The following is a 56,744-nucleotide window of genomic DNA, read 5'->3' as shown; positions in this document are numbered from 1 at the left end:
ACGCAGCGACATCGGATCGGAGGTGATGTGGGACCAAGTGTTTTCCAGGTTGCTGAGGAAGGTCAAGTCCAAATCAGCCATAGAAGAGCCAAGTTCTGCGGTGGATCGAGCCACCTCCGGGGTGAGTAGCGCCGTCGACTCGAGGCCAGCCTGCTGGAGCAAAAGCTCATCCACCGCTGCCAAGGCCAGCTTTGGCGCGGCTTCACCTGGGAGGATAGAAAGAACCTGGTTGAAGTGGGTTTGGGCGACAGCAAAGTCGTCGAGAAGCAGGGCAGTCACGCCGGAATGCCACTGGAAGCGCCAGTCGCGACGCATGCTCGGGGCTAGCGTCTGCAGCCAGTTACGTGCTTCAGAGACGAAGCCGAGGTCTAGCAGCGCGCGGACGATGCCGAGGGGAATCTCGGCAGATTCTGCGTACTCGGGTGAAGTCATTGCTTGCCGCAAGGTCTCCAAAGCTTCCAAAGGCTCGGCGTATGAGGAACCCGAGAGCATGGGGGCACCAATATCGGTGCGATCGATGAGCGGGGTGGGGAGCGCCGCGACCACTTCTGGGGAGGTGATGCGGACAGTGCGTTCAATGCCATCGATCAGTTGGTCGGTACGGAACACCAAATGCTTGGTGCCGAAGGTGGTGCGCTGTGGCGAGAACAGCGAGTGCTGGGCGGGAAACTGTTTGCCATCGCGGACGGCGAGGATTTCGCGGAGCACACCATAGAGCTGGGTGCGCAGCTCGTGGATGTCACGAAACCGCATAGTGGGGTCTTCATGCGTGGCGCGGAGCAGCAGGCGATACAGCGAGAGGTGACGGCGGAACAGTGGTTCCTCGAACGGAGTTGGCAGATCCTCGGCAAAGTAGCCGTCCACCACCGGGAGGCGGCACACCAAGGCAGCTAGCGTGCGGCCCACAGTATAAATGTCGGAGGCCACAGACGGCCCCGAAGTGGATACCTCGGGAGCCTGGTAGCCCTTTGTACCGTAGATGTAGCCGAAGGCACCGATTCCAGACACCGCGCCCAGATCGATAAGCTTCACCTGATCCTCAGTGACGATGATGTTGTCAGGTTTGAGGTCGTTGTACACCACGCCGCGGGAGTGAAGGTATTCCAGCGCGGGCAGGACCTCAAGGATGTAGGCGATAGCGATATCGACGGGGAGGACATTACCGGGCAGCTCGCGCCGACGATCGAGCAGCGATGGGCCACCAACGTACTCCATGACGATGAAACCGCCAGGCACGCGGGGGTCATCGATGAAGTTGTAAATCTTGACGATCTCGGGGTGCGTGATGTCCGCCAGGAACTCTCGTTCCGCCTCCGCTGTGCCGTGGTCACGTGGGTTGCCGCCGGGGATCATGCCCTTGAGGACCACCCAACGACCAGAGACATTGCGGTCATTGGCAATGTAGATCCAGCCCATGCCACCGTGCGCGATTACGCCGAGAACCTCGTACTGGCTAGCCACGATATCGCCGGGCTTGAGCGTCGGAGGTTTGACGCGCGGATCCGGTTCAATGATCGCCTCAGTTGGATTCTTGATCTTCACGAACGGCAACTGCACCATGCCATCGGCTACGACACGACCAGCACGGGTGGTGCCACGGCGCTCGCGGAACGTGGATAGCGCTTGGCGTCGGCTACGGGAATTCACATCTTCTGCCGGTGGCGGCACAGACATCCCCGCGACGGACAATACTGCAGCGGTATTGAGCTCTACGTCCTCGTCTTCATCATCTGCAAAGGGATCGAAAGGGACTGCGGAAGTTTGCGGTGCTGACTGTGCAGAGGTGTGTTGCGTGGCGTCGCGAAGCTGGCCGAGGTCGTCGATAAGCACCTGCATGTCAAGCTCGGCGTCGTCCTCAGCGAAGGGATCGTACGCCACCGCTTCAGTACGAGTCTCGGGGGGCATCTCATGGTCACTCATGGCTGTCTTTCTCATCGCGGTAGATCAGGGGCGGCGGGCCCTTAATGAATTGATAGACGGCGAGCCAACGGTTGTACATCTCCCACCATGTGCCATCACCCACGATTCGCTCGATAGTCGAGTTGACTTGGCGGATCAGGCCCTCAGTATTCTGCCGGGTGTTCGGTTTGGCCATAGCAACGCCGTAGTTTTCCAGGCTCAAGGACGTACCGACAATTCGCAGATAGGGATCCTGCGCCGCCATGCCGGCCAAGGTGGTGTCGTGGCCCACGATGGCATCGACATTACCTTGTTGCAGGAGTACCAGGCAGTCCGCCCAGGCGCTGGTCGACATGATGTTCGCGGCTGGATTATTCTGCCGAATCAGCTGGATAGCGGTGGAATCCTTCAGCGCACATGCGGTGCGTCCACCCAGGTCCTGTATCGAGCCAATGCCGGAAGACTCCAGCACCAGCATGCGGGTGCCGGTCGAGAGATAAGGAACAGAGAAAAACACCTGCTCCTGTGCTGCTCGGGTGATCGAGATCGAGCGCAAAATGAGATCCACTTGGCCGGATTCCAGCGCTTTGACGCTCTCACTTTGATCCACATAACGGAAGTCAATGTTGTCAGGGTTGCCAAAGATGTCTTTGGCTATTTCTCGCGCCAGTTCTACTTCGAAGCCACGTAGTTCGCCCGTGACAGGATCCCGGAAGCTCAGCAGGTTTTGCGACTGATCCACGCCTACGATCAGTCGTCCGCGACCCACGATCCCAGGGACGCGCTCTTCCGGCTTCTTATCGTCCGGTTTCAAACTGCCCAGTAGGTTGTCAAACATTGGTTGCTCGGCGGGCACCGCGCCTGCTCCCTCAAACTGTGAACCTGCGGGCAGTACGGGATTGAATGTTGGTTGCGGGGCCGGTCCGGTGGCTTCCGGTGCCGCAGAGCAGGAGGCCAAGGTGAGACTTGCCAACAACGGCAGCAGCATGCGTTTCGACGTCATTAGAGGTACTCCTGCAGTCGCGGGCGAATACCCAACCAGATTGCTGCAACGGATGCAATGGACAACACCAATACCAATGTAGACACCCATCGGGTGGCCATGAGTCCGCTGTCCAGGTAACTGCGCAAACTCAGGCGCGCATCATTCATCAATCGCGCCAAACCCGAGTCGACAGCGTCGAATGATGCGGCAGTGGTGCCATCGGAGTTCGGCCCGTTAGATTCGTGGCTATGAAATGCGATGCCAATGGCATCGTTGTAGGCGCCATTATCTAACGCTCTTCGCAGCTTTTGGTGTGTTGCCTCCCAGTCATTCAGAGCATTGATGATGTCCTCTGCGTCCTTCGAGTTGGCCTCTCGGCTGGCCAAATCGGATTGCTGGTATTCCTGCATCGCGTTGCGGACGCTGCCCATGACCATGCCGAAGTCTTCGATGGATTCGGCAGAGGTCTCGCGTCGGACGAGCGCCATGGTTTCGGCGGTGCGTGCCTGTTGCGCTAGGACACGCGCGTTGGTGAGCGCGCCGAGCGGTGCGGCAGCCTCGTTGTAACCCTTGGCGCCGGAATACCAGGTCATGCCGTTGGCGGCGGCTACCCACAACAGTGCCGTCAGCATGAATGCGGTCGCGGTGAGGAACCCTTTGTTCAAGCGGCGGCGGGTGTGGTTAGCCAGCCAACGCTGGGAAATAGTGAGCAGCACAAGAGCGGCTACCAGGCCCGAGATCGGGATCCACTGTGGTTGGGCCAGCTCGCGTTGTTGGTGATTTACCTTGCTATTGGAGATGTCCAGCAGCTCACTGGCTGCCGGAAGTATGGAGGAACGCATCAAAGACGAGGCTTCGGACATGTACGCAACGCCAACCGGATTGCCGAGACGGTTGTTTGTCCGTGCTGTTTCCACCAAAGCCGTGTAGGAGGGCAACTGCGTCTGAATCTGAGTGATCAACTCGAGTTCTCGCGTGGGGCCCTGTTCAAGTCCGGCTGCGGTTTGGGTGGCTGCGGCAGCGGAGCGCTGAATCGCGCGTTGGTAGCGATCGCGGGTGGAAGGCAGCTCCACGCCAGCCTGCACGAATCCAGTAGTTGCGATGGTGTCCGCCAGCGACAATGAAGTGAAGAGGTCTTGAGCCGTCGCGGATCGTGGTTCAGAGTTGTTGACCAGCGTTCCTAGTTCTGATTGGCGGCTTTCCGTCGAACGCGACATTGAAATGCCAGCGGCAAGCAACGCGACAGTTAAAACTAACGTAATCAGAGTCATCATGCCGATGGTGGTGTTGGCAAACGTCCGAATCCGCCGGGACCACAGCGCTGGCAGACTGATGGAGTCTTTGAGACGAGTGGAAATCGTACGGGAGTACTCGGCAGCGCCGTGGACATCCAGCCAACGGTCCTCGGAGCCCGTGGCGGAAAGCCGAGACTGAGGAGCGTGCGACGCTGGTTGAGGCTGCTCTCGCGATGTAGACGTGCTTGCTGACGTCGATCGCTCGGAGGCCTCGCGAAGCACGACGGTCACCGGCTCGCGGCGCTGCTGCACATCAGTCATAGTTGCAGGATAGTTCTTTCTGTTCGTCGCAGGGTTCGAAACAGGTGTCCAAAGTAATATCGCTTGCTGATGCCGTTTCGTTTCAATGCCTTTCTGCGCCTTTCTGCACGGATTAGTGGCTATGCTGGGTGAGTATGAAAGGCGATGGTGATGGCTGGTCTGCGGGGCCCGGAGGTTCGCGCCGCTGGGGGAAATTCGGTGCGGCAGGTCTATTTCTAGTTTCCACGACTACGCGTACGGTGCTGATGCAGCATCGAGCACATTGGACGGCAGATGGCGGTACCTGGGGGATACCGGGTGGTGCCCGTGACTCTCATGAAACTGCTGCCGAGGCCGCGATGCGCGAGGCCGTCGAGGAAACCGGTATCTCCACTGCGTCTATCGCGGTGATCAAGGAGCTCACTACTGACGGCCCTTTTGCAGAAGATCCGCAACGCCCTGAGCTTTCTCATGGCTGGACCTATGCCACAGTGGTGGCCATGACCCCGACCGAGCTGCCGGTGGTGTCCAATGAGGAATCCTTGGAGCTGCGCTGGGTGCCACTGGGCGCACTGCAAGAGTTAAACTTGCTACCTGCATTTCAACTGGCGTTACCGGAGATCTTGGCAGCAGTACCAGCACCCTAAGATCACAATTGATGCACAGCGTGCTGCTCGGGATGCAAATTGTGTAACACTGGTGGACATGATTGAAGTAACCAACTTGAGCAAGCACTACGGAAAGGTGCGAGCTGTTGATGACCTCACATTCACGGTGAAGCCCGGTGTTGTTACCGGTTTTCTCGGTCCGAATGGTGCGGGAAAATCAACTACCATGCGCATGATCGTGGGCCTGGATCGGCCCACTGAGGGCATCGCACTGATCGACGGTAAGCATTATAAGGATTTGAAGAATCCCCTGCGTGAGGTTGGTACGCTGCTTGACGCCAAGGCGGTGCATCCTAACCGCAGCGCCGCGAAGCATCTCAAGTGGATTGCGCAGTCAAATGGCATTCCATCCTCCCGTGTCGACGAAGTGCTGGGACTGGTTGGTCTTTCTGAAGTGGCGGGTAAGTCAGCTGGTGGCTTTTCGCTCGGTATGGGGCAGCGCTTGGGTCTTGCTACCGCGCTGATCGGCGATCCGGGGGTGCTGATCTTAGACGAGCCGGTCAATGGTCTTGATCCAGAGGGTATTCGCTGGGTGCGCAGCTTCCTTAAGTCCCTTGCGGCGGAGGGACGCAGCGTATTGGTGAGTTCTCATATGCTGTCGGAGATGGCTCTCACCGCGGATGACCTGGTGGTGATCGGTCAGGGCAGGTTGATCGCAGAAACCACTACCTATGACTTTGTGAAGAATTCCTCCAAAACACACGTGTTGGTGCGTAGTGAAAATATGCAGGAGTTCGAGGCGGTGTTGGGCGAAGAACAGATCGTCTATGCCAAGGAGACCGATGAGGAAGGTCGCCCAGTGTTGGTTATCGACGATCAAACGACCGACTATATTGGCGCCCTGGCGTATTCCACCGGCATCCTGTTGCAGCAACTCTCGGAGCGTAAGGCTTCGTTGGAGGATGCTTTCATCACCATGACGGGCGATTCCGTCCAGTACCGTACCGATAAGGCGGGGGAGTAGCCCATGTTTTTCAATACCCTACGTGCAGAGTTCACCAAGCTGCTGAGCGTTCGATCCTTCTGGGGCAACACGGTATTTTATGTGCTGATGACGGTGGGCTTCGGCGCATTGTCTGCCTTCCTATTTAGCGCCTTCTCTAACGAGCAGGGTGGTCCGATGCTGATGGATGCCAAAACTGTGGCCCAAAGTATGAACATGGGCGGCGGGCTCGTCTTGGCGATCATGTCCGTCATCATGGTGACGAATGAATATGCCCAAAAGTATATTTCTGTGACGTTTCAGGCGGTCCCGAATCGGCTGATTGTGGCGCTGGCTAAGTACGTCGCGATGGCGATCGTCGCAATCGTGTTTTCTCTACTCGCTTTCGCTATTGGTGTGCCAATCGTCCGACTGATCGTGGGGGCGGAGCTGGGGCCTGAGCTCACTCTCACTCATGAGAAAATGCTGCCTTACCTGTGGAAAACGCCGATCTATGCGATGATGTTCATCCTGTTGGCGCAGGGGATGGCGTGGCTGCTGCGCTCGGCAACTGCAGTGATTGTCATCATCCTGGGCTGGTTCATGGCATTGGAGCCTATGGTCTTACCACTGCTGCCAAAGTGGGGCCAAAAAGTCGCCCCTTATGGACCGTTCAAGAACCTCAGTGCGTTCTACTACGGTGAGAGCATTCCCGAGGTGCCGTGGGATCGTCTTGGTTCTATGGCCTGCTACGGTTCCCTGGCCTACTTCGCAGCCTGGGCGCTGGTCATTTATATCGCTGGCATTGTGCTGTTGCTGCGGCGCGATGCTTAGCGACGCCTGCGGGCGCCGAACTCGGTTAGCGCAGGGCGTCTGCTGCAATGAATAAGGCCGGCACGAGCGTGTAGCTGGCAATGATAGCCAAGAGTGCGAGGGCGGGGGCCTTAGCACTCTGTGCGGCGCTGAATTCCGAGAGGGAAATGATCGCGCTACCCACGGGGCGAACCAAAAAGACGGTGGCTACCCCAGTGGCGTTGAAAAGTACGTGGATCAGGGCGGCCTGCATTGCCACGGCGCTGAAATCTCCGCTCAAGGCGAATACGGATAGCACTGCGGTGAGCGTGGTGCCCAGGTTTGCGCCCAAGATGATGGAAAAGGCGGAGCGTAACGAGATACTGCGGGTACCTGCGATGGGCACCACCGAACACACTGTCGCAGAAGAAGAGTGCGTCATTAAGGTGAGGCCGAGGCCAACCAAAAAGTTCTTGATACTGATCACGTTGTGTTCTCGGCGCGCGGAGTTTTCCAACATGATTCTTGAGCTGGCAGCCATGATGTCTGAAAACAAGATGGTGGTCAGTTGGACCGCCAGAGTAATAGCCAAGATGCCGAGCAGAATGCACGCAGTCGCCGCCAACGCCGGAGTTGCTAGGCGGCCGATGAGGCCTTCCACACCAATGGCGCGAACGATGGGGCGTACTACTTGAGCCACTAAGCCGGTGGTGGGTATCGGGGCGTCAGGGGATCCTAACAGGGCATCAGTCAACCAGGCCGACACGCGTGTTAGTGGATGGAAAAGCAACTCGATGAAGAAGAAGGCGAATATTGAGAAGAAGTTAAACCACCAGTGGGTCATTGCTGCCGCAATAGCCGGGGTGAAGTTTTGTTTCCTGCGGAACAATCCGAAGGAGACGAGTTGCGCGGTGAAGCAGGTGCCCAGGTTCGCGCCCATGATGAGCATGACCGCTAGATCCAAGGGCACTAAACCGGAGCCGACGGCCGCGACTGTCACCGTGGTGACGATGGTGGAGGATTGCACGATGAAGGTGGACAACACCCCGATGAGTACCGCTAGTAGCGGATTGGTAGCACGGGCAACTAGGTCGGACATCACCGATATGCCGAGTGCCTGTACGCCATCAGTCACCAAATTGATGGCAATGATCAGAGCGAAGATGCAACAGGCCACCCCGAACCAGCGCACCATGCGTCCGAATCCGGAAATGAGAAGCTCGTCTTCTTCATGGGGGATGAGCCGTGGATTGATGTAGTGCACCGTGCCCGGCAGGTGGAGTTTTTGAACGACTGCAGGAAGCTGTGTCGCCACCGCAACCTCCATTTACGTTCGTCACCTTTTGTTCATTCTCAGGTTACCTGATGCTCATTCGCAGACAAAAGGTAATTACTGCAGGGCGGAAGTCAGTCGCATCACATTGTCTACATAGCGTTTCAGGATCGGGCGTTTGCTCCATTCTTCGCGGGTGAGAATGGTGGAAGCTGCTCGGTAGGTTTCCGTGAGCTGTTCGAGGTCATCGAGGATGTTTCCGTGTGCGACCAGCAGTGATACCTCGTAGTTCAAGCCAAAGCTACGCATGTCCATGTTGGAAGAGCCAAGGACTCCCACGGCGTCTTCGGATCCGGGGTCGGCGATCAGGTACTTGGAGTGGAGGATCGCCGGGGCTGGGTAACGGTAGATGGTCACCCCGGCCTCGAGCAGGGCAGCATAATAGCTGGACTGTGCATGGCTAACGATGAATTGGTCACCACGTTCATTGACGTAGAGTTCTACCTTCACGCCGCGGTAGCATGCGGTTGTGACAGCCTCCAGCAGTGTCTCATCGGGAATGAAGTAGGGGCTACAGAGGATCAGTCGTTCTTTGGCGTGGTGTACCACCGAGTTGAATAGACGTAGGTTGGGCTCCGTGGTGTAGCCGGGGCCGGAGGGGACGAGTTGTAAGACGTTGATGTCTGTTTTGGAGCTTTCTGGCAGTTGCGGTCCGGAACCGGTTTCGGGCAGGGCCAGGGCCTCGTTGCTCTCGGAGTACCAATCGACGGCGAAAACCATTTCCATGGAGGAAACAACCGGGCCGGTGAGCTCAACCATAGTGTCCATCCAATGCAGTCCGCGGCGCCGGTTACCATGCAGCAGATAGCTGGGGTCGATCATATTCTGGCTGCCGATGAAGCCCCGGTAGCCGTCGATAAGCAGCATCTTGCGGTGATTGCGCAGATCAGGGCGGCGGAAACGCCACTTCCATGGCTGCAGCGGCAAGGTGAGATGCCACTCGATGCCGATGGAGTTGAGGCGACGGCCCAGCTTCCAATAGCCCGGGTACTTCCAGGATCCAACGTGGTCGAAGAGCAAGCGCACCTGGACGCCACGGGCAGCGGCGCGTTCCAACGCACGGAAGAACGGGTCGGTGGTGTCATCCCATGCGATGATGTAAATCTGCACGTGAACAGTCTTTTTAGCGTTGTCCACTGCGCGGATCATGGCAGCGAGGCATTCGTGGTAGTCCGAGTACAGCCCATGATTGATACCGGTGACTGCGGGGAGACGCGTGAGCCGGCGGTTGAGTCGAATGATGGACTCGAGCTCCGGGCTGAGCAGAGTCTGCGGCGGTACATCGGGGATATGTGCCTGAACATCTCGAATCATGGCGTCGGATTCGCGCTGGATCCGGTGGCGCCGCCGGTTAATATATGGGCTGCCCATGAGCAGGAACAGTGGTAGCCCGACGATCGGAATAAGCAAGATGGCCAGCAGCCAGGCACTGGAAGCCGCTGGTTTACGGCCTTCCGGGACAATACCGATGGCAAGGAGCTTGATGCCGTAGTCCAGGATCATCAACGTGGTTTGCCACCAGGTGGCAGTGCCGAAGTCAAACAGGGTGAAGCTGAACATTTAGCGAACGTCGTCGATTCGAGCGGTGCTGTAGTCAACCACGACGGGCGCGTGATCCGAGGCCCCCTTGGTGGCGCGCTCCTCGCTATCGATAAACCCGGCGGTGGGTTGCATGCTTTTCGACGCCAACTGGAAGTCAATCCGCATCCCCTGTCCCCGCTGGAAGCGCATCTGCACGTAGTCCCAGTAGGTGAATTTTCCTTCGGTGAAGCTGCGCGTAACTTCGCTCAGTCCGGACTCAAGGAGTTGTTCGAAGGCGGCGCGTTCCGGTTCGGTGACGTGGGTTTTGCCGTCGAAATAGCTGATGTCCCAGACATCCTCATCGCGCGGAGCGATGTTGAAGTCGCCGAGGAGCACCAGCTGACGTTCCGGGGTGGTGCGTAGCTCATCCGCTACCGCGTTAGCGAGGGCATCGAGCCAGCGAAGCTTGTAATCGTAGTGGGGGTCGGCAATCTCCCGACCGTTTGGCACGTACAGGCTCCAGATTCGCACGCCATCACAAGTCGCTCCGATAGCCCGGGCCTCGATGTCTTGTGGCTCGTTGGGATCCTTATGGAAGCCAGGCTGGCCGGGGAAATGGGTGGTTACGTCGCTGAGTCCGACACGGGATGCGATGGCCACGCCGTTCCACTGGTTGAGTCCAAAGTGGGCGACCTCGTAGCCGAGCTCGCGGAATGCTGCATAGGGAAAGTTCTTATCTGTTGTTTTAGTTTCCTGCAAGGCAAGAACGTCGATGTCGTGGCGGGTTAAAAAATCGGTGACGCGGTTGATTCGCGTCCGCACAGAGTTAACGTTCCATGTGGCGATGCGCATAGTTACACCCTAGCTGCCTCTTCTGGATAGGTGGAACTTTTCAGCGCACTTGGGCGTTGGATAAGTATGGCTAAACCTGTTCGAGATCGCATTGCGCAAGAGGTCCGCGCAGCAATGCAGCCACCGGTGTCGTATGGGCAGCTAGAGGTGTACAACGCCTTTTTGCCGGGAAGAAACGTGGGGCCGCGTTCGGTAGATAACGCGCGGGTAGTTTCCCGGGTGAGTGCAATTGCCATTGATCTTGCGCTGTTTAGCGCTATGTTCCTTACTGTCCTAGCTGGTTTTGCGATTGCTTTCTCTCAGCCATGGACGCTGGCGGGTGCCTTTCTGCTGCCGGTCTTTTTCTACTTGTGGCAGACCATGTTCGATGCGGCTGGCGGTTCCATCGGCAAGCGGGTCTTGGGGCTGCGGGTGGTTGGTCCCGCCGATACGCCTGTCGACGCCGGGCAAGCCGCGAAGCGAAACCTCTGGTTGCTCTTGCCGATGATTCCAATCGCCGGCCCCTTCGTAGCGTTGGGCGTTGGCATTTGGTACGCAGGCGCGGCCAAGGCTGATGCCTTCGGGGTTGCGCCGCACGACCGGGTGGCGCGCACGCGCGTGGTGAAGAAGCTTCCGCCTAGCTAGGCTAAGGCTGGCTAGCGTAGCGGTGGCGGTGATGCTCCATGAAGCCTAGCTTTTCATAGAGGCCGATTCCCGCCTCGTTTGATGCCAATACCTGGAGGTATGCATCAGTAGCACCGTGGGAGATACCCCAGTTGATCATGTACTTTCCGAGGGCGGTGCCTAGGCCTTGGCGTCGAAAAGCGGGCGCAACTTCGACCGCAGAATAGCCCAGGAATTGGCGACCATCAGGGGCTTCGGTGAGCGTGCCACGGGTAATAGCAATGGTCTGGCCGCTCGGGGAGAAGATGCGGCCAAAACTCATCTGTCCTTCGATGCTGGTGCGCAGCAGCTCCAGCGCACGGGCGGGCAAGGGCTTGCCGCGAAAGTGATAAAGCTCCAGCCACTCGGCATCGGGCTGATCAGTGATTTCCATGTGTAGGGAGTCTGGGAGTTCGAAGGGCTCCGATAAAGTTCGCGTCATTATCACGATGTCCGGCCCAAATCTCCAGCCTTCGGCGCGGGCAAGACGGAGCGCGGACTCGCCGATTCTGTCCGGCACTAGGATGCGCGCTGGCAGATCATGGCGCGCGTAGAAGGCGATGATTTTCTCCAGGGGTACTGGAGAAAGTCCAGCTGAACTGCCCAATGGGGCAGCGGAATTGCTGCGCTCTGTGATGCCATCGCCTGCGCGCAGGAGCCAGCCGTTTTCCCATACATGCTCAATCCCGGGGAAGGCCTTCGCAGTGGCGGCCTCGACAGCGCGAATCTCGGAGTTGCGGACGCGCCGGGGCGGGAGAACTTTGATGGCCTGAATCAGTTCGGCGGGGATGGTCACTGCTGCTGCGTCGGAAACAAATCCTCCGACGGATTGTGGGCGTACCGTGAGTGGCTCGAGGGACAGTACATGCCCGATGACATCGGTGAGGTGTCCTGGGGTATCGGGCAGGAGGCGTCGCACTATGATGCGATCGCCAATTTTTGGGTTAGTCTTCGTACCCAAAAGGGTCCTCATCTACGCCCGGGGTCCAAGTCTGCCCGGCGGTGTTCCAACCGTTGGCCTTGATCGTTTTCTTGGCTAGACGTTTCCATCTGCCGATCAGGGTGTCGGTGTAGACGAAGCCATTCAGGTGGCCGACCTCGTGTTGTAGGCAGCGTGCGAAGAATCCGTATCCCTCTAGGGTGATGGGGTTGCCGTGTTCGTCGGTGCCAGTGACGCGGGCCCAATCAGCGCGGCCAGTGGGGTAGGACTCGCCGGGAACAGAAAGGCAGCCTTCGTCTTCGGAGCCATCGTCATTGGGCATGGACTCGGGGAGTTCGGAGGTTTCCAGTTCTGGGTTGATAACGCAACCGCGTCGGAATTCGCCGCCTTGGGCTTCGATTTCTGACTCCGACTTGAGCTCGCCGTTCGGCCCTTCCACGTCGGGGCAGTTGTAGACGAAGAGGCGTTTGCTGACCCCGATTTGGTTTGCTGCCAGGCCCACGCCGTGTGCGCGATCCATAGTCTCAAACATGTCCGCAATCAGCTCGGCAAGCTCTGCGGGGCTTTCGGTTACGGGTTCGGTGGGCTGGTGCAGGACTGGGTCGCCGTGAATGACGATAGGACGAACTGTCATACCTTTAGAGCATATACCCTAGTGGTTATGACTAAAGAGCTTGCAGATGGTGACCGAAAAATACTGGAGTTTGAATCCCGCGCGCCTCAGAATATTGGCAAGAAGGAGGAGGCGATTCGTTCGGAATTGGGGATGACGCCACTGCGCTATTACCACCGTTTGAATGCGCTTATCGACGTCCCGGCGGCGGTGGCTGCGTATCCAGTGCTGCTGCACCGGCTTGATCGGCTCCGTTTTCAGCGTGCCGAACTAAGAAAGACTGTGACAGATGGGTAGGATGTGACATATGTCGACTAAAGAAACGAATTCCGCATCTGGTCTTCCGTTACGTGGCATCGCCATGATTATCCTGGCTGTTGCTGTACTTCTCCTAGCGTGGGGCGTGTATTCGCTCACTAACACTGGCAGCGAAGAAGCTGTGGTCTCACAAAAATCCGACACCCAGCAGACCGCCCCAGCGCAGAAGCAGCCGCCAGCAGCGGCGCAGCAGCCGGCATCAGGCGCAGCAAGCACGACGGCCGCCGCCACCCCCTCACCAACGCCTAGTACCCCGGCAGCAGCGCCAGCTGCCAACGCTGCAGCCGGTCCGGCTCCTAAGATCCAGGCCCTGAACAATTCCACGGTCCAGGGATTGGCCAATCGCGTAGCGGATGAGCTGAAGAAGCAGGGCTACAGCGACATCGAAAGCGGCAATTTCCCGAATGAAGTACTGCCAAAGTCAGTGGCATTTTTCACTCCCGGCAATGCTGCAGAAGAGCAGGCGGCCCGCAATATTGCGGACAAGCTGGGAGTTACGGCACAGCCTCGTATCGATGCGCTAAAGGATAAGCCTGCGGGTGTCATTCTTGTCATTACCGAGGACCTGAACCGCTAAAATCGTGGACATGTCCATTGAGTTCGCGCAGACGCAAAACCACACGATTGGTGTGGAATGGGAAATCGCCCTGATCGATCCCGAAACACGCGACCTTGTGCCGCTTGCTGACCAGATCATCGCAGAGCTCTCCGAATCTGAACTTGAGGTTCGGGTGGAGCGGGAGTTTCTATCCAACACGGTCGAGCTAGTTACAGGCGTCTGTGAATCCGTTGGCGAAGCAGTAGCGCAGCTCTCAGCCGGGATCAGCGCGGTGCAACACGCCGCGGCTGCACACGGCGCGCGGGTGTGGTCGGCAGGCTCGCACCCCTTCGCCACGTCAGAGGACCAGAAAGTCTCGGACAAGGATCACTACAACGAGATCCTCGAGCGCACCCAATACTGGGGACAGCAAATGCTCATTTGGGGCGTACACATTCACGTCGGCATCGCTTCGGCGGATAGGGTGTGGCCCATCATTAATGCGATGATGACCAAATATCCGCACCTACTAGCCCTTTCTGCCAGCTCCCCTGGATGGTGTGGCAAAGACACCGGCTATGCTTCCAACCGCACGATGCTTTATCAGCAGCTCCCCACCGCGGGTATCCCCTACGGCTTCCAAGACTGGGAAGAATGGTCAGCTTTTGTGGCCGACCAAAAGAAGTCTGGCGTGATTGATCACGACGGCTCCATGCACCTGGATATTCGCCCAGCGGAGAAGTGGGGCACCATCGAGGTTCGCTTCTCCGATTCCCCTTCAAACCTGCGTGAACTCGCTGCCATTGCGGCGCTCACCCACTGCCTCATTGTCTATTATGACGAGTTGCTGGAAGCCGGCGAAAGCTTGCCGAGCCTGCAACAATGGCACAACACAGAAAACAAGTGGCGCGCAGCCCGCTACGGCATGGACGCCATCATCATCACCACGAGGGACACCGACGAAGTCCTGATTACAGAGGACCTAGCCCTCATCCTGGAGGTGCTGCGACCGATCGCCGCCAAACTTGGTTGCTCTGAAGAACTGGAATTGATCACGAAGATCCAGCACACCGGTGCTTCCTATCAGCGACAGCGCGCCAAGTTTGAAGAAACTGGCGATTGGAAGCAGGTTGTGGACTTGAACTGCGAAGAACTAGAGCAGCTGCGCCCCTAGGCGGTGTCATCTCGCGCGAGCTGGTTCGGGTCATAGAGGCGCTCGCGCCGCGCGATGCGCCCGACGCGTTGGCCGACAACCGGTGCGGTGAGCAGCGCGAACAAGATCACCAAGATGAGTGCTCCCATATCGCCCTTATTGCCCGGTGTCAGCTCGCCAGAACCAAGTAGACGCAGTAGCGCGCCAAGCACTGTGAGTACCAGTCCCAGAGTTTGCGGTTTGGTCACTGAGTGGAGGCGGGAAAGTGTATCGCGAAAGCGGGCCATGCCGATGGCTGTTGCCAACACGAGGATTGTGCCGCCCGCGATACATACCAGGGATGCGATATCCAGAACCAGGCTCATTTTGCATCCTTCTTTCGGAAACGCGTCACCGCTACTGAGGAGATGAAGCCGAGTAAGGCTACCACCATCATGGCATTGGACACGGTGGTATCAAGCGTCCAGCAAATATACAGTGCAAGGGCACATTGGATCATCGCGACGGTGGCATCCAGACTCAGTAACCTGTCAAGGGAATTTGGCCCTGCAAGCAGCCGGTAGCCGTTGATGAGGAACGCCAACGCAAACCCGACTGCGGCGACTGTGAGAAACGAGTTATACAACCAGGATTCCATCATGCTCCTTTCTCAAAGGTACTAATCAATCGGCGCTCCAACTCGGAAATGCTCTGGATGCTGCGGTCTAGCTCACGGGTGGAGCTGGCATCCAGAATATGCATAGTCAGCGTGCGATTAGCGATGTCCAATTCCATTACTGAACCGCCAGGCGTGAGGTTGAGTAGCGACACCGCCAAGGAAAACACGAAGTCCTCTTGTACACGCATGGGCACCCGCACGATTGCCGACGGCGGTTGATCACTAAAACGCAGCGCGAGCCAACTGACTCGAAACGAAGAGACAAGCAGATCGGACCAAAAGAACAACACCAAACCGAGTAGGGAGAGCCACCGAATACGGAGTCCGGTAATGGGTAAAGCGGGAAGCGGGAACGCCATCACCACCACCAAACCAACAATGAGGCCTCCGATGAGATTCGCCCAGGAGAATTCGCCATAGAGCAGACACCACATCAAGGTGAGCCAGCCAACAGTGAGGAAACGGAAGCGGCGCCGAAATCCAGCGATCATCGCAATACCCCCTTTTCCTTCAGCCCGTCAGTAGAGTCGGCCGGTGGTTCCGCTAGGTGTGGACTTCGGCCGGGCGCCGTGTAAGACGAACCCAAGACAGCCTCTCTATAGATGCTGACATCCATAGCGGTCTCCGCGGCGCGATAAGTAACAGCCGACAACGGTCCCGCAAGCACGGTCACAGCCAAGGAACCGGCAACGAGCAAGGCTGTTGGCATAACCATCCCGAGTGGCATCCGTCCGACATCGACCCGGTCATCAAAGTGGACAACGTCTTGGACGTCGGAAAGCGGTGTCGGGCGGGCAGTGGCCAGCTGGCCATCCGGGGCATCCTTGCGATCTCGCCAAAAGGCCTTCGACCACACCAACACCATGGTGTAAAGCGTGAGCAAGGAGGTGATGACGGCGCCCGCCACCAGCAACCAAGCCATGAAGCCACCACGATCTGCGGCCGCCTCGATGAGGATGATCTTGCCCAGGAAACCCGAGAGCGGCGGGATGCCTCCAAGGTTGAGCGCAGGGATCAAGAACAGCACGGCCAATAGTGGTGAGGTGTACGCGAGCGACCCGAGGCTACGGAGCGAGGAGGATCCTGCCTGGCGTTCGATGAGACCAACCACCAGGAAGAGCGCGGTTTGCACCAGAATGTGGTGCACAGCGTAGAAGATAGCGCCGGAAAGACCCTGCGTGGAGGCAAAGGAAATGCCCATGATCATGTAGCCGATGTGGCTGACCAGTGTGAATGACAGCAGGCGCTTGATATCATTCTGCGCCATCGCGCCGAGGATACCTACGATCATTGTGAACAGCCCGGCCCACATGAGGAGGTTGTCCAACCGGCCGTCGACAAACAGCACGGTACGTGCGCGGATGATGGAGTAGACGCCGACCTTGGTGAGCAGCCCAGCGAACACGGCTGTCACCAGCGCAGGAGCAGTTGGATAGGAGTCCGGCAACCACGAGTACAGCGGAAACACGGCCGCCTTGATGCCGAATGCGATGAGCAGGACCGCGAAGATGGCTGTCCGTGTCCCGGATGGAATCTCCGTCATCCGGATGGAAATCTGCGCCATGTTCATTGTGCCGACTGCCGCGTAGACCATCGCCAGCGCGAACAGAAACACCAGTGAGCTGAGCATGGACACCATCACATAAGACACACCCGCGCGCACCCGGCTGGGAGAGGCTCCCAATGTGAGGAGCACATAGGAGGCGACCAATAGGACTTCAAAGCCCACGTAGAGATTGAAGAGGTCGCCAGCCAGAAAAGCCAAGTTCACGCCCATGGTGAGGAGCAAATAGGCGGGGATGAATACGGCGACCGGCTCATCCTCGGTGCCATCGCGCAGCCCCTGTCCGATGGCGTACCACATCACCGAAAACAGCACGAGTGAGGAGACCGCGAGCATGATGGTGGCCAGGCGATCGGCGACTAAGGTGATGCCGACCGGTGCATCCCAGCCGCCGAGCTGCAACACGTGGACCCCGGAATAATCCACCAGCACCACCAAAACCACACACAGTACGATCAGAGCGAAGAGTGCGGTCATAGCGACAAAGCGCTGCAGATCCTGGTATTTGCTGAGTACCAGCACGAGGGCGGCGGCGAAAGCCGGCACAATCACAGGCAGCGCAATGAGATAAGGAAGCGCGGGAAGAATAGCGAGCACCAGCGAATCAAGCATCGTCGTCCTCCTGCACAGGCTGCTCGAAGGAGATCGGCCCGAAAGAGTCGCCCGACTGGGTAGGACGACCAGTCTCTGGGTCATCCGAAAGGTCATGGTCCGGCGCGGCAGAAGCCGTCGCAGGCCGCTTCGCGACGACCGTATCTTCGGTATCGTCCTGCAAAATATCGGCAGTACGGTACTGGTACTGCCGGTAGGCCAGCGCGAGGATGAAAGCAGTCATAGCCATCGTGATCACTATCGCAGTCAGGATCATCGCTTGCGCTAAGGGGTCCGAGTTGTCCCCGGCGAGGGTGGAATCTCGACCTTGAATTGGGGGTGCGCCTGCGCCACCGCCCGCAGTGAGCATCAAGAGATTGGCACCATTGCCCATGAGCAATAGGCCGAGCAGCATCTTTGTGATGGCGCGTTCCAGCAGTAGAAATACGCCGCAAGCTATGAGTGCTGCGGCGGTAACCAACAAGGCGAAATTGGCGACCATGTGTTAACTCTCTTTCGCTGGTTGGGTCTGCTTTTTACGGGCAAGATTCCGGGCGCGGTCTCGGGCTCGTTGCTTGCGGAGGTCTTCATCGCGGTCCAACTGCGCCCCCAAACTCTGCAGGATGTGCATGATGAGTCCGATCACGATGAGGTACACCCCGGCATCGAAAACGAGGGGAGAAACCACCGCCATGTCCGCTATCAGGGGCGGATGGAACTTCCAATAATGGCTCGTCAGTGGCGCCTGCCCGAAGAAGAGCGGCACGATTGCCGGTAGTGCAGCCAGAATTAGTCCGATACCGAGCAACTTCGACGGGTCAACTGGGAGTGCTTCTTCGAGCTCGTGACGCCCACCGGCGAGGTAGCGGAGGGTAAAAGCCAGTGCTGCAACGAGCCCGCCGGCAAAGCCACCCCCCGGACCGTTGTGGCCAGCGAAAAAGAAGTAAGCGGAAAGGGTCAGCATCGAAGGGAACAACAAGCGGGTGGCTACGTCGATCATGAGGGAGCGGTTGCGGACGCGGTCATCCACTGAGGTCGCCAGCCAACGGCCGCCCTCTGCCTGGAGGGTTGGGCGGCGGGTATTACGGCTGAAACTGCGGGTGCGGTATACCAGCGATGCGACTCCGGTAGCCACAATCACCAGCACGGAGATCTCCCCGAAGGTATCCCAAGCACGAATGTCCACCAAGAGCACGTTGACGGCATTGCGACCGTGCCCGATGTTCTCCGCAAGGTTCGGTATGAAGTAGGAAACGGGGAGCGCTGCGCGCGCATTCATTGCAAAGACCGCAACTACCATCACTGCAACACCGACGGCGACTGCCAGCCAGGCTCGGGCCCGGACAAACTCGGTACCAGTCTTAGTATCTGGATTTGGAGGGAATTTGCGCAGGACCAGCATAAAGACCACCATGGTGACCGTCTCCACGAGCAGCTGTGTCAGTGCTAGATCGGGCGCGCCGTGCAACGCAAAAATAACGGCGATGCCATAGCCAGTCATGCCAACCATAATCAGTGCGGAGATGCGGTTTTGCAGTACTGTCGCGGCGATCGCTGCGATGATCGTCATAACTGCGATCAAGCCTTGGACGGGGGAATCCCACAGCTCCATGCGGACAGAAGAGCGCTGCCCAGTGATCAGTGCGCTGATCGGCAACAGCACGAGAGTGAGCAAGATGATTGCTTCGTTGATGGGGAGAGAACCACGCTGGGTGGATGCAGTCAGACGCAAGGAAGCGGTACGCAGTACTTCTAACACTCGGTCATAAGCAGCATTAGCATTGCCGAGGGCTGGCTGTTCGAAATGCAGTTGCGAGACCAGTTCGCGCTGCCAATGCAACACGGCGCCGACGACGATAATGACGGCCGAGATTCCAAGAGGAATGTTAAAGCCATGCCACAATGCTAGATGCTTTGGGGACGCAGCATCTGGGAAAACTGCGTCCAGGTGTGCTGCGATCGGGGCGTCGATAAGCTGTGGCGCCAACCCGAGCACCAGGCTGGTTGCCGCGAGCACCGCAGGAGGTAGCCATAGCCAGGTGCCTACCCGGTGCATGCTGCGCACGGCAGGGGAGCAGCCACCACCAGATGGATGTGAAGCTGGCTTAGTTGCGAACGCAGACCAGAGAAAATACAGGCTGTATGCCATGGTCAACATGGAACCAATCACAATTCCAGTGAGTGCCATTTTGCCGGGCATCCCGACGAGGAGCTGTTCGGTGTGGACTGCGTCGATGGCCGTTTCCTTAGCAACGAAACCAAACAACGGTGGGATGCCCGCCATCGACGCCACGGCGGTGAGAGCGATGAGCATGAGGTGCGGCGACTTGCGCGCTAAACCCGAGAGTTTACGAACATCGCGTGTCCCGGTGGCATGGTCGATGGCGCCGACAACCATGAACAATGCGGCTTTAAACAGTGCGTGCCCTACCGTAAGCGCCAGCCCGGCTAGTAGCGCGGTGCGTGAGCCAATACCGACGACAGAAAGGATGAATCCCAGTTGGGACACCGTGCCGTAGGCCAAGATCAGTTTGAGATCCTTCTGGCGCAATGAAACCCAACCGGCCATGATCATGGTGAACAGGCCGAGCGGGATCACCACCAGGTGCCAAGTGGATACTTGGGCAAGATCGGGGGACAGGCGAGCGACCAGATAAATACCGGCTTTAACCATCGCCGCGGAATGCAGGTAAGCGCTCACGGGCGTGGGAGCGGCCATGGCACCAGGCAGCCAGAAATGCATCGGGGCGATGGCCGACTTAGAAAGTGCGCCGGCCAAAATCAGCACCACAGCCACGTTAAGGTGTGGAGTTTGGGTCAAGGAAGCGGCAGTGAGGTGCGAGAACTGCCAGGTGTGGGCCGCGAAACCAAGCATGATAATGCCTACGAGCATGGCCAAGCCGCCTAAGGTCGTGACCATTAATGCTTGGCCTGCGCTGCGGCGTGAAGAAGCGCGTTCGGAGTAGTATCCGACCAGAAAAAAGCTAAGGATGCTGGTGATCTCCCAGAAGATGAACATCAGCAGGAAATTGTCCGAGATCACGAGGCCAAACATGGCCATCGCGAAGGCAACCATTTCTGCGCCAAAGGCGGAGAGCCGTTTCGGTGCGGAGTCAAAGTAGCCCCAGCAGTACACCAGTACCAGTGCACCCATCCCTAGAATGATGAGGCTGAAAAGTCCAGCCAAAGCGTCCAGTCTTAGCGCGATATCCATGTGGGCGCTGGGCATCCACTTTTGATGGAATGTCAGCGGGGTGGCATCTGCGGCCAGGCGTCCGGTGATAAACAGCTTGAGAACCCAGATGAATCCCGCTCCTGGAACCAGGGCAAGCAATCCGAAAGCAGGCCTGCCGATCTTCTGAATTAGCACGGGGGCCAACAGGGAGCTAGCGAGGAGTGAGAGGAAAAGGGTTATCACCAGAGGGCAGCTACTTCGTTGTTATCTAGGTATCAGGTGGGTGTCTGCTTTCGGATGCAGTAGCGAGAGCCCTGCGGCACCAGCCAGTGCATCCGGAGACCCAAAAGGCTGCAAGGCTGGCGTTGAAAGCGCAGCAATGCAGCCAATTGTACCTAAGATGTGATCTGGGTGTCTTTAACTAGCCCCGAATTGTTGTCATGTACCTTAAGCGAAGTTGCTGCCGTGGAGGCGGTGGGCTGCGGAGCTTAGAGCTGCGGCCCCGGAATTGTCGCGGTCTGGACCGAAGCCCATTGCCCAGACGGTCCGGCCACGGAAAGTGCCCTTGATAAAGGTGACAGTGGCTTCGAAGATTTCCATCTGATGGAAGTTGAGGATCTCGAGCGGAGCGCCCAGATCGGCGAGAATATTGGAACATGCCGAGATTGCGCCGGTGGCGACAATGTCACGGCCGAGAGTGATGTGGCGTCCGTTGCGCGTGGTAGTGATGTTCGTGAAGTAGCTGTTCCGGAACCCGGGCAGGGGTTCCGCATGAATGTTGTGAATTCGAATAGCACTGGTGGGTGCGTAGGTTTCGGTGAACGTCCGCCAGGACATTCCTCGAGCTTCTTCACGAAGATCGCTAGGCAGATTGTGGCCGAATCGTGCTTGGAAAGGGTCAGCTGCTAGCTCGTTGGTATGACGTTGAAAACCTGTGCGCGGGGAGATAGGCGTTTGAGTGAACATGGTGTTGGGTCCTTAAGTTTCGAACTGTTCTTGGTTGTGGACCGACCCAGGTGCTGGAGTTCTAACGACTACTTCCCCAAACGAAGGGGGTCAGTCTTTATCCTTCGTCGGGGTTCGTAGCCTTGGCCACTCGGAGGTTTAGGTTTGCAATAGTCATGTAGATCACAGTAATCAGAATCACAATTCACCGCAATGGCGGGGTGCATCATGGGGGTAATGAAATGGGCATCCCGAACAGTGGGAAAGTGGGAATGAGTTTTGCTTGGTGATTTCCATACAACGTCAAAAACCCGCAACGCCTTCGCCGGACTGAGATGTCATGCGAAGGCGTTGCGGGCCTCACTAGCTGCCTACTAAGCGGAATAGTTAAGGAGGAAGAGCGTTTCTGCGACCGCGATATCCCGAATCTCTTCAGGAGACACAGATTCATTTGGAGAGTGGATGGTGCACTGCGGTTCTTCGACGCCAAAGAGCGTAATTTCGGCAGCAGGCATGATGCTTTGCAGCTTTTCGCACAGTGGAATCGATCCGCCCGAGCCGACCGTCACGAAGTCCTTGCCATAAGCGGTCGACATGCAGCTGCCGAAGAACTGGATGGCAGTTCCGTTGATATCCGTGGCGAAGGGGTCATTGAGGGCTGTGGTCTCCATGCTGAGGTGGGCTCCCCACGGAACCCGCGCTGCCAAATGCTTCTCGACGGCCTCAGCCACCTCACGTGCGGAAAGTCCGGGCGGAACGCGCAGATTCAGGTTTGCGGAGCAGGTTGCCGGCACTGCGTTCACAGCTTCCGCCACTGGCGTGGAGGTGAAACCTGTGATGGAAATGGCCGGGCGGGCCCACACTTGGTCAGCCACGCTGGCGACTCCCTCGCCCATGATGGACACGCCATCCAGCAATCCGGCATCCTTGCGGAAAGCTTCTGGGCTATATGTGAGCCCCTGCCAGGTTTGATCGCAATCAAGTCCGTCGATTTTTGTCAGGCCGTTGTCGTCGCGAAGCGTATCCAGGAGGCGGACCATCGCGGCTACGGCATCGGGGGCGGCGCCGCCGAAGCTGCCGGAATGCACCGGGGCGGCGAGCGTGTCGAGGGTGACCTTGAGCTGGGCGCCGCCGCGCAGCGTCGTGGTCAAGGTTGGGGTACCCACCGAGACATTGCCAGAATCTGCAATAAAGATGACGTCGGCCTGGAAAAGCTCCGGCTTCTCGTCGATGAGGTTTTCTAAGCCCGCACCGCCCATCTCTTCGGAGCCTTCGATGACAACGCGGATACCTAGCTTGGTGCCACCCAACTCCTTGAGGGTGCGCAAAGTGGCCAGGTGCATGACCAAGTTTCCTTTGCAGTCAGCTGCGCCGCGGGCGTACCAACGCCCCTCGCGCTCCGTCAGGCTAAAAGGATCGGAGATCCACTTAGCCTTGTCGCCTGCGGGGACGACATCGTAATGGGAGTACAGCAGCACTGTTGGCTGCCCCGGCTCAGGATCCTTCGTTGCGATGAAAATGCGGGCACCGTCAATGCCATCCTGGAAAGTCACGTCCAAACCGGCTTCCCGCAGTGCGGTATCCACCCACTGTGCTGCGCCAGCAAGCTCTGAACTGAGCTCGGGGACGGAGTGTACGGAATTAAATGAAGTGAGCTCGGAAAGGTCCTGGAAAATCCGGTCTCGCTGCTCGCCTAGCAGCTGCCGAACCGTTTCAGTTTGGGGGAGTGTAGTCATGGTTTCTAAGTGTAGACAGCTTCAGTAAGTAACTGGCAGTCCTGGGCATTGTCTCGCTCGGAAAGTGGGACGTACTATTGTCTCACCCATGCGTCACATCAGGATGGGTGCGAGTGGAGGAAGCTAATGGCGCAGCAACAGCGAGACGTGAACAAAATCGTGTTAGGTACCGTGATCGGCCTTGCCGCCGTCGCGGTGCTTAGTTTCCTGTTCCTATTTAATACTGTGTCTTCTCAAAGTGGGCAACAGGTGGCGTCGCCAAGCCAACCTCCCATTTCATCGCCCGTGGCCCCGACATCGCCCGCAACGTCGAGTTCGCGGCCCACAATTTCGACTACTCAGGCAGCACCGACCAGATCGAGCGCTCCAAGTCCGACACCGACTTCCACGAGTGAAACGCCGACACCTACGACCACTTCAGTTAAACCGCAACCGCCCGCGGGCGCGCACAATTGTGGTGCCTCGAATAAGTTTGAGTCCTTTGCCCTTAATAACGGCACCTCCTGCCCGTTTGCACTCAATGTGGCCCAGGAAATGGATGCTCATGCTGCCGAAATGGGGCGAGTAGCGGTGGCGGCTACTAGTCCGACGACTCAGAAGTCCTATGACATCACCTGTGTGGCGGCAAGCGACGGCGGTTTCGAATGTCGCGGGGGAAATAACGCCGCAATCAAGCTGATGCCGCGCTAGCCCGCTACATCTTGCACTCGCCGTTAGGGACTGCTAGAAACGAGTATTAGCACTTGCATTGTTAAAGTGCCAGAAAACCTAGCGGGTGAGGTTGGCTACACACTCACCGACCGTGCCGTCGCGGGCGCCCGCTGCACCAGACGTGAGTGTCGTCCTCATATATAACAAGGAGTACATACTTACATGGCTAAGATCATCGCCTTTGATGAAGAAGCGCGCCGTGGCCTGGAAAAGGGTTTGAACACCCTGGCCGACGCGGTCAAGGTCACGCTCGGCCCTAAGGGTCGGAACGTTGTCCTGGAGAAGTCTTGGGGCGCCCCAACCATTACCAACGATGGTGTTTCCATCGCTCGTGAGATTGAGCTCGAAGAGCCTTATGAGAAGATCGGCGCTGAGCTGGTTAAGGAAGTAGCCAAGAAAACCGATGACGTCGCAGGCGACGGCACCACTACCGCTACCGTTCTGGCTCAGGCACTGGTCCGTGAAGGCCTGCGCAACGTTGCCGCTGGTTCCAACCCAATGGGGATCAAGCGTGGCATCGAGCAGGCAGTAGTAAAGGTAACTGAACAGCTGCTCTCCACCGCTAAGGAGATTGAGACCGAGGAAGAGATCGCGGCAACTGCTGGCATCTCTGCCGCAGACCCAGCAATCGGTGCTCAGATCGCAAAGGCAATGTACGCCGTTGGTGGCGGCAAGCTCAATAAGGAATCTGTCATTACCGTCGAAGAGTCCAACACTTTCGGTGTTGAACTCGATGTCACCGAGGGTATGCGCTTTGATAAGGGCTACATCTCCGGCTACTTCGCTACGGACATGGAGCGCCAGGAAGCTGTTCTTGAGGATCCATACATCCTCCTGGTTTCCGCAAAGATCTCTAACATCAAGGACCTGCTGCCGCTGCTGGAGAAGGTCATGCAAACCGGCAAGCCATTGCTGATCATTGCTGAGGATGTTGAGGGTGAGGCGCTGTCTACCCTGGTAGTCAACAAGATCCGTGGCACCTTTAAGTCTGTTGCAGTTAAGGCTCCGGGCTTCGGTGACCGCCGTAAGGCAATGCTGCAGGACATGGCGATCCTCACCGGTGGCCAGGTTATCTCTGAAGAGGTTGGCCTCTCCCTGGAGACCACCGAGATTGAGATGCTCGGTACCGCACGCAAGGTTGTTATCACTAAGGATGAGACCACCATCGTTGAGGGTGCTGGCGACTCTGCAATGATCGAAGGTCGTGTGAACCAGATCCGCGCCGAGATCGAGAATTCTGACTCTGACTATGACCGCGAGAAGCTGCAGGAGCGCCTGGCCAAGCTTGCCGGCGGCGTTGCTGTAATCAAGGTCGGCGCAGCCACCGAGGTTGAGCTGAAGGAACGTAAGCACCGTATTGAGGACGCCGTCCGCAATGCAAAGGCTGCAGTTGAAGAAGGCATTGTTGCTGGCGGTGGCGTAGCGCTGCTGCAGGCTTCGCACGTGCTTGACGACGACCTTGGCCTCACCGGCGACGAAGCAACGGGCGTCAAGATCGTTCGCGCTGCTTTGTCCTCTCCACTCAAGCAGATCGCGGAGAATGCTGGCCTAGAGCCAGGTGTGGTTGCTGACAAGGTTGCTGGCCTGCCAGTTGGCCAGGGCCTGAACGCTGCCACAGGCGAATACATGGATCTGATGGCTGCGGGCATCAATGACCCAGTAAAGGTGACCCGTTCCGCACTGCAGAACGCGGCTTCCATCGCTGCACTGTTCTTGACTACTGAGGCTGTGGTTGCAGATAAGCCACAGCCAGCTGGCGCTGCAATGCCAGATGCTGACGCTATGGGTGGTATGGGCGGCTTCTAAGCGCGCATACGTCCCTTCTGAGACCCGCCACTGCCGGATTAATTGCTCCGGTGGTGGCGGTTTTCTTTACCTAGAAAGGTAAACAAAAAGTGAATTCGAATCGTCTTTTAAATAACTAAGGTAATTCGACTCCCCAGTATGGGGGTATTTGCTAAATTAATCTGCGTCTCACTTCGGCGTTTCGCGCTTAATCGACGGACTTTCATCGAATGTTACGGTCGATGGGGAAAGTTGACCGAAAATACTGTTTTGAAGGTGATATGGGGACCCGATTAATGGTGTCTGATTTGGATAAATGCAGGTAGAGAGCATTTAATTGTTGAACCATCAAGTAATATCAACGGAGCATTTTCTCAGCAAAGCTGCAGGGGAAAAGTTTCAAGTTTCAAGTTGACCCTAGAAGAATGTGTGCTTTAATTTACCTATGACGTCCTGAGGGGCGTCAGTACATGGAAACTTTTCACCAGCGACCAGCTGGTGCCTCTCAAGGAGATATATCTCATGGATATCAACATCATCAAGGATCAGCTTGGCGACTTCGGCACCTTCGTCGAGAACTCTCTCAAGATCTTCGAGAACCTCGGCCCTGCAATGAACAACGCTGCTAACCTGCTCTTCGCTGACACCTGGACCAGCTTCTTCGGTATGTTCGCGGACAACGCTGAGTTCCTCTCCAACGACACCGACACCTCTGCTGCTATCTCCAACTAATAGCAGTAGCCCTCAAACTCACACTTTCTTCAAGGAGTAAAAAATGACCGAGCTTTCTATCGCCGTTTCTTCTGACGTTGCCGTCCTGGTTCAGCCAATCGCAGCTGTCATGAACTTCCTCGAGCCTTTCGCAAAGATCGCTTCCGCTGCTTCCAAGCTCTTCGGCCTGCTGCCTTAAGCTTGATTCGCTGACGCGAACTTCAAGAATGACCCATCCCGGTTTCGGGATGGGTCATTCTGCTTTGGTGGGCCTTCACGTGCCACCGCAATGGTTGTACTAGCTGCCTTTTGATTTGGTTGCTTTGTGACTTAGCTTCCTAACCCTAAATTGGGTTAAGGGCTGGTCAGCCTAGAGCATTGCATGGCAAACATACTTCACGTTGCCGAATGGAGCTGCGGATTTGAGGGTAAGATTTAACTATGGCTGAATCAAACGAACAGGAATTCCACATCGTAGATCTCGCGGCAACAGAGGGCTATATTGTTGACGACTCTGACGAAGACGATCCGGTCCTTTTAACTCCTTCCGGTGAACCCATTGACACCTGGAAAGAAAATTATCCTTATGCAGAACGCGTTTCGCGTGAGGAATACGAGCGCACCAAGCGGGCACTCCAGATCGAGCTGCTGAAGTGGCAGAACTGGACCAAGGAAACCGGCCAGCGGCACATCATTATCTTCGAAGGACGCGATGCCGCAGGCAAGGGCGGCACAATCAAACGCTTCAATGAGCACCTCAACCCTCGCGGCGCACGCACTGTCGCTTTAGAAAAGCCCTCGCCACGTGAATCTACGTCCTGGTACTTCCAGCGGTACATTCAGCACTTCCCATGTGCTGGCGAGATCGTGTTCTTTGACCGTTCCTGGTACAACCGTTCGGGCGTTGAGCGAGTCATGGGATTCTGCACCGAATCGCAGCACGCGGAGTTCCTACGGGAAGTCCCGATGCTGGAAAACATGATCATGGGCTCCGGCATATCGCTTACTAAGCTCTGGTTCTCAGTGACGCAGAAGGAACAGCGCACCCGATTTGCGATCCGTCAGGTCGACCCAGTGCGTCAATGGAAGCTCTCTCCAATGGACCTGGCTTCGCTGGACAAGTGGGATGATTACACCCGGGCGAAGGAAGAACAGTTCCGCTACACGGACACCGATGAATCCCCGTGGATCACCATCAAGTCCAACGATAAGAAGCGCGCCCGTCTCAATGCGATGCGATTCGTGCTGTCCAAGTTTGAATACACCGGCAAGGATCATGAACTGGTGGGCGAGCCGGACCCTCTGATCGTCCTACGTGGTCGCGATCAGATCGGCGACTAGCCTTCGCAGTAATTCAGCCCAGCTAACACTTGAGCCCTACCACCCGTAATTCGCGGTGGTAGGGCTCAAGAGCTTTCTAAACTAGTCCCACGGCTCGATGGGGTTACCTTGCCAGCGTGACTTGGCTGGCACCTTGTCACCACGCATCACCAGGGATGCTGGACCCACCACGGCGTCGATACGCAGCTCGGATGCGGGCAATGCGACGGACTGCGGGCCGAGGGTGGCGCCGTCGGCAAGCGTCACGCTGTCTAGGCTCATCACGCGGTCCTGGAACAAGTGCGTTTGCACCACACAGCCGCGGCCCACAGTGGCACCACGGCCAACGCGACACAGGTCAGCTTCCGGAAACCAATAGGACTCAATCCAGCAGCCCTTGCCAATACTCGCGCCGAGGAGGCGTAGCGCGTTGTTGAGCGATCCTGTGCCCAAGTTATGGTTCAGGTACCACGGGGCGCAGACACCCTCCACAAACACGTCCTGCAGCTCGTTGAGCCACACAAAACGAGACCAAAGCGGGTGATCCCCGGCGCGGATCTGGCCGACACAGGCCCACTTGACCAGAGCCGTCACCAGCAGCGCTACCAGGCCGGCAGCGATGAGGATGAGACCACCGCAGGCCCATGCTGCCCACATACCCAGTGTCGCCCACAGGTATTGCAAAGCAGCCAGCACGCATACGAAGATCAAACCTGAGGTGATAGGACCTAGCAGGCGTAGCGTCTCGATGAAACCACGCGCAGCTTTAACCTTAAACCCTGGGTTGTAGGTCAAGTGCTCGCCGGAATCGGCTTCCACCGTCACCCGACGCAGGCGCTCTGGAGGTGAACCCCACCAGTTCGAACCGGCACGGGCCTTCTTCGGGGTGGAAGACAGCACAGCCACGAGTGAGTTCTTGCCCAGCTTTCGTCCCGGGGAGGCAATGCCGGAGTTGCCGAGGAAGGAACGCTTACCCACCCGGGCGTGATCGGTGAGCATCCAACCGCCACCCAGCTCGTATCCACCGATCATGGTGTCATCGGCAAGGAAGGAACCCTCGCGGATGTCGGTCAGTTTTGGAATCATCACTGCGGTGGAGATCTCCGCGTTCGCGCCGATTTTGGCGCCAAGGCTGCGGAACCACGCTGGGGTGAGCTGCGAAGCGTACAAGACGAAGAGGTGCGTTCTGGCGTCGTCAAGCACGCGTTCGGTGACCCACAGTCGCCATCCCATCGCACTGCGTACCGGGAAGACTCCGGGCTTGATCCCGATGCCGACGAGGCGAACGATGAGCCACACTAGGATCATGTAGCTAAGAAACGCTGCCAGCGCGGCAACCGGGGTCAGCGCGAGTGCCCAACCGAATGCTGCGAGGCCACTGAGCGGATGGGTGATGAGGATTCCGGGGGACACTACGATCAGGCCAGCGACGGCAAGGGCGAGCAGCGGCAGCAGACTGATCACAATGGAGCTCAGACCATACAGTGGCACCCAGTAGCTGCGGCGGGGTGGATGCTCGTCAGGGAAGCGATGCTTAGAACGCCCCACTTTTCCGGCAGGGGAGCCGGACCAGCGGGCACGGGCCTTCACCGGTTTGTGCCCCGTCACGCAAGAGCCTGCTTCAATGTGGGCGTCTTCCCCGATGACGGCACCCGGCATGAGCGTGCTACGAGCACCAATACGGGCGTTAGGGCCGATCTCGATGGCGCCGACGTGTAGCTTGTCGCCTTCCACCCAGTAGCCACTGAGATCAACTTCTGGCTCAACGGAGGCATGGTCGCCGAGGGTGAGAAGCCCGGTGACGGGCGGCAAGGTGTGGAGGTCTACTTGCCTACCGACCTTTGAGCCGAGCAGACGTGCATAAGTGAGGATCCAGGTGGCACCGGAGATGCTGGTGGCCCCAGAGGTCTCTGCGAGTCGTTCCGCAGTCCAAATGCGCAGGTGGGTCGAGCCGCCTCGTGGATATGTTCCCGGGATGATCGAGTGCGTGAGCATGCGGACCAACAGCGCGCCAATGGGCAGGCGGCCGAGCGGAGTGAAAAACACCAGCACGAGGGTGAGTAACAGCCAATGATTGACTGGAAGTGCCCAGGAAACGCCTGCTAAGCCGAGTGCCCAGTTCAGTGCGGCGAGGCCGGTTACCCACTGCGCCGCTTGCAGCGTCATCGCGGGGATTTGAATGAAGAATTGGGCGATGCGGGTACCAGCGCTGACCGGGCGAACCTCGGAAACTGTGTCTTCGGAAATCTCCGACGTGAGGGAAACTCCGGTGTCTGTGGCGATCTGGTCGACCTTCTCCGCCAGCAATTCGAGCCGAGGATGGTCATAGAGATCCCGGACGGACACCGTGGGCACGCGGTCTCGAATCGCACCGACGAGGGTGGCGGCGGCTAGGGACGTGCCACCGAGCTCGAAGAAGTCTTGATCCTTGGACGTCACGGTCACTCCCAAGGTGTCCACCCACAGTTGGGCGAGCCAGGATTCAGTGGCAGTGAGCCCTGTGACCTCCACGGCGGTGCCCGGAAGCGGCCAAGGCAGTGCTTTCTTGTCCACCTTGCCGGAAGTGCGAACGGGTAGGTCATCCATCACGTGGATGCGGGGTACTAGTGCGGCAGGCATGATCTCAGCTAGCGCGCGATGCGCGAGAGATTGATCGAAGACGAGGTTTGGTTCTTCCAAGGACACATAGCCGACTAAGACCTTGTCGCCCGCGCCGGTGGTTTGCACTGCGACGGCAGATTGCCGCACATTGGGAAGGGATGCCACCCCGGCCTCTACCTCGCCGAGCTCGATGCGGCGACCACCGATCTTGACTTGGTCATCTACCCGGCCGACAAAATAAAGACCGTCTTCTTCCAGGCGAACGTGATCACCGGAACGATACGCTCGAGCCCAACCAATGCTCGGCATAGGTGCGTATTTCTCGGCGTCCTTCTCCAGGTCAAGGTAGTGCGCAAGGCCAACGCCTCCGATGACCAACTCGCCGACCTCGCCGACCGCGACCGGCTGCTCCTGCTTATCGACGACCACGAGATCCCAACCTGCCAGCGGCAGTCCAATGCTGACTGGCTTTCCTGGGTCCATTGTGGTCGCGCAAGCGACAACCGTCGCTTCAGTAGGGCCGTAGGTGTTCCATACTTCCCGGTCAGTGGTGGCCAGACGCTCCACGAGTTCCGGTGGGCAGGCTTCACCCCCGAAAATCAGCAAGCGGACATTATCGAGTGCTTCAGCTGGCCACATTCCGGCCAGTGTTGGGACGGTGGACACCACGGTGATGTCGCGGCGGATGAGCCAGGGGCCAAGGTCCATGCCAGAACGCACTAGTGCGCGTGGGGCGGGGACGAGGCATGCCCCATGCCCCCAGGCGAGCCACATTTCTTCACAGGACGCATCGAAGGCGACCGAGAGGCCTGCTAGTACCCGATCATCGGGGCCGAGCGGTCCGCCTGGGGAGTTGACCAGGAACATCTGCGACTCCGCGTCAACGAAGGCTGCGGCACTGCGGTGGGAAACCGCGACGCCCTTCGGTTTGCCGGTGGACCCGGAGGTGAAGATGATCCAGGCGTCGTCGCTAAGATGCGGTCGATCTGTGTCTCCGCCCTGCGTGGTGCGCACAATCTGCAACCCAGCATCGCTGAAGATGGCGTTGACGCCAGCTTCCCCGAAAACCATTTCGGCGCGCTCGTCCGGATCGTCTGCGTCGACTGGCACATAGGCTGCGCCCGCGGCAATGGTGCCGAGGATTGCTAAGTAGAGGTTCTTCGATCCGGAGGACATTCGGATACCAACGCGGTCGCCACGGCGGATCCCGTTGGCGTGCAAGTGCCGTGCTAGGTTATCGATCTCCTCCATCAGGTCCGCGTAGGTCAGAACGGTGCCGTCATCAATGGCAGCGGCTTCAGGGTGCGCCGCTGCGGTGGCTTGGAGCAATTCGTACAGCGTTCGCGGCGCAGGGGCCTCGGGGGAGCGCAGGTACTGCGCCGGAACTAGGTCAATACTCACAGCTACTGCGGGTCCTCCTCAGCGACAAGGACGGAGGTGGCGAGCTTTCGCAGATGCTTGAGCTGCTTCTCCGTGGAATCATCCAGGGCTCGCGATTCTGCCTCGGAAACCAGAGTCGTCAATTCTGCTTGCGCAGTTTTGCCCTTCTTGGTGGCGGCCACGATCTGGCGGCGGCGGTCTTTGGGGTCGCGCTCGCGCTTTGCCCAGTTGCGCCCTTCCAAGGCGTCGATCAGCCGGACCATGTCCGAAGCGTCAATCGCGAGGAGTTCGCCGAGCGAGGCTTGGCTCGACGCCGAGGCCTCGATCAGGCAAGTAAGTACCCAGTATTCGCGGAGGGAGGTGCCCTTTGCGCTCAGTGCGGTTTCTACCTCTTCGCGGGTACGGCGACGGAGGCGCTCTAACTGGAAGGAGGGGGATTCCAGGAGCGTTGCGGGGATTTCAGTTGGAGTAGTCACCCTTTCATGTTAGCTCTCAAGCATAAAAAGGTTAAATCATTGGTGCAAAACCACTATTGTGTGTTGAATCCCTTAACGTGAAAGGCTAATGGCTATGGTCAAATGCCTATTCGAGTAGGAAGATGTGCCAGCGTTAGCCTGTTGGCAAACCGGCAGCAACCCAGCCGTCTGTGCCGCCCGCTACGTTGATAGCGTCGTAGCCCGCAGCTTCCAGGTATTGGCCAACCTGGGCGGAACGACCCCCAGATTTGCAGATCAAATACACCTCGCGCTCTTTGTCCACGTTGTCCACGTGAGACATGAAGTCTGACATCGGCATGTTGATCGCGGTGGCTGCGTGAACATCTTCGAATTCGTTGACTTCACGGACGTCGATAAGCTGCGCGTCAGTGGGAACTTCGGTGACAGAAACGGTACGCATAGGGACTCCTTGATGATGAGAGATATTTCGCACCAGCGTACCGGGAGGTAAAGAGTTGGTCACTTGATGTGCAACAGGCAGGTGGTGCTTATAGAGTCGATTGACATGAGCTTCGGATTCTTGTTCTTCATTGTCTTGGCCGTGATCGCTGCGGCGTTGTCAGTCTATTTCTTCAAGACTGCGCGCTCTGCGGATGCGGACGGCATCGGCACGCCGCAGCGCTTCCATCAAGACCCGCTGAAGGACGTTGTCGGCGCAGATCAATTCGGTCCGGATGTGATTGCGCCGGGTGCCATCATTTCCCGCGGTGGCAAGGACTACGTTGTGCGAGGCACATTAACGCTGAACGAGGGCCCATACTACTGGTGGGAGCACCTGCTCGATGGCGGCGATGGATCCGAATGGTTCGGAGTCGAGGTCGATGAGGGCGAGCTGAGCCTCACCTGGTGGAAGACTCGGAAGGGGGCTGGAATCAGCCCGGATTCTCGCGTCGAATTTGAGGGCGTGACTTATATGGAGAGCGAGCGAGGGCACGCGAACTACCGTTCCGCCGGAACCACTGGGCTGCCCGAGAGCGGTGAGATGCGCTATGTTGACTTGGCCGATGCCTCGGGCAATAAGCTCCTCGGCTTTGAGGGCTGGGCAAACAATGAGTCCTGGGAAGTATCCACTGGCACTACAATCCAGCCGGGCGAGCTGACGGTTTACCCAGCACCAAAGGTGTAGTCGGTGCTCGTAACGCTGAACTGTCCTACCTCCGACGTGAGTGCCACCGCCCTAGGGCTGCGTCTCAACGGGCCAATGCCTGGTGTCTTAACAGATCGGGTGATTGTTGCTGAGTGGAACCAGCAGTCAACGCAGTTGCATCTGGGGATCATTGGTGCCTCCCATGTAGCAACAGTGACGCTAGGGGCAGCGAGCTTTCGGGAGGAAATCTCCTGCTTCGCGGGGGATCCTGGCAGCCTAGTCTCGCAGCACATAGGCGGTTACACTTTGCGTGCGGCAACCAAACATTGCCTAGACTTCAGTGCGGAGGCGAGCGACATCCTCGCGCAATGCAGCGGCGATGATTGGTTAATCGCCAGGTTTCCCGGGGTAGGAGAGCATCATTTAACGGCAGTTCGTGGCGAGTTCGTAGCCGGAATTTGGCATTGGGAAACCCACCATCTTTACCCTGAGGAGGCAATCATTGTGAGCACTGAAAGCAGGTATGAGCTGTGAGCCCGGAGTTTCGTAGAAATATCGCAGTATTCTTTGCCTTCGTTTCAGTATTCAGCTTGGTAGGGGCCTGCACGTCAGTGACAAATAGGTCTTCCGCCCCGCGCTATACCGCAATGGGGACCCATGCCTGCGAGGGGGATATCCAGCAGGTAGCCAGTGAGATCGCCAAAAATGACAAGCCGCAGGCGCGTCAATTCGATCCTAAAACCGGTACGGAGTACTTGCGCTACCGCAACCGCCTAGTGTCCGTCTCTAAGGCTGGCCCGAGCAATTGTCAGATCAGAGTGGAAAGCCTTGACCGCGTCAATGATGGTGGTTTTATCTGGCTCGGTCCCGGTTTCTCCCCTGGATCTCCGTCCGGTTCCTCTGGAGGATCTTCCGGCTCCGGTGGTTCTGGCACCGGCGTTAAATAGCCCAAATAGCAAGGAAAATGGCACATGACTTCTGAACTGCTTCTCGACGTCCGCGACACCGTCGTCTACTTTGTCCTCGCGCTATTCGTATTGCTCGCAGGATTCGGCGTCCTAGACCTACTCACCCCAGGCAAGCTCTATCGAGCAGTGTTCGTCGACCACCTGCCCAACGCCGGCATCATTGCGATCGGGCAGCAAGTGGCGCTCGGCATCATCGTGGTGACGGCCGTGCTCGGATCCCCGTCGGAACTACTAGCAGGGGTCAACGAGGTGATCGTGATCGGTCTCCTCGGCATCGTCCTGCAATCTCTGGCGCTGCTCGTGCTGGAGGCAGTGATTCCGGGGCGCTTCCGCGACCTAGTGCTTGATCACAAGCTTCGCTCTGGTGCCGTCGTAGCTGCCGTGGTGTTAGTGGTTATTGCCGCGGTAAATGCTGCATGTTTGACCTAGGTTCCCGCTGGTGGCGCTTCTTCCTCCTCAGTGCTGTTGGGGTATGTGCGGCTTCCGGCCTTATTTATGAGCTAGCACTGCTGACTCTGTCTACTAGCCTCAACGGCGGTGGGGTGGTGGAAACCTCGCTTATCGTCGCCGGTTATGTTGCAGCCCTTGGCGCGGGCGCGCTCTTTGCCAAACCGCTATTGCGTTGGCCGGGGATGTCCTTCCTTATCGTGGAGACCGCCCTCGGTATTGTGGGCGGCATTTCTGCGCTGGTGCTGTACATCGTCTTCGCTGCGGTTGGGCAGTCCGTGGTCGTACTGGTACTGGCCACTTTTCTTATCGGCGCATTGGTGGGTATGGAAGTACCCCTCCTCATGACACTGATTCAGCAGGGCAAGCTTGCCGACGCCCGGAGCGTTGGTTCCCTATTGGCAACCCTCAACTTCGCGGACTACTTTGGCGCCTTAGTGGGAGGGCTCGTCTGGCCGTTCATCCTATTGCCATCCTTAGGCATGATGCGTGGCACCCTGGCCGCAGGAATGGTGAACCTTGCCGCGGCGTTGTTTATTGCCGTCGTATTGCTGCGTTCCTCGCTGCCCGCGCGCCAACTTTGGTCCGCTGTGGTGGGACTGGTGCTGGCCCTGATAGTGCTCGTCGCACTGTTGGTACGCAGTGATGGCATTGTCACCACGGCGCGTGCGGTGCTGTACCGCGATCCAGTGATTCACGCCGAACAGTCGGCTTATCAAGACATTGTGGTGACTCGGCGTGGCCAGGATCGCCGGCTTTACCTCAACGGCGGCTTGCAGTACTCCAGTCGAGATGAGTACCGCTACACCGAGTCTCTGGTATATCCAGCGCTCACCGCAGAAACCAAGTCGGCCTTGATCATCGGTGGCGGTGATGGGCTTGCAGCCCGGGAGTTGCTGCGTTTCGGGGTGCCGTCGATTACCCAAGTGGAACTGGACCCTGCGGTGGTGGAGCTGGCCAATACTGTGCTGTTAGCTGATAATGGCGGAGCCCTGCAGGATCCGCGAGTGCACGTCATCAACGAGGACGCTTTTACCTGGTTACGCGCCGGAGGGGAAGGGAAAACCTACGATGCGGTGATCATCGATCTCCCAGACCCGGACAACCCCACCCTGGCGCGCCTGTATTCCGAAGAATTCTATATGTTGGCGCGCAGCGCTCTAGCCCCCGAGGGGCGCATGGTTGTGCAAGCATCCAGCGCGTTCACCACACCGGATGTGTTTTGGCGGGTGCGATCGACCCTCGCTTCCGCGGGGTGCCTAAAGACGATTCCGTATCATACGCACGTGCCGACCTTCGGGGACTGGGGTTTTGTGCTGTGCGGCCCCGAACAGATGCACCTAGAGCTTCCCGACGCCCAGGGGTTGCGCTACCTAACACCAGAAGTGTTGGCCGCAGCGGCAGTGTTCGGCCTAGACAATGGGCCTCGTGAATTGCCGCCTTCCACGCTTGACCGGCCCTACATCGTTGATGACCTCCGCCGAGGGTATCGCCAGGCGGGCGAATAGGTGTCAGATGTGGAAAAACCCACTTCTACTGGAAGAAAACACTCGGAAATCGTCCAGGAGAAGTGGGTAATTCGGCAGGCTGCTACTTGTAACGCGCGATAGCCTCGGCGAGGATCTTCTCTGCCTCAGCCTTATCGCCCCAGCCGGAGCCAGTTACTTCCTTGTTTGGCTCAAGATCCTTGTAGCGAGTGAAGAAGTGCTCGATCTCGTCTTTCTGGAAGTCAGAGACATCAGCGATGTCCTGCAGGTGATCCCAGCGCACGTCATCGACAACGCAGAGCAGCTTGTCGTCGCCGCCGGCCTCGTCGGTCATCTTGAATACGCCGAGCGGGCGTGCCTTCACGATCACGCCTGGGAAGACCGGCTCCGGCAGGATCACGAGTGCGTCCAGTGGGTCGCCGTCTTCGCCGAGGGTATGGTCGATGAAGCCGTAGTCAGCTGGGTAAGCCATTGGGGTGAACAGGTAGCGATCCAAGAAGACCTTGCCGGTCTCATGGTCAACTTCGTACTTGTTGCGGGAACCCTTTGGGATCTCGATGGTGACTTCGATGCTCATAAGCACTCCTTGGAATTGGTCAAAAGTTCACCACCATCGTAGCGCTGCAGGCACCACGGCAGGAGCCTAAGGGCTAACCTAGTGGGGTGTTTAAAAAGGTCGGGTGGATCAGTGCTGTTGTTGTCACCGCTATCGCCGTCGGTGGCGTAGCGACGACGGCTGCGCTACAAACCGACGCTTTTGAAACCTACGACCATGATCCAGCGCCGACCCTAGCTGCGCCAACCGGCCACATTGCTTCGCAAAGTGGTGGCGAAATTGATACAGAAGAACTGCGCGCGAGATTGGCGGAGCACGCAACTGATCCGCGCCTAGGAAAACTCAGCGGCGTAGTCAAAGATACCAAAACCGGGCAGGTGGTCTGGGAACAGAATGCCACCAGCGGTGCGCGGCCAGCGTCGACGACCAAAATCCTTACTGCCGCGGCTGCGCTGTTAACCCTGGACCGCAATGACAGAATCGAAACGCAGGTAGTGCAGGCTGAACCTGGCACCGTGGTCATCAAAGGCGCGGGCGACGTCATGCTGACCAACGAGCAACTGGATCAGCTCGCCTCCCAGATTGGCAGCGCGGACCGAGTCCTCGTGGACACCTCGCTGTGGTCCTCCGATACTTTCCTCAACAGCTGGGGGCGAGAGAATATCGCTTCCGGCTACATCGCGCCGATGGAGCCCGTGATGCTCTATGGTGCGCGCATCGGTGCCACCTCAGGAGATGTGCCGCGCTCTACGACGCCCGCCGCGGATGTTGCCAAGGCCTTGGCTGATCGCCTCGGTGCCAACGCGGGGCTCGGAAAGGCACCGGAGGGGGCATCCGTCATCGCTAGTACGCAGTCTGAGCCACTGTGGCAGCGACTAGAAGAAATGATGGAAGAGTCCGACAATGTAATGGCCGAGGCCGTCGGCAGGGAAGTCGCGCTCAAACGCGGAACGGGCAACACGGTCGCTGCCTCTGTGCAAGCCACACGCGAAGTGCTCCAAGAAGCCGGCTTTGACCTCACTGGACTAGACCTCAAGGACAACTCAGGGCTCTCCGAGAATAACGTCAACACCGCCCGGCTACTTGACGATGTCCTTTTCCGTGCGACTTCTGACGTGAGATTGCGTCCCCTGCTCGACACTTTGCCCATCGCTTCTGCAAACGGCACGCTGGCCAACCGCTATCTCGACTTGGCAGGACGTGGCTGGGTTCGCGCAAAAACAGGCACGTTGACCGGTACTTCAGCCTTGGCAGGGCTGGTCACGTCCGCCGAGGGCAACACCTTTACCTTCGCGCTGATCTGTAATGACGTAGACATCACTACCTCCCGAGAAGCGCTTGACGAGTTTGTCTCCGAGCTGCGCTGATGGCCCCTGACTACCCGAAACACAGTCCAGCTTTCCTGAGATTGCGCACGGCCGTGCGCCCCTTCGTCCGCCCAGAACAGTGTGTGTTGGGACTGTCCGGTGGCGCGGATTCATTGGGGCTGTTGGCAGCCGCTCTAGTAGAAGGGCAACAAGTCCACGCAGTGTGTGTTGACCACGGGCTGCAGGCAGGTTCCGACGCGGTAGCCGCTATGGCGGCGCGCATCGCACGCAGTTGGGGCGCCACCGCTGAGGTCATCGCGGTGGACGTACCAGGTGGAGAAGGAATGGAAGCGGCGGCCCGCGAGATCCGCTATCAAGCCCTGACCAAGTCGCGCCAGCCAGTCTGGGTAGCGCACACCATGGATGACCAAGCGGAAACCTATCTGCTCGCCGCGCTGCGAGGCAATCCTGCCGGAATGCTGCCGGAATCGAGCATGCACGGAGTCCCGCTTCTTCGTCCGCTGCTGAGCGTGAGGCGTGCGGATACTCTCGCTTGCTGCGCAGAACTGGGGGTGCAGCCCTGGCAAGACCCACATAACGATGACCTGGGGTTCCGTCGGGTAGCCATCCGGAAAAAGACCATTCCAGATCTTGGTGAACTGATCGGCGGAGACGCGGTAGCGCCGCTGGCGCAGGCAGCTACGAGGGCGGCGCAGCAAGCATCATATTTTGCTGAGGTGCCCGCGGAGTCGGACGTCGACAAGCTGTTGCACATGCACCCTGCACAGCGCCAGGCTGCCCTGGCGGCGCTGATCCGCCAGGAGGGTGGTGTCGTTAGCTCTGCTGTGGTGCAACAGGTGGAGCGATTGCTGACGCAGTGGCACGGGCAGGGGCCAGTCGCCATCGGCGCGAACAAGGGACAACGGGTCTGGTTAGGCCGTTCCGGGAGGCAATTAGGCCGGAATCTTGGTGCCTAGGGGCAAAAAGTGGCAAGCTGGCTGTAATCGTTTGTTTCTCGCTATCAAGGGGCACCTCGCACATGCACGATAAGAAGGACTTCAACGTTCCGGCCAACCGCTATGGGGAGGATGTCGAAGCAGTTCTCATCGACGAATCCACCCTGCACGCCCGCATCCAAGAGCTGGCGGATAAGGTCTCGGACATTTACCAGGATGCTGAGGATGATCTCATCCTGATCTGTGTGCTGAAGGGCGCCGCATTCTTCATTACAGATTTCGCCCGCGCATTGCGTGTACCAAGCCAACTGGAGTTCATGGCCGTCTCCTCCTACGGCAACGCCACGAGTTCTTCTGGTGTGGTGCGGATTCTGAAGGATCTGGATCGCGATGTTGAAGGGCGCGATGTCATCATCGTTGAGGACATCATCGACTCCGGGCTGACACTGTCTTGGCTGATCAAGAACCTGAAGAATCGTAACCCGAAGACCCTTGAGGTGGTCTCCCTGCTCCGTAAGCCGGAAGCAGTCAAGGCCAAGGTAGATCTGCTCGACGTGGGCTTTGAAATCCCGAACGAATTCGTTATTGGATACGGTTTGGACTACGCCGAGCGCTACCGTGACCTTCCTTTCGTCGGCACGCTGCATCCCCGGGTGTACTCCAACTAACTCAAGCTTTTCGACGGCCACGGGAACACCAACCCGTGGTCGCTCGTTAATACTCCTGACACTGCACTACCCGCATAACTTTCGAGAAAGGTTCCGGCCGGGCTGGCGCGTCCAGTGACCGAGTCCGGCGGCATCTATGGACAACAAGAGACTGATTCGATACGGCGGAATTGCCGCGATCGTGCTGATGATCATGTTCAGCATCACGCTGCTGACTAGCGATACCCGGGGCTACCAAAAGGTGGAAACCTCGATCGCCATTGCGCAGCTGGACGCGAAGAACATCAAGGAAGCTCGCATCGATGACCGTGAACAGCGCATCCGGCTCGACCTCAAGGAGCCAATCAAGGTGGAGGAGCGCGAGGGAATCACCCAAGTAGTCTCCGATTACCCCGCCCGGACGGCACCGGCGATTTTTGAGAAGGTGCAGGCCGCCGACGCCGAGAAGTACAACACTAAGGTCACACAAGACTCCTTCCTCGGCTCGATGATTCAGCTCATTCTCCCGATGCTGATCATCTTCGGTCTGCTCATGTTCATGATGTCCCGCATGCAAGGCGGCGGCATGGGAATGTTTGGTTTCGGCGGCTCCCGAGCCAAGGAACTGACCAAGGACATGCCAACCAACACTTTTGCCGATGTCGCCGGCGCAGACGAAGCCGTGGACGAGCTCCAGGAGATCAAGGACTTCCTCCAGGATCCAGCTCGCTACGAGGCTCTCGGGGCGAAAATTCCCCGCGGCGTACTGCTCTACGGCCCTCCCGGCACAGGTAAGACGCTGCTTGCCCGCGCGGTAGCAGGCGAAGCCGGAGTGCCGTTCTACTCGATTTCAGGCTCGGACTTCGTTGAGATGTTCGTCGGCGTGGGCGCCTCGCGCGTCCGTGACTTGTTTAAGCAAGCCAAGGAAAACAGTCCATGCATCATCTTCGTAGACGAAATCGATGCCGTCGGCAGGCAACGTGGCGCCGGCATGGGCGGCGGACACGATGAACGCGAGCAGACGCTCAACCAACTCCTGGTGGAAATGGACGGCTTCGGGGATCGCCAGGGAGTGATCCTCATGGCCGCTACCAACCGCCCGGATATCCTCGATCCAGCGCTATTGCGTCCGGGACGCTTTGACCGTCAAATCCCCGTCACCAACCCTGACTTCAAAGGCCGTGAGGAGATCCTCAAGGTTCACGCCAAGGGCAAGCCATTCGCTAAAGACGTGGACATCACCGCCCTCGCCAAGCGCACCGCCGGCATGTCCGGTGCCGACCTGGCGAACGTTCTTAACGAGGCCGCACTGCTCACCGCCCGAGTCGGTGGAAATGTCATCACTGCCGACGCCCTGGAAGAAGCCACAGACCGTGTCATTGGCGGGCCACGACGCTCGTCCAAGGTCATCTCCGAGCATGAGAAGAAGGTCACGGCCTACCACGAAGGTGGCCACACCATCGCTGCGTGGGGTTTGAAGAATATCGAGCCCATCTACAAGGTCACCATCTTGGCCCGCGGTAAGACTGGCGGCTTCGCCATGACCGCCCAAGAAGACGACAAGGGTATGTACACCCGCGATGAACTGTTCGCACGCATCGTGTTCGCCATGGGCGGCCGGTCAGCGGAGGAACTCGTGTTTGGCGCACCTACCACTGGCGCTTCCAACGACATCGAGCAAGCCACACGCATCGCCCGGGCCATGATCACCGAATACGGCATGAGTCCAGAGATCGGCACCGTCAAGTACGGCCAAGAGCAAGGCGACCCGTTTGCCGGCCGTGGGGGAGGGGGCACCTTCGATCCTTCGCAGTCCGTGCAAGCGACCATCGACGAGCAGACTCGTTACCTGGTGAATAAAGCGCACCAGGTTGCCTATGACATCCTGCGTGAAAACCGACACTTCCTAGACACGTTGGCGGAAAAGCTACTCGAGAAAGAGACCCTTCGCCGCCCTGATCTTGAGGTGATTTTCGCAGGCCTCGAACCACGTGATGCCCTGGAGGTATTCCCCGGTGAAACTGCAAACTTCCCCGCACAGGTTGGTTTCGAACCCGTGAAAACCCCAGTGGAGTTGGCTATTGAACGTGGGGAAGAGCCGCCGAAGCGCTTCTCCATTCTCGAGGCCTCCCGGGCCGCACGAGCAAAGCGCCAGCAGGAACTGCAGCAACAGCAGCAAGGTATGGCGATCCCAATTGGGCAGCCAGGACTGCCGGGCCAGCCTGCGGCTCAGCCAGGCTCTGCCGAGGACGCCGGGCGGCACGCTGCGCCAGAAGGTGGCACCCCGACGTATGGCGGCACGCCACCTCCTGCTAGCTGGTCCGCGCCGGGCTGGCCACCGCGAGATGCTGTCAACAATCCTTATGCAGCTCCGCAATCCCCTTCGGCACCTCCAGTAGCGCCAGCTCCGACGCCTGCCAAGGATGCACAACCTGCTGCCCCGGCAGATCCAGACGCAGATCATGCAGCCACTCCGGAACCCCAATCGGAAGCGCGCCCACAAGGTGAGGCGAAAGGTGAGCATCCGGGCATGCACAACTATGCCAGCGACGTTCCAGAGAAGCACAGCTCAACGCACCCGCGTCCTAGCGATGCGCCGACGGAGGAAATCGGGTTCCGGTTGCCGGAAAATGAGCAGCCGGAAAACCAGGAGCGTAAGGATGACTAACCCGGATTTTGATCAGGCGCGGGCAGAAGCCGCGGTTCGGGAGCTGCTGATTGCCGTGGGTGAAAACCCAGACCGAGAAGGCCTGCAGGAGACTCCGGCCCGGGTGGCTCGCGCCTACGCAGAAGTCTTCGCTGGTCTGCACGTTGATCCAACTGAGGTGCTGGCAAAAACGTTCTCGGAAGATCACCGCGAACTGGTTTTGGTGCGTGATATTCCGATCTACTCCACCTGTGAGCATCACTTGGTGCCGTTCTTTGGCACTGCACATATTGGATACATTCCCGGGCACACCGGCAAGGTCACTGGCCTTTCTAAGCTCGCTCGCTTGGCTGATCTCTATGCCAAGCGACCACAGGTTCAGGAACGGCTAACCTCTCAGATCGCAGATGCGTTGATGGACAAACTCGACGCGCACGCGGTCATCGTGGTCATCGAATGTGAGCACCTCTGCATGGCGATGCGTGGAATCCGCAAACCAGGTGCCACCACCACTACTTCCGCGGTGCGTGGCGGTTTCCAGAAAAATGCTGCCTCGCGTGCTGAGGTGTTGAGCCTTATTAGGGGAGCCTGATGCGCGTCGCTGATTTGACGATCCCGGGCCGCTGCGCAGTCATGGGCATTGTGAACGTTACCGAGGATTCCTTCTCTGACGGCGGTCGATACGTGGACGTCGATAAGGCAATCGCGCACGCCCACGAGCTGATCGCCGCTGGTGCGGACATCGTCGATGTCGGTGGTGAGTCCACGCGCCCCGGCGCAGTTCGAGTGGCACCAGATCTGGAACGCGACCGGGTGGTTCCGGTGATTCGTGCGCTGGCGGAGGATGGGATCCGAACCTCTGTAGACACCATGCGGGCCAGCGTCGCCGAGGCCGCCGCAGCAGCAGGAGTCAGCCTGCTTAACGACGTCTCCGGTGGCCTCGCTGATCCCCGCATGTACTCCGTCATGGCGGATACAGACCTGCCGGTGTGTCTGATGCACTGGAAGACCGTGCAGTTTGGCGATGCCGCTGGCGCTGCGCACTCTTCTGGTGATGTGGTGCAAGATGTGCGCGATGTCTTTGACCTATTGGTCTCCAATGCGCTGGCAGCCGGCGTACAACGCGATCAAATTACGCTGGACCCCGGCCTTGGCTTTGCCAAGTCTGCGGCAGACAACTGGGCGTTGCTCAAAGCCCTACCAGACTTCATCGCCGGCGAGTTCCCAATCCTGGTTGGAGCTTCCCGCAAGCGCTTCCTGGCCCAAGTGCGTCGAGACCGTGGGCTGGAACCCGAGTCACCGGTGGCCGCCGACTCTGCGACGGCCGCAGTGACCGCCATATCCGCTCAACTGGGAGCGTGGTGCGTGCGTGTTCACGAAGTCGGGGTATCCCGCGATGCGGTGGACGTGGCAGCGCGCTGGAATGTAGGAGGCTAAAGTGGCGGACCGCATTGAACTCAAAGCCGTGGAGTGCTTCGGCTACCACGGCGTCTTAGCTGCTGAGAAGGAGTCCGGACAGAAGTTCTTCGTAGACGCTACGTGTTGGCTAGATTTTGCTGCCGCTGCTGCCTCCGACGACCTGACGCAGACTGTGAACTATGCGGAACTAGCGGAGTTAATACACCGCATTGTCACTGGTCCGAGCCGGGACCTCATTGAAACGGTGGCTGCCGAGATCGCGGATGCCGTGATGACTCGTTACGATTCCTTGCATGCAGTGGAAATTACCATCCACAAGCCAGCTGCTCCGATCCCGTTTCCGTTCGGCGACGTGGCGGTAGTAGCCAGAAGATCCCGCAGGAGGTAGCAATGCGCGCAGTACTATCGATCGGATCCAACATGGCGGATCGATTCGCACTGCTGCGGTCGGCCTATGACTATTTCGCCCCCGAGCTCCTCGCAGCGTCCAGCGTCTACGCCACCCCGCCGTGGGGAGTTGAAGACCAGGACGAATTCCTTAACGCCATCCTCATCATTGAAACCGAGCGCAGTCCGATGCAGCTGCTGCAGGCTGCCCACGAGGTCGAGGCGGCTGGGGATCGTCGTCGTGAAGTGCGCTGGGGGCCGCGCACCCTGGACGTTGACATCGTGCAGTGCCTTGTCGACGGCATCGAGGTCGTATCCGAAGATCCCGTGCTGACCTTGCCGCATCCGTGGGCACGAGAGCGCGCCTTCGTCCTCGTGCCGTGGCTCGAGGTAGAACCAAACGCGCGGATGCTGGGGGCTTCGCTCCGGAGCAGCCTAGGCGTGATCAGCGAGGACAACATTGCCCAGGTACGTAAGGTTTCGAGCTTCGAGGCGATTGCATAGTGAAACGCACTAACATTCCGCTACTCGCGCTCGCTGGGGCTTTTGTAGCCTGTGCTGCACTGATATTGACCTGGGCTTTCTACGGCAACATGGTGAGCACCTCGCTCAGCGCTTCCCTGACGCTGTGGATCATGGCCTTGGTGTGCCTGATCTTGGCCTGGCGTATTAAGGATCGGAAGGAAAGCGGCCGGATTGGGATGGATTCTTCTCAGCTCAGCCCACTGCAGGCTGCCCAGTTCCTGATCATTGGCAAAGCCTCCGCGTGGACGGGAAGTTTGGTCGGTGGGGCCTACTTCGGGATGGCGTTGTATGTCCTTCCCCGGATTGCAGACCTTTCGGCTGCTGCGGAAGATGCGCCGGGAGTGATCGCTTCGACACTTGGCGGCATCGCGCTGTGTTTTTCAGGACTATACCTAGAAAGAAACTGCGAGACCCCACCGCCTACCGACGGAGAGTACGCCTAGCAGGTAGATTGGTTAAACATGAGCGCAGCGGATAACCAGGATTTTGATGTAGAAAACCCCGAGGCTGGCATTGATCGTGGTCAGATCATGCTGGTTGTGCTCGTGGTACTCGCCGTCATCGCCAGTGTTGTGATGCTCTTTTCCAATAGCGATGCGGCGATGAAGGTCGCAGTCCTCGCAGCATTGTGGGCCGCGTTCATTGGCCTGTTCATGGTGTCCAAGTATCGGCGCATCGCAGCCGAGGAACGGGCCCGTAGTGAGGAACAGCGCTACCAGTTCGAAAACCAAGTCAAAAACAGTCAGGTTGAGCTGGCAGAAGAGAAAGCTGTCGCAGCCTCTGTCCAAGATACTCAGCTCCTGCAGGACATTCGTGATCAGTTAGTGGAGATCCGACAGCAGCTAGAGGATCTATCTGGGCGCGACCTCGGCTATGAGCCGGCAACCCTCACCGCCGAGGCCAGCCGAATCCGAGAAATTGAAGCTGCGGCCGAAAAGATGAAAGCTAAGCAGCAAGATTCGCATCCGATCACGGCGGAGACAGAAGCAGTTTCGCTGCCACAGCAAGAAACCGAAGATCAGCGTTCTTATACAGACGCTCCGGCCTCGGCGATGGATTCGCGCAGGTGGACTGCGGAAACTTCCGAGCAGGTCGCAGAGCCGGCGGACTCCCGAAGCACTGCACCTGCCACGCCGACCGCAAGTAAACCAGCAGCCGAAGTTGAGGAAGACCAGCGCGAAGATCCGGGTGCTGATTGGGTGTCCCAATGGGTGGCTAAGTGGGATACTCGCCCAGAGGCGGAGCCGGCTACTGAAGTGATCAACTTAGAGCAGATGCCAAGGCAGGAGCCTAAGGAGGAGCAAACTTCTCTGAAGGATGCAGCAGATTCAGGCGCACGTCGGTTTGATACCGGCTCCTTCGCCGCCGTGAAGTTGGATGCTCCCGCGAAGAACTCCGAGACGGAAGCTGAGGCGCATGGACGCCGTCGCCGCGATGAGCGCTCCGACGCGATCTCGGTTGCGGACCTGTTGGCCAACTTGAAGAAGAACAAGTAGTGGGTGCGCCGCGGCTCAACATCGCGGTGGTCGGCACGTCCTCCGCGGGGCGCGCCCTCGCGAGCCGGCTTGTCGACGCCGGACACACCTGCACTCACGATGTTCCTTGGTCCGATCTCGGCGACTACAGTGCTGTGCTGCTGGCCTTGGAGTCCGAGCTCCTGCCCGACGTGATTTCGCGGCTGGAGCAAACGATGACGGGCAAACATATCGTGCTGCATTCCGCGCTCGGCGCGGGAAGCGACGTTCTCGCTGAGCTAGGCTCCGTGGCTATCGCGATGCATCCGCTCGACTCAGGGGCCTTCGTCGTTTCTACGTCGGAGGACGAACTGAGCCGAACCATCGCGGAACTGCTGGTTTCCGAAATGGGCGGGTATTCTATCCGGGTGCCGGACGCGGAGCGTGCGGTGCTGCCGGAGGCCCAGCGCAAGATCGCCGAAGCAGCGCAGCTGCAGCGGGAAGCGCTGGCCATGGCGGAGTCTGAAGAAGTCAGTTCCGTCATCGTTGCGATGATGGGTTAGCGGCAACTAGCGCCACAGCAAGCAGTGCTAGGCCCACCGTAGTGGGGTCGAGACTTCCGGTTGTGCATTACACGTAGCCGACTGCAGCCACTTCTGGACGTACCCAGCTAAACGCGCGGCGTCGGCAGCGTAGCAGGTGGTTCCGTCAGCGACAACGCAAAAGCCCAGTGGAATTCCACTGGGCTTGAGGCGTCGGGTTAATCGACAGCTTAGGCTTCTACGCCAACCTTGCCCTTCTTAGGCCAAACCACAACCACGGCTGGACGCGGAACTGCGTCGCCACCGTCTGGCCAGTGGATGACTGGCTTGTCTGCGGAAGCGTCGTCGCCTTCGCCCGGGTGCTGCACGTTTACCATCACGCGCTCGTCGCTGACGATAGGGCCACAGGTCTCGGCGCCCTTAGGAACGGTCAGGAAGCACTTCAGTTCGCCGCGGTTGTCGCCATCGACAGCCACTGCGTAAAGGCCATCGTTGGACTTGAGTGCGTTGCCATCGGTGGAGACCCACAGGTTGCCGTGAGAGTCAAAGGCTACGTTATCGGGGCAGGAAATTGGGGAGACCTTCTTCTTGTCGAAGCCACCGAAGTAGGTGTAAGCCTCTTCTGGGTCGCCACAAACCAACAGCAGGTTCCAGGTGAAGGATTCGCCGGCGTGGTCATCATCCATTTCCATGACCAGGCCGTTCTTGTTTTCTTTCACTGGTGCCCACTCGGCAACCTCTGGGTAGTTCTTGCCCTCTTCGGCTGCGCCGCGGTACTTGTTGTTCGTCAGCGCGATGTAGATCAGGCCGGTCTTGGGGGAAACTTCAACGTCTTCAGGGCGGTCCATCGCCGTCGCTTTTACTTTGTCAGCTGCCTGACGGGTGTAAACGGCAACTTCCTCGACCGACATGCCCTCGACGTGGGACTCGGCGGACCCATCTTCCTTGGCCGTCAGTAGCTTGACCCACTTGCCCTTGCCGTCGAAAGCGCCGTCCTTCGGCAGATTGCCGGAGCCATCGAACTCGTCCTTCGGAGAGTTACCCTCGAACTGTGCAACGTACAAGGTGCCTTCGTCGAGAATCTTCATGTTGTTCTCGAGGTCACCCTCCTTGAACTTGCGCGTGGAGATGAATTTGTACAGGTACTCGTTGCGTCCGTCATCGCCGGAGTAGCAGACTACTGCACCATTCTTGGCGATGTGGATGTTGCCAGCCTCGTGCTTGAAGCGGCCGACAGCGGTGTGCTTGACTGGCGTGGACTTGGGGTCTATCGGGTCGATTTCGACGAGCCAGCCGAAACGGTTTGGCTCATTCGGGGTCTTGGAGACATCGAAGCGGTCATCAAAGCGCTCCCACTTGCGGTCGGTCGCCTCTCCCTTGATGTCGTAGCGCTTGAGCTTCTTCTTGGCGTCGTCGTCAGAAAGCTTGTCGGCGTTGCCGAAGTACTGGTCAATGTTTTCTTCGCCCGAGAGCATGGTGCCCCATGGGGTGATGCCACCAGAGCAGTTATTCAGGGTGCCCAGGACGGTCTTGCCTTCGGGATCCTTTTCGGTCTTCAGCAGATCAGAACCGGCAGCAGGTCCGGTGAACTTGAATGGAGTGGTGCCCGTGATGCGACGGTTCAATGGGCCGAATTCGCGCTTCAGCTCGCCGGTACCCTCGACCTTGGAAACCTCCAGGATGGTGTGCCCGTGAGCTGCCAGGCCGATCTTGAATTGGTCCTCGGTTGGATTTTCTTCGTCGTAGCCCTTGAACATGTTTGGTTCGGTGCTGTACTCGTGAGAGCACACGTAGACCATCCGCTTGCTGTCTGAAGGGTGTTCGAGGAGGCCGGCGAAGTCATTGTTGAACCCGAACTGCTTCTCGGCGTCGGCAGGGGTCTGCTTTTCGACGTCAAACTCCGGTGCACCCTCGATGACAGGATCGCCCCACGCGATCAACACAGACTGTTCGTAGCCCTCAGGAATCTTGACCTCGGTCTCAGTGTTTGGCTCCACTGGCGTGAATTGCATGCCTTCGCTGGACTTGACTGGGGTCTTCTTTGCGGAAGAGGTGTCGGAAGATCCTGTGGAACCGGAGTCCTTTTGCTCGGAAGGGGAGCAGGCCGCAAGTGCGGATGCACCACCAACCGCGAGTACGGTGACTGCGCCAGCCTTCAATGCGGAGCGGCGGGTGATGTCTCCGAAGTATTCGTTGCCGGAGTCGTTGGCACACTCACCGAAGCAGGCGTTGCCACACTTGTAGGTACAGGTAAGCGAGCTGCGGCTTGAGGTGAAAAGGTTCAATCCCTTAAGTCCCACTTGGGGCCTCCATGTTCTGTTGTAAGCACTTCAGGGCAGGGCTGCGCCAATGAAGCGATGGGCGGTACGTGTGGAACCGTAAACTGTGCTTCTTGCCGCAGAGGGGAATGAAAGTTACGTCGTGGTGAATTCTTAGTGAAGGCTAGCGTGGATCGTCGCACTAGTAGGATCAAGACGGACAGTTGGAATTAAAGATGTATTCCAGACTCATATTTAAGCTAGGATGTCATTCATGCGCTTGACACGCTTTTCGGATCTCGGTCTGCGGCTTCTGATGCAGCTCGGCGACTACTCCCGCGGTCTGGTAACTCCAGTGGATCGTCGTAGCACCGTGGCCAATCTCGCCGTCGACATCAATGCATCCGAGGCGCATGTGGCTCGCGTCGTCGCAAAGCTGGCAGAGCTGGGCGTCGTGCGAAGTGTTCGGGGTAGAGCAGGTGGCGTCTACCTGCAAGAAGAGGCAGAAGCTCTGAGTGTTGGAGCTGTCCTGCGTCAGCTTGAAGGTAGAGGCGAAGTGATCAACTGCAAGGAGCCTGCCTGCCCCTACGCTGCAAGGGATTGTCTCTTGCGCCACCGTCTTGCCGCAGCTCAAGAAGCTTTTTTCGCTTCTTTGGATGATTTCACCGTGGCGGAACTCTTGCGCGATACTCAGGTTAAAACTGCCGTCGCCTTGGGGATGCCTTCACCCACCTAGCACGCAAAGGCAAAATCATGCACGTGGCACATCAGCCCGATACTAAAACCCGCAGACTCAGCCCAGAGCATGAAGAAACGATCAAGGAGACGCTCCCTGTTGTGGGCGCTCACATCGGCGAAATCACGCCGCTGTTCTACAACAAAATGTTCGCCAAACACCCAGAATTGATCAAGGACACCTTTAACCGCGGCAACCAGCAGCAGGGCGAGCAACAGAAAGCCTTGGCTGCCTCAATCGCAGTATTCGCGTCCATGCTCGTGGACCCCAATGCGCCGGATCCCGTAGAGATGCTCTCCCGCATCGCCCACAAGCACGTTTCCCTTGGAATTACCAAAGACCAATACCAGATCGTCCACGATAACCTTTTCGAAGCCATCGTCGAAGTTCTCGGCGAGGCAGTCACGCCGGAGGTCGCAGCGGCCTGGGATGCCGTCTACTGGCTAATGACAGATGTCCTAGTGGACTTTGAAAACGACCTTTACGCCTCCGCCCAGGTCGAACCCGGTGACGTATTCCGCCGCGCCCGGCTGATGGCGAAAGAACAGCTCACGGACAGCGTTTCGCTGTTCACCTTCGAATCGGAGGACTTGGGTGAAGCGCTGCCTGGCCAGTACACCTCCATTGGTGTGCGTTTGCCAGACGGCGCGCGCCAGCTTCGCCAGTACTCGCTAGTCAGTGCAGAGCAAGGAAGGTGGGTCATCGCAGTCGAGCAGGACGGCGAGGTCTCCACCTTCCTCCATCAGAACCTAGCGATGGGCGAAGAAGTTGACATCACCCTTCCTGCCGGTGACTTGGTGCTCCAAGAAGGAAGCAACCCCGTGGTGCTGATTTCACAGGGGATTGGATCCACTCCTATGGTCGGGATGCTCGCCGCGTTGCAGGATTCTGGCCGAGAGGTCGTGGTGCTGCACGCGGACGAATCTGCTGACACCTACGCCCAACGCGCGCAGACACAGCAGCTGGCCCAGAACCACCATGAGTTCTTCCGTTCCGAGGGGCAGCGACTCGAAGTAGCAGGGCGCATTCCGTCAGGTGCGGATGTCTACCTATGCGGCGGCAGTGGCTTCCTGCAAAACGTACGCGATCAGATTGCGGCATTGCCGGAGCAGCCAGCGGCGCTGCATTTCGAGCTGTTCTCGCCGAATGACTGGCTCGTCAGTTAATACAGGTCCTTGGGCATGGACTACGCTAGATAACCGTGACTGATGCGAAGAATACCCAAGCCCAAGCCGAAGACCTCCCGGAGCAGCTGCGGATTCGCCGTGATAAGCGGCGGCGCCTGCTCAGTGAAGGTACGGACGCATATCCTGTCGTTGTGGATCGCACCACCTCGATCAAGGATGTGCGGGCTAAGTACAACGTCCTCACCGAGGGCGTTGCGCCTATCGACGGCGTGGTGAACCTCAACGTCGGCGAGGAGACGAACGATGAAGTGGCCATCGCCGGCCGCGTCATCTTCGTCCGCAATACCGGCAAGCTCTGCTTCGCATCCATTCAGGAAGGCGATGGCACCCGAATCCAGGCGATGCTTTCTCTCGCAGAAGTAGGGGAAGAGCGTCTCGCAGCATGGAAGTCAGACGTAGACCTCGGTGACTTCGTCTCCGTGCGTGGCCGGGTTATCGCTTCCAAGCGCGGCGAACTTTCCGTCATGGCAACCGAATGGGCCATGGCAGCTAAGTCCCTGCGGCCACTCCCGGTGGCATTCGCCGACATGTCCGAAGACTCGCGCGTGCGTCACCGCTACACCGACCTGATCATGCGCGAGGCTGCCCGTGAGAACGCCATGACCCGCATCAAGGTCATGCGCGCACTGCGCCACTTCCTGGAGAACGAAGGCTTTCTGGAAGTGGAAACCCCGATGCTGCAGACCCTGCACGGCGGCGCTGCGGCCCGCCCCTTCCAGACCCACTCCAACGCCTTGGATATCGACCTCTACCTGCGCATTGCGCCGGAGCTCTACCTCAAGCGTTGCGTCGTCGGCGGCATCGAGCGTGTCTTCGAGGTGAACCGCAACTTCCGTAATGAGGGCGTCGATTCTTCGCACTCCCCAGAATTCGCGATGCTGGAGACCTACCAAGCATGGGGCACCTATGATGACGGCGCTGACCTGATCAAGCGCCTGATTCAGTCTGTGGCGATGGAAGTGTTTGGCACCCTAGAGGTCACGCTTGCCGACGGCACCAAGTACGACTTCGGTGGCCAGTGGCAGGAAATTGAGATGTACCCTTCCCTCAACGAAGCTCTGCAGCGGAAGTTCCCAGGTCAGCCGGAGGTCACGATCGACTCCACTGTCGCGGAATTGAAGGAGATTGCCAAGGTTATCGGCCTGGATGTGCCCGCCAAGGGTGGCTGGGGACACGGAAAGCTCGTGGAAGAAATCTGGGAGATGCTCTGCGAAGATCAGCTCCACGGCCCGATCTTCGTCCGGGATTTCCCAGTGGAAACCTCGCCACTTACCCGTCAGCACCGCACCAAGCCGGGTGTCACCGAGAAGTGGGACCTGTACGTGCGCGGCTTCGAGCTGGCCACCGGCTACTCCGAGCTGGTCGACCCGGTCATCCAGCGCGAGCGCTTTGAGGATCAGGCGCGTCTCGCAGCCGGCGGCGATGATGAAGCAATGGTGCTGGACGAGGACTTCCTCAGCGCCATGGAGCAAGGCATGCCACCAACCTCCGGCAACGGCATGGGTATTGACCGCCTTCTCATGGCCCTCACCGGCCTAGGCATCCGCGAGACCGTACTGTTCCCGATGGTCAAGCCAGAGGCTTAAAACAACAGCCCGCAACGAATGCCTCCAAGGCTGGAGGTGTTCGTTGGCATTCCTGAGTGTGCAACCTCAGTGGCGTCGAAAAGCGGTTTAAGCCACAGCGTGCTCGGCGGCCGCCATGGCGCAGATCAGTGCACCTATTGCAGCCCCCACTGCGCACACATTTCGCACGGCGGTGGGGTAGCCCAGGATGGTGGGATTGAGGAAATCATAGGGATAGTAGCCCTCCGTCTGGGCGCCACGCCCGAAAGTATATCCAGCCCACAGGATCGGGATTGCGAAGGCGAAAGCAGCTGAGCTGGGAGTGACATCTTTAGTCGGGGCGCTCGGCCGATCGAGGAGCCAGAGTGACGGAACTGCAATCGGCATGATGGTGTGAACTATCGGGTTTGTGATTTTTCCCAGGCCTTCCACCACCGTTGTCTTGGCAAGCAGGGTATTGAAAACCACGCCGGTTATCGCCAGCATTGTCACGGCGTCGATTCTTAAGAATGCCAGCCGCGTGGGTCGCTTCCCGACGGCGTACTGCGCGCTCACAACCGTGCCGATGATGTTCGACCACAAGGTGAAATAGGAATAGTGGGCAATCAGCTTTTGCTGTGGGGTTTTGAAGGCGGGCCAGGTCTGGAAAGTGGTGGTAGCTGCCTGATACCCGGATAGGGCGACAGCGACGCCACCCAATAGTCCTGCGAGCGTGCCGGTGCGGCGGACGAGAGTTCTCATAGTTGTCGATCCTACGGGTGGTCAATATTTCCAATCGGATTTTGAGCGTGAGGCGCGTTATTGAAATAGTATTAACTTTCATGAAGAAACATATTGGCCTAGCTGTCGCGCTGCTTGCCTTCCTTGCGGGCGCCCCTACAGCCGCTGCATACGAAGTTCCGCGGCACCCATCCGAAATTGCGCGGGAACAAGCAAAAACTCCTATTGAGCGCCTGCAGGACCAAGCGCTCATGAGCACAATGCAGGCATCATTCCTCGGCATGGCGGTGCCAGATGCCATTGCAGCAGGGAATCCAGGGGTTTTCGGGCCACTTGGGCAGTGTGTCCAGCAAGTGTCCGGCAGTGCGGAAATCCAGCCAGTGCAAATGGTTGCTACCTGGGGTTGCCTGGTAATGAACCCCTCCCTCAACACGCTCCCTCGCTGGTATATGTAAGCCATTCCGCCCAGATATGGCGCTGTTCGCTTATGGCGTACAGCGTCTTTTTTGCAGGTAGGGGCGGTTTTTCATGTCGATAAGTCATGGGGCGTGCACAAAGTGGAAATTCTTGCGCGATCATCGCGTTAGAGTAGGTGCAATTAACAAACAAAACTGAGGAGAGTCATGTTCGAGAGGTTTACGGATCGCGCCCGACGCGTCATTGTCCTCGCCCAGGATGAAGCTCGCATGCTTAATCACAACTACATCGGCACGGAGCACATCCTGCTCGGCCTGATTTCTGAAGGCGAAGGCGTTGCCGCCAAGGCGCTGGAATCCATGGGCATCAACCTCGAGGACGTACGTCGCGAGGTAGAGGAGATCATCGGTCATGGCACCACGCCGCCGACTGGGCATATTCCGTTTACACCGCGAGCTAAGAAGGTCCTGGAGCTATCCCTTCGTGAGGGACTACAAATGGGGCACAAGTACATCGGTACTGAGTTCCTGCTGCTCGGCCTGATTCGCGAGGGCGACGGAGTTGCTGCCCAGGTATTGGTTAAGCTCGGCGCTGACCTGCCACGCGTGCGCCAGCAGGTAATTCAACTGCTCAGCGGCTACGAGGGCGAGGGCGGAAGCCCTGATGATCAAAGTGGCGCGAACCTAGCAGGCGCCGGCGCAGCACCCGGTGGGCGTACTGCTCCACAGGGCGGTGCGGGGGATCGTTCCAATTCCCTCGTTTTGGATCAGTTTGGGCGCAACCTCACTCAGGCAGCTCGCGACGGCAAGTTGGACCCAGTAGTGGGGCGCGAGAAAGAAATCGAGCGCATCATGCAAGTGCTGTCTCGCCGCACCAAGAACAACCCAGTTTTGATCGGTGAGCCAGGCGTGGGTAAGACCGCTGTCGTCGAAGGCCTCGCGCTAGACATTGTCAACGGCAAGGTTCCGGAGACACTGAAGGATAAGCAGCTGTACTCGCTCGACCTTGGTTCCTTGGTTGCAGGCTCCCGCTACCGTGGTGACTTCGAAGAGCGCTTGAAGAAGGTGCTCAAGGAGATCAATCAGCGCGGTGACATCATTTTGTTCATCGACGAGATCCACACCTTGGTGGGGGCTGGTGCCGCGGAAGGTGCAATCGATGCAGCTTCGCTGCTGAAGCCGAAGCTCGCCCGTGGCGAACTACAGACCATCGGCGCCACCACTCTGGATGAGTACCGGAAGCACATCGAAAAGGACGCAGCTCTTGAGCGCCGCTTCCAGCCAGTCCAGGTGCCGGAGCCGTCCGTCGAGATGACTATTGAAATCCTTAAAGGTCTCCGGGACCGCTACGAAGCGCATCATCGCGTTTCCATCACTGATGGCGCACTCGCCGCCGCCGCTAACTTGTCCTCCCGCTACATCAATGACCGGTTCTTGCCAGATAAGGCAGTCGATCTCATCGACGAGGCTGGCGCCCGCATGCGCATCAAGCGTATGACCGCCCCAGAAGGCCTCCGTGAGATCGACGAGCGTATCGCCGATGTGCGACGTGAAAAAGAAGCCGCGATTGATGCCCAGGACTTTGAAAAGGCCGCTGGGTTGCGTGACAAGGAACGCAAGCTGGGCGAGGAGCGCTCCGAGAAGGAAAAGCAGTGGCGCTCCGGTGATCTTGAGGAGATCGCAGAAGTCGGCGAGGAGCAGATTGCTGAGGTGCTGGGCTCATGGACCGGCATCCCGGTGTTCAAGCTGACAGAGGAAGAGTCTTCTCGGCTGCTGCACATGGAGGACGAGCTGCACAAGCGCATCATTGGCCAAGAGGACGCCGTCAAGGCGGTATCTCGCGCCATCCGACGCACTCGTGCCGGCCTGAAGGATCCTAAGCGACCTTCTGGTTCCTTCATCTTCGCAGGTCCGTCTGGCGTGGGTAAGACTGAGCTGTCTAAGGCACTCGCCGAATTCCTCTTCGGCGAGGAAGACGCCCTCATCCAGATCGACATGTCCGAATTCCATGACCGCTTCACCGCGTCGCGCCTCTTCGGTGCTCCTCCGGGATACGTCGGTTATGAAGAAGGCGGTCAGCTGACCGAGAAGGTCCGCCGCAAGCCGTTCTCCGTAGTGCTTTTCGACGAAATTGAAAAGGCCCACAAGGAGATCTACAACACCTTGCTCCAGGTCCTGGAAGACGGCCGTCTGACCGACGGCCAAGGTCGGGTAGTGGACTTCAAGAACACTGTCCTGATCTTCACCTCGAACCTCGGCACTGGTGATATCTCCAAGGCCGTGGGGATGGGCTTCTCCGGAGTTTCGGAGATGGACCACGACGGCCAGTACGAGCGCATGAAGGGCAAGGTCAACGATGAGCTGAAGAAGCACTTCCGCCCTGAGTTCTTGAACCGCATCGATGAGATCGTGGTATTCCACCAGCTCAATCAGGAGCAGATCGTTCAAATGGTGGATCTGCTGATCGCTCGAGTTGAGACTGCGCTGCTCGCCAAGGATATGGGCATCGAACTCAGCCCCCAGGCCAAGAAGCTGCTGGCAAAGCGTGGCTTTGACCCGGTACTCGGTGCGCGTCCGCTGCGTCGTACTATCCAGCGTGAGATCGAGGATGTGTTGTCCGAGAAGATTCTCTACGGCGAGTTTGGTGCCGGTGAAATCGTCAAGGTTGAAGTTGAGAACTGGGATGGCGAGTCCAAGGGTGAAGACGCGAAGTTCGTGTTTACCTCCAACCCGAAACCGATTCCTGAAGGCACCTTCTCCGAGATCTCTCCAGAAGCTGCCGAAGCAATTGCTGACGTAGAAGCTGCAACTGAGTAGTTTTTCGTCGTTAAGGCCCGCAAGAATTGTTCTTGCGGGCCTTTTTGTGTGCTTGGTGTGTGCCTGGTGTGCGCCTTCTCGAATCCAAGAACTCGAAAACCCAAGGGCGGTGTCAAGCTGTGAATGCACCACAAACCAGAAAGGTGGTTCGTGGTGGTTCAACGATCAACACAGAAGATAAGGGACCATGCGGTGGCTTCGGTGCTTGCCGGCCGACGGGTAACTGTGGTC

Annotated in this window: 55 protein-coding genes (1 of these 55 running past the window's edge); 33 read left to right on the top strand and 22 right to left on the bottom strand. The window is 58.3% G+C overall.

What is annotated here, in order from left to right:
• The 3 genes in view from WG915_RS03665 to WG915_RS03655 are tightly spaced (each overlapping or abutting the next) and all read right to left on the bottom strand, a layout consistent with a single transcriptional unit that may run on beyond the window.
• Window positions 1-1,920 carry the 5' portion of a serine/threonine protein kinase gene (locus WG915_RS03665; RefSeq protein WP_339564021.1) on the bottom strand. 498 nt of this gene lie to the left of the window's left edge, so only the first 1,920 of its 2,418 coding nucleotides appear in the window; it begins with the start codon at window positions 1,918-1,920; its stop codon lies off the left edge, out of view.
• On the bottom strand, window positions 1,913-2,902 hold the full coding sequence (locus WG915_RS03660) for a glutamate ABC transporter substrate-binding protein (protein WP_339564020.1): 990 nt from the start codon (window positions 2,900-2,902) through the stop codon (window positions 1,913-1,915). Before WG915_RS03660 ends, WG915_RS03665 begins: the two co-directional genes overlap by 8 nt.
• Entirely contained in the window at window positions 2,902-4,440 is a 1,539-nt protein-coding gene (locus WG915_RS03655; protein WP_339564019.1) for a hypothetical protein, read from the bottom strand. The genes WG915_RS03660 and WG915_RS03655 overlap by 1 nt, the downstream gene beginning before the upstream one ends.
• 134 nt (window positions 4,441-4,574) lie before the next feature.
• On the opposite strand from WG915_RS03655, the gene WG915_RS03650 reads away from it, so the two are divergent.
• From WG915_RS03650 to WG915_RS03640, 3 genes are read left to right on the top strand one after another with little or no spacing between them, the layout of a single operon-like run.
• Window positions 4,575-5,066: an NUDIX hydrolase gene (locus WG915_RS03650; RefSeq protein ID WP_339564018.1), complete on the top strand. Its 492-nt coding sequence runs from the start codon at window positions 4,575-4,577 to the stop codon at window positions 5,064-5,066.
• A gap of 58 nt (window positions 5,067-5,124) precedes the next feature.
• Complete coding sequence (locus tag WG915_RS03645) at window positions 5,125-6,051, top strand: ABC transporter ATP-binding protein (protein WP_339564017.1); 927 nt, start codon at window positions 5,125-5,127, stop codon at window positions 6,049-6,051.
• Window positions 6,052-6,054: 3 nt separating this feature from the next.
• Window positions 6,055-6,843, top strand: coding sequence for a hypothetical protein (locus WG915_RS03640; protein ID WP_339564016.1), 789 nt, complete (start codon window positions 6,055-6,057; stop codon window positions 6,841-6,843).
• Between the two features lie 25 nt (window positions 6,844-6,868).
• Here the strand turns inward: WG915_RS03640 and WG915_RS03635 are convergent, their stop codons facing one another.
• From WG915_RS03635 to WG915_RS03625, 3 genes are all read right to left on the bottom strand, one after another.
• Entirely contained in the window at window positions 6,869-8,128 is a 1,260-nt protein-coding gene (locus WG915_RS03635) for a Na/Pi symporter (protein ID WP_339564015.1), read from the bottom strand.
• A 63-nt stretch (window positions 8,129-8,191) separates the two neighbouring features.
• Window positions 8,192-9,694: a cardiolipin synthase gene (gene cls, locus WG915_RS03630; protein ID WP_339564014.1), complete on the bottom strand. Its 1,503-nt coding sequence runs from the start codon at window positions 9,692-9,694 to the stop codon at window positions 8,192-8,194.
• Entirely contained in the window at window positions 9,695-10,507 is an 813-nt protein-coding gene (locus tag WG915_RS03625; protein ID WP_339564013.1) for an exodeoxyribonuclease III, read from the bottom strand.
• 66 nt (window positions 10,508-10,573) lie between these two features.
• Here WG915_RS03625 and WG915_RS03620 point away from each other — a divergent pair, with 66 nt between their 5' ends.
• Complete coding sequence (locus WG915_RS03620; RefSeq protein WP_339564012.1) at window positions 10,574-11,131, top strand: RDD family protein; 558 nt, start codon at window positions 10,574-10,576, stop codon at window positions 11,129-11,131.
• A gap of 1 nt (window position 11,132) precedes the next feature.
• Here WG915_RS03620 and WG915_RS03615 read toward each other — a convergent pair whose 3' ends face one another.
• Window positions 11,133-12,110, bottom strand: coding sequence for an N-acetylglutamate synthase, CG3035 family (locus WG915_RS03615; RefSeq protein ID WP_339564011.1), 978 nt, complete (start codon window positions 12,108-12,110; stop codon window positions 11,133-11,135).
• A complete protein-coding gene (locus WG915_RS03610; protein WP_339564010.1) occupies window positions 12,094-12,723 on the bottom strand; it encodes a peptide deformylase in 630 nt (209 codons plus the stop codon). The genes WG915_RS03615 and WG915_RS03610 overlap by 17 nt, the downstream gene beginning before the upstream one ends.
• A 27-nt stretch (window positions 12,724-12,750) precedes the next feature.
• Between WG915_RS03610 and WG915_RS03605 the strand changes: the two genes are divergently transcribed.
• The 3 genes from WG915_RS03605 to WG915_RS03595 are packed head-to-tail and all read left to right on the top strand — an operon-like array spanning window position 12,751 to window position 14,732.
• Window positions 12,751-12,999, top strand: a complete 249-nt coding sequence (locus WG915_RS03605; RefSeq protein WP_339564009.1) for a DUF3263 domain-containing protein — start codon at window positions 12,751-12,753, stop codon at window positions 12,997-12,999.
• A gap of 10 nt (window positions 13,000-13,009) precedes the next feature.
• A complete protein-coding gene (locus WG915_RS03600; RefSeq protein ID WP_339564008.1) occupies window positions 13,010-13,597 on the top strand; it encodes a LytR C-terminal domain-containing protein in 588 nt (195 codons plus the stop codon).
• 10 nt (window positions 13,598-13,607) lie between these two features.
• On the top strand, window positions 13,608-14,732 hold the full coding sequence (locus tag WG915_RS03595) for a glutamate--cysteine ligase (protein WP_339564007.1): 1,125 nt from the start codon (window positions 13,608-13,610) through the stop codon (window positions 14,730-14,732).
• Here WG915_RS03595 and WG915_RS03590 read toward each other — a convergent pair.
• The 8 genes from WG915_RS03590 to WG915_RS03555 all read right to left on the bottom strand — a co-directional run bounded on the left by WG915_RS03590 (window position 14,729) and on the right by WG915_RS03555 (window position 23,380).
• Window positions 14,729-15,076, bottom strand: a complete 348-nt coding sequence (locus tag WG915_RS03590; RefSeq protein ID WP_339564006.1) for a monovalent cation/H(+) antiporter subunit G — start codon at window positions 15,074-15,076, stop codon at window positions 14,729-14,731. The genes WG915_RS03595 and WG915_RS03590 overlap by 4 nt on opposite strands.
• Window positions 15,073-15,348 (bottom strand): monovalent cation/H+ antiporter complex subunit F, encoded by a 276-nt coding sequence (locus WG915_RS03585; RefSeq protein ID WP_339564211.1) that lies wholly within the window; start codon window positions 15,346-15,348, stop codon window positions 15,073-15,075. The genes WG915_RS03590 and WG915_RS03585 overlap by 4 nt, the downstream gene beginning before the upstream one ends.
• Window positions 15,348-15,860, bottom strand: a complete 513-nt coding sequence (locus tag WG915_RS03580; protein WP_339564005.1) for a Na+/H+ antiporter subunit E — start codon at window positions 15,858-15,860, stop codon at window positions 15,348-15,350. Before WG915_RS03580 ends, WG915_RS03585 begins: the two co-directional genes overlap by 1 nt.
• The gene (locus WG915_RS03575) at window positions 15,857-17,545 is read right to left on the bottom strand and encodes a Na+/H+ antiporter subunit D (protein ID WP_339564004.1); all 1,689 of its coding nucleotides are present in this window, start codon (window positions 17,543-17,545) and stop codon (window positions 15,857-15,859) included. The genes WG915_RS03580 and WG915_RS03575 overlap by 4 nt, the downstream gene beginning before the upstream one ends.
• Entirely contained in the window at window positions 17,538-18,026 is a 489-nt protein-coding gene (locus WG915_RS03570; protein ID WP_339564003.1) for a Na(+)/H(+) antiporter subunit C, read from the bottom strand. Before WG915_RS03570 ends, WG915_RS03575 begins: the two co-directional genes overlap by 8 nt.
• A gap of 3 nt (window positions 18,027-18,029) precedes the next feature.
• On the bottom strand, window positions 18,030-20,942 hold the full coding sequence (locus WG915_RS03565; RefSeq protein ID WP_339564002.1) for a Na+/H+ antiporter subunit A: 2,913 nt from the start codon (window positions 20,940-20,942) through the stop codon (window positions 18,030-18,032).
• A gap of 204 nt (window positions 20,943-21,146) precedes the next feature.
• On the bottom strand, window positions 21,147-21,665 hold the full coding sequence (locus tag WG915_RS03560; protein WP_339564001.1) for an acetyl-CoA acetyltransferase: 519 nt from the start codon (window positions 21,663-21,665) through the stop codon (window positions 21,147-21,149).
• A gap of 353 nt (window positions 21,666-22,018) precedes the next feature.
• Window positions 22,019-23,380, bottom strand: coding sequence for a dipeptidase (locus tag WG915_RS03555; RefSeq protein ID WP_339564000.1), 1,362 nt, complete (start codon window positions 23,378-23,380; stop codon window positions 22,019-22,021).
• A 534-nt stretch (window positions 23,381-23,914) separates the two neighbouring features.
• On the opposite strand from WG915_RS03555, the gene WG915_RS03550 reads away from it, so the two are divergent.
• The 5 genes from WG915_RS03550 to ppk2 all read left to right on the top strand — a co-directional run bounded on the left by WG915_RS03550 (window position 23,915) and on the right by ppk2 (window position 27,928).
• Complete coding sequence (locus WG915_RS03550; RefSeq protein ID WP_339563999.1) at window positions 23,915-24,070, top strand: hypothetical protein; 156 nt, start codon at window positions 23,915-23,917, stop codon at window positions 24,068-24,070.
• Between the two features lie 183 nt (window positions 24,071-24,253).
• A complete protein-coding gene (groL, locus tag WG915_RS03545; protein WP_339563998.1) occupies window positions 24,254-25,897 on the top strand; it encodes a chaperonin GroEL in 1,644 nt (547 codons plus the stop codon).
• Between the two features lie 501 nt (window positions 25,898-26,398).
• The gene (locus tag WG915_RS03540; RefSeq protein WP_339563997.1) at window positions 26,399-26,608 is read left to right on the top strand and encodes a hypothetical protein; all 210 of its coding nucleotides are present in this window, start codon (window positions 26,399-26,401) and stop codon (window positions 26,606-26,608) included.
• A 43-nt stretch (window positions 26,609-26,651) separates the two neighbouring features.
• Window positions 26,652-26,786, top strand: a complete 135-nt coding sequence (locus WG915_RS03535) for a hypothetical protein (protein ID WP_339563996.1) — start codon at window positions 26,652-26,654, stop codon at window positions 26,784-26,786.
• A gap of 242 nt (window positions 26,787-27,028) precedes the next feature.
• Window positions 27,029-27,928 (top strand): polyphosphate kinase 2, encoded by a 900-nt coding sequence (ppk2, locus tag WG915_RS03530; RefSeq protein ID WP_339563995.1) that lies wholly within the window; start codon window positions 27,029-27,031, stop codon window positions 27,926-27,928.
• A gap of 81 nt (window positions 27,929-28,009) precedes the next feature.
• Here ppk2 and WG915_RS03525 read toward each other — a convergent pair whose 3' ends face one another.
• From WG915_RS03525 to WG915_RS03515, 3 genes are all read right to left on the bottom strand, one after another.
• Window positions 28,010-31,909, bottom strand: a complete 3,900-nt coding sequence (locus WG915_RS03525; RefSeq protein ID WP_339563994.1) for a Pls/PosA family non-ribosomal peptide synthetase — start codon at window positions 31,907-31,909, stop codon at window positions 28,010-28,012.
• A gap of 2 nt (window positions 31,910-31,911) precedes the next feature.
• Window positions 31,912-32,364, bottom strand: a complete 453-nt coding sequence (locus WG915_RS03520; RefSeq protein ID WP_339563993.1) for a MarR family winged helix-turn-helix transcriptional regulator — start codon at window positions 32,362-32,364, stop codon at window positions 31,912-31,914.
• Window positions 32,365-32,497: 133 nt separating this feature from the next.
• On the bottom strand, window positions 32,498-32,785 hold the full coding sequence (locus tag WG915_RS03515; protein ID WP_339563992.1) for a rhodanese-like domain-containing protein: 288 nt from the start codon (window positions 32,783-32,785) through the stop codon (window positions 32,498-32,500).
• A gap of 105 nt (window positions 32,786-32,890) precedes the next feature.
• Here WG915_RS03515 and WG915_RS03510 point away from each other — a divergent pair, with 105 nt between their 5' ends.
• The 5 genes from WG915_RS03510 (at window position 32,891) to WG915_RS03490 (ending at window position 36,395) form a co-directional block, all read left to right on the top strand.
• Window positions 32,891-33,511 (top strand): DUF4178 domain-containing protein, encoded by a 621-nt coding sequence (locus tag WG915_RS03510; protein WP_339563991.1) that lies wholly within the window; start codon window positions 32,891-32,893, stop codon window positions 33,509-33,511.
• Window positions 33,512-33,514: 3 nt separating this feature from the next.
• A complete protein-coding gene (locus WG915_RS03505) occupies window positions 33,515-34,006 on the top strand; it encodes a DUF2617 family protein (RefSeq protein ID WP_339563990.1) in 492 nt (163 codons plus the stop codon).
• 77 nt (window positions 34,007-34,083) lie between these two features.
• Complete coding sequence (locus WG915_RS03500) at window positions 34,084-34,419, top strand: DUF4247 domain-containing protein (protein ID WP_339563989.1); 336 nt, start codon at window positions 34,084-34,086, stop codon at window positions 34,417-34,419.
• Between the two features lie 24 nt (window positions 34,420-34,443).
• The gene (locus WG915_RS03495) at window positions 34,444-34,869 is read left to right on the top strand and encodes a DUF350 domain-containing protein (RefSeq protein ID WP_339563988.1); all 426 of its coding nucleotides are present in this window, start codon (window positions 34,444-34,446) and stop codon (window positions 34,867-34,869) included.
• Window positions 34,857-36,395, top strand: a complete 1,539-nt coding sequence (locus WG915_RS03490) for a polyamine aminopropyltransferase (protein WP_339563987.1) — start codon at window positions 34,857-34,859, stop codon at window positions 36,393-36,395. Before WG915_RS03495 ends, WG915_RS03490 begins: the two co-directional genes overlap by 13 nt.
• Window positions 36,396-36,477: 82 nt before the next feature.
• On the opposite strand, the gene WG915_RS03485 is transcribed toward WG915_RS03490, so the two are convergent.
• Window positions 36,478-36,951: an inorganic diphosphatase gene (locus WG915_RS03485; protein ID WP_339563986.1), complete on the bottom strand. Its 474-nt coding sequence runs from the start codon at window positions 36,949-36,951 to the stop codon at window positions 36,478-36,480.
• An 86-nt stretch (window positions 36,952-37,037) separates the two neighbouring features.
• Between WG915_RS03485 and dacB the strand changes: the two genes are divergently transcribed.
• The 11 genes from dacB to WG915_RS03430 all read left to right on the top strand — a co-directional run bounded on the left by dacB (window position 37,038) and on the right by WG915_RS03430 (window position 46,835).
• Window positions 37,038-38,297 (top strand): D-alanyl-D-alanine carboxypeptidase/D-alanyl-D-alanine endopeptidase, encoded by a 1,260-nt coding sequence (dacB, locus tag WG915_RS03480; RefSeq protein WP_339563985.1) that lies wholly within the window; start codon window positions 37,038-37,040, stop codon window positions 38,295-38,297.
• Between the two features lie 41 nt (window positions 38,298-38,338).
• Window positions 38,339-39,214, top strand: coding sequence for a tRNA lysidine(34) synthetase TilS (tilS, locus tag WG915_RS03475; protein ID WP_339563984.1), 876 nt, complete (start codon window positions 38,339-38,341; stop codon window positions 39,212-39,214).
• 62 nt (window positions 39,215-39,276) lie between these two features.
• Window positions 39,277-39,861, top strand: a complete 585-nt coding sequence (gene hpt, locus WG915_RS03470; RefSeq protein ID WP_339563983.1) for a hypoxanthine phosphoribosyltransferase — start codon at window positions 39,277-39,279, stop codon at window positions 39,859-39,861.
• Window positions 39,862-39,997: 136 nt separating this feature from the next.
• Complete coding sequence (gene ftsH, locus WG915_RS03465) at window positions 39,998-42,508, top strand: ATP-dependent zinc metalloprotease FtsH (RefSeq protein WP_339563982.1); 2,511 nt, start codon at window positions 39,998-40,000, stop codon at window positions 42,506-42,508.
• The gene (folE, locus tag WG915_RS03460; RefSeq protein ID WP_339563981.1) at window positions 42,501-43,079 is read left to right on the top strand and encodes a GTP cyclohydrolase I FolE; all 579 of its coding nucleotides are present in this window, start codon (window positions 42,501-42,503) and stop codon (window positions 43,077-43,079) included. The genes ftsH and folE overlap by 8 nt, the downstream gene beginning before the upstream one ends.
• Window positions 43,079-43,924 carry a dihydropteroate synthase gene (gene folP / locus WG915_RS03455; protein ID WP_339563980.1) on the top strand — a complete coding sequence of 282 codons (846 nt, stop codon included), beginning with the start codon at window positions 43,079-43,081 and terminating at the stop codon, window positions 43,922-43,924. The genes folE and folP overlap by 1 nt, the downstream gene beginning before the upstream one ends.
• A 1-nt stretch (window position 43,925) precedes the next feature.
• Window positions 43,926-44,294, top strand: a complete 369-nt coding sequence (gene folB / locus WG915_RS03450) for a dihydroneopterin aldolase (RefSeq protein WP_339563979.1) — start codon at window positions 43,926-43,928, stop codon at window positions 44,292-44,294.
• 2 nt (window positions 44,295-44,296) lie between these two features.
• Window positions 44,297-44,797, top strand: coding sequence for a 2-amino-4-hydroxy-6-hydroxymethyldihydropteridine diphosphokinase (gene folK, locus WG915_RS03445; protein WP_339563978.1), 501 nt, complete (start codon window positions 44,297-44,299; stop codon window positions 44,795-44,797).
• Window positions 44,797-45,261 carry a DUF3180 domain-containing protein gene (locus WG915_RS03440; RefSeq protein WP_339563977.1) on the top strand — a complete coding sequence of 155 codons (465 nt, stop codon included), beginning with the start codon at window positions 44,797-44,799 and terminating at the stop codon, window positions 45,259-45,261. The genes folK and WG915_RS03440 overlap by 1 nt, the downstream gene beginning before the upstream one ends.
• An 18-nt stretch (window positions 45,262-45,279) precedes the next feature.
• Entirely contained in the window at window positions 45,280-46,314 is a 1,035-nt protein-coding gene (locus tag WG915_RS03435; protein WP_339563976.1) for a DUF6779 domain-containing protein, read from the top strand.
• The gene (locus tag WG915_RS03430) at window positions 46,314-46,835 is read left to right on the top strand and encodes a hypothetical protein (RefSeq protein WP_339563975.1); all 522 of its coding nucleotides are present in this window, start codon (window positions 46,314-46,316) and stop codon (window positions 46,833-46,835) included. The genes WG915_RS03435 and WG915_RS03430 overlap by 1 nt, the downstream gene beginning before the upstream one ends.
• A 209-nt stretch (window positions 46,836-47,044) precedes the next feature.
• On the opposite strand, the gene WG915_RS03425 is transcribed toward WG915_RS03430, so the two are convergent.
• Window positions 47,045-49,114 carry a PhoX family protein gene (locus WG915_RS03425; RefSeq protein WP_339563974.1) on the bottom strand — a complete coding sequence of 690 codons (2,070 nt, stop codon included), beginning with the start codon at window positions 49,112-49,114 and terminating at the stop codon, window positions 47,045-47,047.
• 232 nt (window positions 49,115-49,346) lie between these two features.
• Between WG915_RS03425 and WG915_RS03420 the strand changes: the two genes are divergently transcribed.
• The 3 genes from WG915_RS03420 to lysS are packed head-to-tail and all read left to right on the top strand — an operon-like array spanning window position 49,347 to window position 52,581.
• Window positions 49,347-49,808 carry an RrF2 family transcriptional regulator gene (locus WG915_RS03420; RefSeq protein WP_339563973.1) on the top strand — a complete coding sequence of 154 codons (462 nt, stop codon included), beginning with the start codon at window positions 49,347-49,349 and terminating at the stop codon, window positions 49,806-49,808.
• A 17-nt stretch (window positions 49,809-49,825) separates the two neighbouring features.
• The gene (locus WG915_RS03415) at window positions 49,826-50,974 is read left to right on the top strand and encodes a globin domain-containing protein (RefSeq protein WP_339563972.1); all 1,149 of its coding nucleotides are present in this window, start codon (window positions 49,826-49,828) and stop codon (window positions 50,972-50,974) included.
• A 35-nt stretch (window positions 50,975-51,009) separates the two neighbouring features.
• Window positions 51,010-52,581, top strand: coding sequence for a lysine--tRNA ligase (lysS, locus tag WG915_RS03410; protein ID WP_339563971.1), 1,572 nt, complete (start codon window positions 51,010-51,012; stop codon window positions 52,579-52,581).
• 87 nt (window positions 52,582-52,668) lie between these two features.
• Here the strand turns inward: lysS and WG915_RS03405 are convergent, their stop codons facing one another.
• Window positions 52,669-53,301, bottom strand: coding sequence for a Pr6Pr family membrane protein (locus WG915_RS03405; RefSeq protein WP_339563970.1), 633 nt, complete (start codon window positions 53,299-53,301; stop codon window positions 52,669-52,671).
• 80 nt (window positions 53,302-53,381) lie between these two features.
• Between WG915_RS03405 and WG915_RS03400 the strand changes: the two genes are divergently transcribed.
• Both WG915_RS03400 and WG915_RS03395 read left to right on the top strand, forming a co-directional pair.
• On the top strand, window positions 53,382-53,735 hold the full coding sequence (locus WG915_RS03400) for a hypothetical protein (RefSeq protein ID WP_339563969.1): 354 nt from the start codon (window positions 53,382-53,384) through the stop codon (window positions 53,733-53,735).
• A 168-nt stretch (window positions 53,736-53,903) separates the two neighbouring features.
• Window positions 53,904-56,513 (top strand): ATP-dependent Clp protease ATP-binding subunit, encoded by a 2,610-nt coding sequence (locus WG915_RS03395; RefSeq protein ID WP_339563968.1) that lies wholly within the window; start codon window positions 53,904-53,906, stop codon window positions 56,511-56,513.
• Window positions 56,514-56,744: the final 231 nt, after the last annotated feature.

The sequence above is a fragment of the Corynebacterium sp. H128 genome, assembly GCF_037482625.1.
Classification (GTDB): domain Bacteria; phylum Actinomycetota; class Actinomycetes; order Mycobacteriales; family Mycobacteriaceae; genus Corynebacterium.
The sequence above is the reverse complement of the archived record's forward strand: the minus strand, read 5'-3'. Positions and strand labels throughout refer to the sequence as shown.

Coding starts and splice junctions, on each gene's coding strand:
- WG915_RS03660 (WP_339564020.1), bottom strand. CDS start 2,902: ATGACGTCGAAACGCATGCTGCTGCCGTTGTTGGCAAGTCTCACCTTG.
- WG915_RS03655 (WP_339564019.1), bottom strand. CDS start 4,440: ATGACTGATGTGCAGCAGCGCCGCGAGCCGGTGACCGTCGTGCTTCGC.
- WG915_RS03650 (WP_339564018.1), top strand. CDS start 4,575: ATGAAAGGCGATGGTGATGGCTGGTCTGCGGGGCCCGGAGGTTCGCGC.
- WG915_RS03645 (WP_339564017.1), top strand. CDS start 5,125: ATGATTGAAGTAACCAACTTGAGCAAGCACTACGGAAAGGTGCGAGCT.
- WG915_RS03640 (WP_339564016.1), top strand. CDS start 6,055: ATGTTTTTCAATACCCTACGTGCAGAGTTCACCAAGCTGCTGAGCGTT.
- WG915_RS03635 (WP_339564015.1), bottom strand. CDS start 8,128: ATGGAGGTTGCGGTGGCGACACAGCTTCCTGCAGTCGTTCAAAAACTC.
- cls (WP_339564014.1), bottom strand. CDS start 9,694: ATGTTCAGCTTCACCCTGTTTGACTTCGGCACTGCCACCTGGTGGCAA.
- WG915_RS03625 (WP_339564013.1), bottom strand. CDS start 10,507: ATGCGCATCGCCACATGGAACGTTAACTCTGTGCGGACGCGAATCAAC.
- WG915_RS03620 (WP_339564012.1), top strand. CDS start 10,574: ATGGCTAAACCTGTTCGAGATCGCATTGCGCAAGAGGTCCGCGCAGCA.
- WG915_RS03610 (WP_339564010.1), bottom strand. CDS start 12,723: ATGACAGTTCGTCCTATCGTCATTCACGGCGACCCAGTCCTGCACCAG.
- WG915_RS03605 (WP_339564009.1), top strand. CDS start 12,751: ATGACTAAAGAGCTTGCAGATGGTGACCGAAAAATACTGGAGTTTGAA.
- WG915_RS03600 (WP_339564008.1), top strand. CDS start 13,010: ATGTCGACTAAAGAAACGAATTCCGCATCTGGTCTTCCGTTACGTGGC.
- WG915_RS03595 (WP_339564007.1), top strand. CDS start 13,608: ATGTCCATTGAGTTCGCGCAGACGCAAAACCACACGATTGGTGTGGAA.
- WG915_RS03590 (WP_339564006.1), bottom strand. CDS start 15,076: ATGAGCCTGGTTCTGGATATCGCATCCCTGGTATGTATCGCGGGCGGC.
- WG915_RS03585 (WP_339564211.1), bottom strand. CDS start 15,348: ATGGAATCCTGGTTGTATAACTCGTTTCTCACAGTCGCCGCAGTCGGG.
- WG915_RS03580 (WP_339564005.1), bottom strand. CDS start 15,860: ATGATCGCTGGATTTCGGCGCCGCTTCCGTTTCCTCACTGTTGGCTGG.
- WG915_RS03575 (WP_339564004.1), bottom strand. CDS start 17,545: ATGCTTGATTCGCTGGTGCTCGCTATTCTTCCCGCGCTTCCTTATCTC.
- WG915_RS03570 (WP_339564003.1), bottom strand. CDS start 18,026: ATGGTCGCCAATTTCGCCTTGTTGGTTACCGCCGCAGCACTCATAGCT.
- WG915_RS03560 (WP_339564001.1), bottom strand. CDS start 21,665: ATGTTCACTCAAACGCCTATCTCCCCGCGCACAGGTTTTCAACGTCAT.
- WG915_RS03555 (WP_339564000.1), bottom strand. CDS start 23,380: ATGACTACACTCCCCCAAACTGAAACGGTTCGGCAGCTGCTAGGCGAG.
- WG915_RS03550 (WP_339563999.1), top strand. CDS start 23,915: ATGGATGCTCATGCTGCCGAAATGGGGCGAGTAGCGGTGGCGGCTACT.
- groL (WP_339563998.1), top strand. CDS start 24,254: ATGGCTAAGATCATCGCCTTTGATGAAGAAGCGCGCCGTGGCCTGGAA.
- WG915_RS03540 (WP_339563997.1), top strand. CDS start 26,399: ATGGATATCAACATCATCAAGGATCAGCTTGGCGACTTCGGCACCTTC.
- WG915_RS03535 (WP_339563996.1), top strand. CDS start 26,652: ATGACCGAGCTTTCTATCGCCGTTTCTTCTGACGTTGCCGTCCTGGTT.
- ppk2 (WP_339563995.1), top strand. CDS start 27,029: ATGGCTGAATCAAACGAACAGGAATTCCACATCGTAGATCTCGCGGCA.
- WG915_RS03515 (WP_339563992.1), bottom strand. CDS start 32,785: ATGCGTACCGTTTCTGTCACCGAAGTTCCCACTGACGCGCAGCTTATC.
- WG915_RS03510 (WP_339563991.1), top strand. CDS start 32,891: ATGAGCTTCGGATTCTTGTTCTTCATTGTCTTGGCCGTGATCGCTGCG.
- WG915_RS03495 (WP_339563988.1), top strand. CDS start 34,444: ATGACTTCTGAACTGCTTCTCGACGTCCGCGACACCGTCGTCTACTTT.
- WG915_RS03490 (WP_339563987.1), top strand. CDS start 34,857: ATGTTTGACCTAGGTTCCCGCTGGTGGCGCTTCTTCCTCCTCAGTGCT.
- WG915_RS03485 (WP_339563986.1), bottom strand. CDS start 36,951: ATGAGCATCGAAGTCACCATCGAGATCCCAAAGGGTTCCCGCAACAAG.
- hpt (WP_339563983.1), top strand. CDS start 39,277: ATGCACGATAAGAAGGACTTCAACGTTCCGGCCAACCGCTATGGGGAG.
- ftsH (WP_339563982.1), top strand. CDS start 39,998: ATGGACAACAAGAGACTGATTCGATACGGCGGAATTGCCGCGATCGTG.
- folE (WP_339563981.1), top strand. CDS start 42,501: ATGACTAACCCGGATTTTGATCAGGCGCGGGCAGAAGCCGCGGTTCGG.
- folP (WP_339563980.1), top strand. CDS start 43,079: ATGCGCGTCGCTGATTTGACGATCCCGGGCCGCTGCGCAGTCATGGGC.
- folK (WP_339563978.1), top strand. CDS start 44,297: ATGCGCGCAGTACTATCGATCGGATCCAACATGGCGGATCGATTCGCA.
- WG915_RS03435 (WP_339563976.1), top strand. CDS start 45,280: ATGAGCGCAGCGGATAACCAGGATTTTGATGTAGAAAACCCCGAGGCT.
- WG915_RS03420 (WP_339563973.1), top strand. CDS start 49,347: ATGCGCTTGACACGCTTTTCGGATCTCGGTCTGCGGCTTCTGATGCAG.
- WG915_RS03415 (WP_339563972.1), top strand. CDS start 49,826: ATGCACGTGGCACATCAGCCCGATACTAAAACCCGCAGACTCAGCCCA.
- WG915_RS03405 (WP_339563970.1), bottom strand. CDS start 53,301: ATGAGAACTCTCGTCCGCCGCACCGGCACGCTCGCAGGACTATTGGGT.
- WG915_RS03400 (WP_339563969.1), top strand. CDS start 53,382: ATGAAGAAACATATTGGCCTAGCTGTCGCGCTGCTTGCCTTCCTTGCG.
- WG915_RS03395 (WP_339563968.1), top strand. CDS start 53,904: ATGTTCGAGAGGTTTACGGATCGCGCCCGACGCGTCATTGTCCTCGCC.